The sequence below is a fragment of the Limnothrix sp. CMB-01 genome, assembly GCF_055193175.1.
In genome coordinates this window covers 57,672-115,342 of the sequence record NZ_CM143720.1, presented here as the reverse complement: position 1 = coordinate 115,342, position 57,671 = coordinate 57,672, and the positions used below count along the sequence as shown (strand labels likewise).

The 57,671-nt window shown below is 54.7% G+C and carries 43 protein-coding genes (2 of these 43 cut by a window edge); 26 read left to right on the top strand and 17 right to left on the bottom strand.

Annotation, left to right across the window (positions count from 1 at the left end; genetic code table 11):
• Together ACZA91_RS00510 and ACZA91_RS00505 are read left to right on the top strand one after the other, a co-directional pair.
• Positions 1-51 carry the end of a BMP family ABC transporter substrate-binding protein gene (locus ACZA91_RS00510; RefSeq protein WP_463184173.1) on the top strand. The gene continues 954 nt to the left of window position 1, outside the view, so the window shows 51 of its 1,005 coding nt (coding positions 955-1,005); its start codon lies off the left edge, out of view; the stop codon is at positions 49-51.
• Between the two features lie 611 nt (positions 52-662).
• A complete protein-coding gene (locus ACZA91_RS00505; RefSeq protein WP_463184171.1) occupies positions 663-2,921 on the top strand; it encodes a sensor histidine kinase in 2,259 nt (752 codons plus the stop codon).
• A gap of 207 nt (positions 2,922-3,128) precedes the next feature.
• Here the strand turns inward: ACZA91_RS00505 and ACZA91_RS00500 are convergent, their stop codons facing one another.
• From ACZA91_RS00500 to ACZA91_RS00475, 6 genes are all read right to left on the bottom strand, one after another.
• Positions 3,129-4,388, bottom strand: coding sequence for a SufS family cysteine desulfurase (locus ACZA91_RS00500; protein ID WP_463184169.1), 1,260 nt, complete (start codon positions 4,386-4,388; stop codon positions 3,129-3,131).
• 131 nt (positions 4,389-4,519) lie between these two features.
• Complete coding sequence (gene sufD, locus ACZA91_RS00495) at positions 4,520-5,917, bottom strand: Fe-S cluster assembly protein SufD (RefSeq protein ID WP_463184168.1); 1,398 nt, start codon at positions 5,915-5,917, stop codon at positions 4,520-4,522.
• Positions 5,918-5,919: 2 nt separating this feature from the next.
• Complete coding sequence (gene sufC / locus ACZA91_RS00490; protein WP_099535544.1) at positions 5,920-6,702, bottom strand: Fe-S cluster assembly ATPase SufC; 783 nt, start codon at positions 6,700-6,702, stop codon at positions 5,920-5,922.
• A gap of 308 nt (positions 6,703-7,010) precedes the next feature.
• The gene (sufB, locus tag ACZA91_RS00485; RefSeq protein WP_099535630.1) at positions 7,011-8,447 is read right to left on the bottom strand and encodes a Fe-S cluster assembly protein SufB; all 1,437 of its coding nucleotides are present in this window, start codon (positions 8,445-8,447) and stop codon (positions 7,011-7,013) included.
• Between the two features lie 135 nt (positions 8,448-8,582).
• A complete protein-coding gene (locus ACZA91_RS00480; RefSeq protein WP_099535546.1) occupies positions 8,583-8,930 on the bottom strand; it encodes a ferredoxin-thioredoxin reductase catalytic domain-containing protein in 348 nt (115 codons plus the stop codon).
• Between the two features lie 52 nt (positions 8,931-8,982).
• Entirely contained in the window at positions 8,983-9,213 is a 231-nt protein-coding gene (locus tag ACZA91_RS00475; protein ID WP_463186492.1) for a hypothetical protein, read from the bottom strand.
• Here ACZA91_RS00475 and sufR point away from each other — a divergent pair.
• The 3 genes from sufR (at position 9,181) to ACZA91_RS00460 (ending at position 11,001) form a co-directional block, all read left to right on the top strand.
• The gene (gene sufR, locus ACZA91_RS00470; protein ID WP_099535550.1) at positions 9,181-9,861 is read left to right on the top strand and encodes an iron-sulfur cluster biosynthesis transcriptional regulator SufR; all 681 of its coding nucleotides are present in this window, start codon (positions 9,181-9,183) and stop codon (positions 9,859-9,861) included. The two genes, ACZA91_RS00475 and sufR, sit on opposite strands and share 33 nt — an antisense overlap.
• Before the next feature lie 261 nt (positions 9,862-10,122).
• Entirely contained in the window at positions 10,123-10,395 is a 273-nt protein-coding gene (locus tag ACZA91_RS00465; RefSeq protein ID WP_242026244.1) for a hypothetical protein, read from the top strand.
• A gap of 168 nt (positions 10,396-10,563) precedes the next feature.
• Positions 10,564-11,001, top strand: a complete 438-nt coding sequence (locus ACZA91_RS00460; protein ID WP_199291569.1) for a hypothetical protein — start codon at positions 10,564-10,566, stop codon at positions 10,999-11,001.
• 331 nt (positions 11,002-11,332) lie between these two features.
• Here the strand turns inward: ACZA91_RS00460 and petL are convergent, their stop codons facing one another.
• Positions 11,333-11,428 (bottom strand): cytochrome b6-f complex subunit PetL, encoded by a 96-nt coding sequence (gene petL / locus ACZA91_RS00455; RefSeq protein ID WP_099535552.1) that lies wholly within the window; start codon positions 11,426-11,428, stop codon positions 11,333-11,335.
• Between the two features lie 131 nt (positions 11,429-11,559).
• Between petL and aroB the strand changes: the two genes are divergently transcribed.
• The 5 genes from aroB to ACZA91_RS00430 all read left to right on the top strand — a co-directional run bounded on the left by aroB (position 11,560) and on the right by ACZA91_RS00430 (position 17,682).
• On the top strand, positions 11,560-12,660 hold the full coding sequence (gene aroB / locus ACZA91_RS00450; RefSeq protein ID WP_463184163.1) for a 3-dehydroquinate synthase: 1,101 nt from the start codon (positions 11,560-11,562) through the stop codon (positions 12,658-12,660).
• Between the two features lie 129 nt (positions 12,661-12,789).
• Positions 12,790-13,839, top strand: coding sequence for an MraY family glycosyltransferase (locus ACZA91_RS00445; protein WP_099535556.1), 1,050 nt, complete (start codon positions 12,790-12,792; stop codon positions 13,837-13,839).
• A gap of 10 nt (positions 13,840-13,849) precedes the next feature.
• Positions 13,850-14,599, top strand: a complete 750-nt coding sequence (locus tag ACZA91_RS00440; RefSeq protein ID WP_463184162.1) for a GUN4 domain-containing protein — start codon at positions 13,850-13,852, stop codon at positions 14,597-14,599.
• Positions 14,600-15,268: 669 nt separating this feature from the next.
• Positions 15,269-16,639: a cation:proton antiporter gene (locus ACZA91_RS00435; protein WP_199291579.1), complete on the top strand. Its 1,371-nt coding sequence runs from the start codon at positions 15,269-15,271 to the stop codon at positions 16,637-16,639.
• 305 nt (positions 16,640-16,944) lie between these two features.
• On the top strand, positions 16,945-17,682 hold the full coding sequence (locus ACZA91_RS00430) for a proteasome-type protease (protein WP_190535379.1): 738 nt from the start codon (positions 16,945-16,947) through the stop codon (positions 17,680-17,682).
• A gap of 280 nt (positions 17,683-17,962) precedes the next feature.
• On the opposite strand, the gene ACZA91_RS00425 is transcribed toward ACZA91_RS00430, so the two are convergent.
• A complete protein-coding gene (locus ACZA91_RS00425; protein ID WP_190527366.1) occupies positions 17,963-18,574 on the bottom strand; it encodes a nitroreductase family protein in 612 nt (203 codons plus the stop codon).
• A 200-nt stretch (positions 18,575-18,774) separates the two neighbouring features.
• Between ACZA91_RS00425 and ACZA91_RS00420 the strand changes: the two genes are divergently transcribed.
• The 10 genes from ACZA91_RS00420 to ACZA91_RS00375 all read left to right on the top strand — a co-directional run bounded on the left by ACZA91_RS00420 (position 18,775) and on the right by ACZA91_RS00375 (position 32,968).
• Positions 18,775-19,242 carry a DUF4079 domain-containing protein gene (locus ACZA91_RS00420; protein ID WP_190355342.1) on the top strand — a complete coding sequence of 156 codons (468 nt, stop codon included), beginning with the start codon at positions 18,775-18,777 and terminating at the stop codon, positions 19,240-19,242.
• 274 nt (positions 19,243-19,516) lie between these two features.
• Positions 19,517-21,646, top strand: coding sequence for an S-layer homology domain-containing protein (locus ACZA91_RS00415; protein WP_190355341.1), 2,130 nt, complete (start codon positions 19,517-19,519; stop codon positions 21,644-21,646).
• 48 nt (positions 21,647-21,694) lie between these two features.
• Positions 21,695-24,682, top strand: a complete 2,988-nt coding sequence (locus ACZA91_RS00410) for an S-layer homology domain-containing protein (RefSeq protein ID WP_463184159.1) — start codon at positions 21,695-21,697, stop codon at positions 24,680-24,682.
• 219 nt (positions 24,683-24,901) lie between these two features.
• Positions 24,902-26,104 (top strand): magnesium/cobalt transporter CorA, encoded by a 1,203-nt coding sequence (gene corA / locus ACZA91_RS00405; protein ID WP_463184158.1) that lies wholly within the window; start codon positions 24,902-24,904, stop codon positions 26,102-26,104.
• 333 nt (positions 26,105-26,437) lie between these two features.
• Entirely contained in the window at positions 26,438-28,990 is a 2,553-nt protein-coding gene (locus ACZA91_RS00400; RefSeq protein ID WP_190530524.1) for a mannose-1-phosphate guanyltransferase, read from the top strand.
• 316 nt (positions 28,991-29,306) lie between these two features.
• Positions 29,307-30,014, top strand: a complete 708-nt coding sequence (locus tag ACZA91_RS00395; RefSeq protein ID WP_099535580.1) for a Crp/Fnr family transcriptional regulator — start codon at positions 29,307-29,309, stop codon at positions 30,012-30,014.
• The gene (locus ACZA91_RS00390) at positions 30,008-31,273 is read left to right on the top strand and encodes a class I SAM-dependent methyltransferase (RefSeq protein WP_463184157.1); all 1,266 of its coding nucleotides are present in this window, start codon (positions 30,008-30,010) and stop codon (positions 31,271-31,273) included. The genes ACZA91_RS00395 and ACZA91_RS00390 overlap by 7 nt, the downstream gene beginning before the upstream one ends.
• Positions 31,274-31,435: 162 nt before the next feature.
• Positions 31,436-31,687: a BolA family protein gene (locus ACZA91_RS00385; protein ID WP_099535582.1), complete on the top strand. Its 252-nt coding sequence runs from the start codon at positions 31,436-31,438 to the stop codon at positions 31,685-31,687.
• A 245-nt stretch (positions 31,688-31,932) separates the two neighbouring features.
• Entirely contained in the window at positions 31,933-32,256 is a 324-nt protein-coding gene (gene grxD, locus ACZA91_RS00380; protein WP_099535584.1) for a Grx4 family monothiol glutaredoxin, read from the top strand.
• A gap of 148 nt (positions 32,257-32,404) precedes the next feature.
• On the top strand, positions 32,405-32,968 hold the full coding sequence (locus tag ACZA91_RS00375) for a VOC family protein (RefSeq protein WP_199291570.1): 564 nt from the start codon (positions 32,405-32,407) through the stop codon (positions 32,966-32,968).
• Positions 32,969-33,043: 75 nt separating this feature from the next.
• Here ACZA91_RS00375 and ACZA91_RS00370 read toward each other — a convergent pair whose 3' ends face one another.
• The 3 genes from ACZA91_RS00370 to ACZA91_RS00360 form a co-directional block, all read right to left on the bottom strand.
• Entirely contained in the window at positions 33,044-33,988 is a 945-nt protein-coding gene (locus ACZA91_RS00370) for a TIGR04168 family protein (protein WP_463184155.1), read from the bottom strand.
• 189 nt (positions 33,989-34,177) lie between these two features.
• Positions 34,178-34,999 carry a SirB1 family protein gene (locus tag ACZA91_RS00365; RefSeq protein WP_463184152.1) on the bottom strand — a complete coding sequence of 274 codons (822 nt, stop codon included), beginning with the start codon at positions 34,997-34,999 and terminating at the stop codon, positions 34,178-34,180.
• A gap of 73 nt (positions 35,000-35,072) precedes the next feature.
• Positions 35,073-35,867, bottom strand: coding sequence for a pentapeptide repeat-containing protein (locus ACZA91_RS00360; RefSeq protein ID WP_099535590.1), 795 nt, complete (start codon positions 35,865-35,867; stop codon positions 35,073-35,075).
• 600 nt (positions 35,868-36,467) lie between these two features.
• Here ACZA91_RS00360 and ACZA91_RS00355 point away from each other — a divergent pair.
• On the top strand, positions 36,468-36,743 hold the full coding sequence (locus tag ACZA91_RS00355; RefSeq protein WP_099535592.1) for an HU family DNA-binding protein: 276 nt from the start codon (positions 36,468-36,470) through the stop codon (positions 36,741-36,743).
• Positions 36,744-37,049: 306 nt separating this feature from the next.
• Positions 37,050-37,808, top strand: coding sequence for a WecB/TagA/CpsF family glycosyltransferase (locus ACZA91_RS00350; RefSeq protein WP_190355430.1), 759 nt, complete (start codon positions 37,050-37,052; stop codon positions 37,806-37,808).
• Between the two features lie 370 nt (positions 37,809-38,178).
• Here the strand turns inward: ACZA91_RS00350 and ACZA91_RS00345 are convergent, their stop codons facing one another.
• Together ACZA91_RS00345 and ACZA91_RS00340 are read right to left on the bottom strand one after the other, a co-directional pair.
• The gene (locus ACZA91_RS00345) at positions 38,179-38,769 is read right to left on the bottom strand and encodes a hypothetical protein (protein ID WP_463184151.1); all 591 of its coding nucleotides are present in this window, start codon (positions 38,767-38,769) and stop codon (positions 38,179-38,181) included.
• Positions 38,770-38,848: 79 nt separating this feature from the next.
• A complete protein-coding gene (locus ACZA91_RS00340; protein ID WP_463184149.1) occupies positions 38,849-41,419 on the bottom strand; it encodes a peptidase U32 family protein in 2,571 nt (856 codons plus the stop codon).
• A 611-nt stretch (positions 41,420-42,030) separates the two neighbouring features.
• Here ACZA91_RS00340 and ACZA91_RS00335 point away from each other — a divergent pair.
• Together ACZA91_RS00335 and ACZA91_RS00330 are read left to right on the top strand one after the other, a co-directional pair.
• Positions 42,031-42,351 (top strand): STAS domain-containing protein, encoded by a 321-nt coding sequence (locus ACZA91_RS00335; protein WP_099535598.1) that lies wholly within the window; start codon positions 42,031-42,033, stop codon positions 42,349-42,351.
• 510 nt (positions 42,352-42,861) lie between these two features.
• Positions 42,862-43,770: a sensor histidine kinase gene (locus tag ACZA91_RS00330; RefSeq protein ID WP_463184148.1), complete on the top strand. Its 909-nt coding sequence runs from the start codon at positions 42,862-42,864 to the stop codon at positions 43,768-43,770.
• An 11-nt stretch (positions 43,771-43,781) separates the two neighbouring features.
• Here the strand turns inward: ACZA91_RS00330 and ACZA91_RS00325 are convergent, their stop codons facing one another.
• Positions 43,782-44,870, bottom strand: coding sequence for a S66 peptidase family protein (locus ACZA91_RS00325; protein WP_463184146.1), 1,089 nt, complete (start codon positions 44,868-44,870; stop codon positions 43,782-43,784).
• A 537-nt stretch (positions 44,871-45,407) separates the two neighbouring features.
• On the opposite strand from ACZA91_RS00325, the gene ACZA91_RS00320 reads away from it, so the two are divergent.
• Both ACZA91_RS00320 and ACZA91_RS00315 read left to right on the top strand, forming a co-directional pair.
• The gene (locus ACZA91_RS00320; RefSeq protein ID WP_190530530.1) at positions 45,408-46,505 is read left to right on the top strand and encodes a Fe(3+) ABC transporter substrate-binding protein; all 1,098 of its coding nucleotides are present in this window, start codon (positions 45,408-45,410) and stop codon (positions 46,503-46,505) included.
• Between the two features lie 822 nt (positions 46,506-47,327).
• Complete coding sequence (locus ACZA91_RS00315; protein ID WP_463184144.1) at positions 47,328-52,763, top strand: trifunctional serine/threonine-protein kinase/ATP-binding protein/sensor histidine kinase; 5,436 nt, start codon at positions 47,328-47,330, stop codon at positions 52,761-52,763.
• A 107-nt stretch (positions 52,764-52,870) separates the two neighbouring features.
• On the opposite strand, the gene ACZA91_RS00310 is transcribed toward ACZA91_RS00315, so the two are convergent.
• The 3 genes from ACZA91_RS00310 to ACZA91_RS00300 all read right to left on the bottom strand — a co-directional run.
• Positions 52,871-53,479 (bottom strand): L-threonylcarbamoyladenylate synthase, encoded by a 609-nt coding sequence (locus ACZA91_RS00310; protein ID WP_463184142.1) that lies wholly within the window; start codon positions 53,477-53,479, stop codon positions 52,871-52,873.
• A gap of 142 nt (positions 53,480-53,621) precedes the next feature.
• A complete protein-coding gene (locus ACZA91_RS00305; RefSeq protein ID WP_463184141.1) occupies positions 53,622-56,624 on the bottom strand; it encodes an ATP-dependent Clp protease ATP-binding subunit in 3,003 nt (1,000 codons plus the stop codon).
• A 79-nt stretch (positions 56,625-56,703) separates the two neighbouring features.
• Positions 56,704-57,671: the 3' portion of a CIA30 family protein gene (locus tag ACZA91_RS00300; RefSeq protein ID WP_463184140.1), read on the bottom strand. It continues 139 nt past the right edge of the window; only the last 968 of its 1,107 coding nucleotides appear in the window; its start codon lies off the right edge, out of view; it ends in the stop codon at positions 56,704-56,706.

Genomic DNA, 57,671 nt, shown 5'->3' with positions numbered 1-57,671 from the left:
CTCCATGACCAAATTCGTAGCGGCCGCTTGGAGGTTTTAGAGGAGCGTTAAGCCATCAGGGTTTTGGGATTAGATCAAGTACTCTCAAGCTCTCGTGGCAATTACCAGCGCACTTAAAACAGGTATTGATTTAGGTACTGGCTTTGGTATTGGCCATGATTGAATTTGGGGTTTTGGTTGAATTTAGTTCAGTGGGGATCAATCCGCTCGGAAAATTCCTCCTAGACTGCAAGCTGAATAGCCAAGGAGTTGAGGTATCGCAAGGAACAAGCTGAACAGCAAGAAAATAGATGTACAGCTTGATAGACCGAATCAACCGACCAATGGACGGGTTCATCGATCAACTTATCGATCAACTTATTGATCTCTTGGTTGATCCCTTGATTGAGGTGCAAGCTGATCAGCCAATGGACAAGCTGATGAGTCGGCTGATGAATGGGTGAATTCATCAATTGGGCTATGAGTCAATTGGCCGGTTGATTGATGGGTCGATTAACCGATTAATCCATGTGCTGGCTGATGTGCTGGCTGATGTATGGTTGGGCTATGGGTTTAACAGCAACAGTTGCTCGCCAAATGATGCCGACGGTTAAGGTGCAGGGGAAAGTGCTGAACAATCGTCAACCCTCTGCTGCCGGCGAGGCGTTATGGATTAGCCACGAATGAGGCTCAAACAACGGTTTCAGCAATTGGTGAACTATCGCCGCTGGTGGCCCATGTCCCTGGCGCTGCAAATCCGTTTGGGGCTGACTTTGATGGTCTCCCTGGGAACGTTGGCCACTGGGGCCCTGTTGGCCTACAACAGCACTCAGGTGCAACTGAAAACGCTGCATCAGTTGCAGGCGGCCCAATCGCGGGCGGTGGCTGAGCGCATTAGCACTTATCTCGAGGATTTCCAGCGTAAATTGGGCTATTTGTCGCGGGTGACGGGGTTGTCGGAGTTGCCCGTGCCGGTGCAGCGATCTCTCCTGGAGGCGTTGATCCGCCACGATTCGGCCTATGAGATGGTGGCGATTTTGGATCGATCGGGACAGCCCGTCACCTTTGTGGCCACAGATCCCCTCTTTCGTCCCCAAAACCAAAACCACACTGTGGCCTTCTCGCGGGCCTACCGCTGGGCCGAAGACTATGTGGGTTGGGTGGAATCAGAGCAACTCCACGATCGGCGGGTGCGCTGGATCATGATGAGCGTGCCCATTCGCGATCGCTCGGAGCAAATTTCGGGGGTACTGCTGGCCCGGGTGAATTTAGATTTCCTGGATTCCGTGCTCAGCGAGGCCTGGAGTGAGGAGGCGGGCTATACCTATTTGCTCGATCGGCGCAATGTGGTGCTAACGGTCAGCGATGCTGATCCCACCACCTTCGCTCCCATTAATTTAGAGCTAGAGGGGCAACACCTAGCGGAACATTTGGATCAGGCGATCGCGGGGGAGGTGACCCAATATCAAGGCTTAAAACAGGCGCAGGTGATTGGAACCGTTGCGCCCATCCCCTCCAGCAACTCCAGCGGCTGGCGAGTGGTGACGGAGTTGCCCTTGGCCGATGCCTATGCGCCGCTGCGTGACCTGATTTTACAGATGACCCTTGGGGCGATCGCGGCGGGAGCGGCGGCCGGCTGGCTCAGTTGGCGCTTGGCCCACCGGGCGATCCATCCCTTGCAATTGCTGACCTATGAGGTGATTAAGCTCGATCGGGCTTCCTTTCTGCAACTCCATCAACACAGCCACATTGACCAGCTCGCGGCCACCCACGATCGCCATGAGCTAGGTATTTTGGCGCGGGCTTTCAAGGACATGGCCCACCGGCTGGGGGAATCTTTTGTGGCCTTGGGCAAGGCCAATGAAGAATTGGAACAGCGAGTTTTGGAACGGACGATCGAGCTGCAACGGGCCTTGGATGATCTGCGCCATACCCAATTGCAACTAATCAAAACCGAGAAAATGTCCAGTGTGGGTCAATTGGTGGCCGGATTAGCCCACGAAATTAATAATCCCGTGAGCTTTATTTTTGGCAACCTTGCCCATGCTCGTTCCTATTTTGAAGATATTGTTGAACTACATCAAATTTGTATTCAAGAATTGGGCTATCAGTCCGATGAACCCATGGAACAAGCCCTGGCTAAACTGCCAGAGCGAATACGCGAAAAATGGGAAGAAATTGAATATGATTTTATTCTCCAAGACTATCCAAAATTGCTGCAATCCATGGAATATGGAGCAGTTCGCATTCGGGATCTGATTCGCAACTTGCGAGAATTTGCGCGCTTGGATGAGGCCGAAGTCAAAATTGTTGACCTCAATGCCAGTCTTGAAAGTACCCTGACGATCTTGCAAAATCGACTGGGGCCCATGCCAACTCGCTCTTGCATTACCTTGCATCGATCGCTTGGAGAATTGCCCGCCGTCACTTGCTATGCGGGCCAGCTCAATCAGGTGTTTCTGCAAATTTTGAGCAATGCGATCGACGCGATGGATTTGTTGCCCAATGATGAACAGCCGCAATTGTGGATCACAACCGGTTGCCTCGATGAAGCGATTGTGATTTCGATTCGAGACAATGGCCCCGGTTTGGATGAATCCGCCGCCAACAAAATTTTTGATCCCTTTTTCACCACCAAGCCGGTGGGTCAAGGCACAGGATTGGGCCTATCGATTAGCTACCAAATTGTTGTGGAAACCCATGGCGGTTCCTTGGAAGCCAAGAACCATCACCAAGGGGGGGCGGAATTTACCATTACGTTACCGCTCGATCGGCTGACACAGTTGGCACGCCGCACCGTTCCCCATGAGGCGGATGCTGATCATGATCTGGCCATTGATCCCAGGGAAGGAATTGCCCAAGCTTCTGCGAATCGGGTCAATAGCAATAGCGATACGATCACCACCAGTCCGACGGCGACGGTGGGCATTCCGCTAATTTAGCGCCATGGTTCTCCAACTTCTTTGAAAACGATTCAGTGCAGTTGGTGACATAGGGCGGTTGAGCTGATTGATCTGCCTTATCCTTACATTCTTAGGACTACCGCGCGGGCAAGCACCAATAGTTGTGGAGACAAGGGGCTTAAGCCCCTTGTCTAAGTCGATCACTGGGGCGTACAGAGTAGCAATTTTGGTTTTTCAGACATCCTCTTAGGCGACGGACTGGAAGAAGTTGATCGTGGTGCGTAGAGCTTGGGCAAACCGATCAATTTCTTCGATCGTGTTGTAAAAATACAGGCTGGCGCGGGCGGTGGAAGCAATGTTCAGGGACTTGTGCAGGGGTTGGGTGCAGTGGTGACCCGATCGAATGGCGATTCCCTCTTGATCCAAAAATGAGGAGAGATCGTGGGCGTGAATCCCATCCACGGTGAAGGCCGCCAGAGCCGCCCGGCCGGACCCATCCGCCTGGGGACGGGGGCCATAGATGCGCACTTCGGGAATGGCCCTGAGGCGATCGAACAGGTGGCGGGTTAATTCCGCTTCGTAGTGATGAATGGCATCCATCCCGATCGCGCTTAGGTAATCGATCGCCGCGCCCAGGGCGATCGCTTCGCCAATGGCCGGTGTGCCTGCTTCCAGTTTGTGGGGCAAGTCCGCATAGGTCGATCGCTCCAAATCCACCTCGGCAATCATTTCCCCACCTCCCAAAAAGGGCGGCATCGATCGCAACAATTCCAGCTTGCCGTAAAGGAAGCCAATACCCGTTGGGGCGCACATTTTGTGGCCAGAAGCCACCAGCCAATCACAATCCAGCGCTTGCACATCCAAGGCCAAGTGGGGCGCACTTTGGCAAGCATCCAGCAAGACTTTGGCTCCCACCGATCGAGCGGCGGCCACCACCTCGGCCACGGGCAAGACACAGCCCAAGGTGTTGGACACATGCACCAGGGAGACCAGTTTGGTGCGATCGGAAATCAGCGATCGCAACTGCTCCACATCCAAAGATTCCGTGGCATCCAAGCCCACGAATTTCAGCACTGCCCCCGTGCGTTGGGCCACCAATTGCCAGGGCACTAAGTTGCTGTGGTGCTCTGCCACGGACAGGATAATTTCATCGCCCGCTTGCAGTTGGCTCATGCCCCAACTGTAGGCCACCACGTTGATCGCTTCGCTGGCATTGCGTGTGAACACAATTTCCTGAAACGATCGGGCATTCACAAACTTAGCCACCTTTTCCCGCGCCGCTTCATAGGCATCCGTGGCCCGCATACTCAGGGTGTGAACCCCGCGATGCACATTGGCGTTGTCCCACTCGTAATAGTGCCGCAAGGCATCAATCACCTGTCGGGGCTTTTGGGAAGTCGCCGCATTGTCCAAATACACCAGCGGCTGATCATGCACCCGCTGATCCAGGATCGGGAAATCGGGGCGCACCTGTTGGGCGATCGAGCGGGGCAAGGTGAGGGTCATGGCACAGGGAACAGAACAAGAGGATGAAGTAGACCTGATGACCAACCGGGAGCAAGGGTGATTGGCTCGCGATCAACCGATATCAGTGGCGACTGGTGAATGGCGATTGGTGAATGGCGATTAATGAGGCTCTAGCTTGCGCTGCCTGGATTAATCCGTTGGGCAATTTGGCGAGCCAAGGTCGATCGCAATGAGGCGATCGGGAGGCGATCCAAAATTTCCCCCGCAAACCCATCCAACAGGAGCGATCGAGCCGTGGCCAAATCCAAGCCACGACTACGACAGTAAAACAGCTCCGTTTCCTCCAGTTGGCTGACTGTGGAACCGTGAGAACACTTCACATCATCCGCAATGATTTCCAGTTGCGGCTTGGTGTCCACCCGCGCCTTGGGCGACAGCAACAAATTGCGGTTGAGCTGGGCGGCGTTGGTTTGTTGCGCATCGTGATCCACAAAAACCCGTCCATTGAAGACCGTGTGGCCCCGATCGTCCGCAATGCACTTGTGCAACTGATCGGCGGTTCCGTGGGGATGGCTCAACACCAGGGAGCTATGGGTGTCCGTTAACTGCTCACCGGTGGCCACCGACAACCCGTTCAGGATGGTTTCAGTACCGGGGCCCGTTTGGGCAATGTCGATCGAGTGACGGGCGATCGACGCACCCTGGCTGATGGTGGTTAGGGTATAGTGACTGTTCCAGTCTTGGGAAATGGCGGTTTTACCGATGTGGATCGCCTGTTCGCCTTCCCGTTGCAGCCGCACATGGTGCAGGGTGGCGCAATTTCCCAGCACCACTTCCATCACGCTGTTGGTGCAGTAGCCGCCTTGCCCGATCGCCACATAGTCTTCAATCAGGGTGCAATGGCTGTCGCCGGCCTTGGCCAACACCAAGCAACGGGGCTGACTGATTGCCGGTTGATCCGCCGTGGCCACATGTAGCAGGTGAATGGGTTTGGCCACCTGCACGCGGCGTTCCAGCTCAATCACCACACCATCGTTCAGACCGGCCGTATTCAGCACCGAGAAGGCATCCTGGCTGCCTTGTTGGCCCAGGTGGCTCGCCAGGCGCTCCCGATCGGTCACGGCCGCCAGCGAGCCGATCGTGACACCATCGGGCAACCCGACCAAATTCGACAGTTCCGGCGCAAACCGACCGTTCACCACCACCACCCGCACCGATGCTTCGGGAATGGCGAATGCCGCGATCGCCTCCGGTTGAAGGGTGGTCAGCTCCGGGGCCCGCAACGCGATCGCCAACATGGGCGATAGATCCGTAAACCGCCAATCCTCATCTCGCGTCGAAGGCAACGCCATTTCCTGCGCCACGGCCTGGGCCTGCGATCGCAGCCGCTGCACCAATTCCCAATCGGTTGCCGGAGTGGCCGCCGTCACCGTGGCCAGCAAGCCTGCGTAATAGGTCGATCGCTGGGCTGCCTTGCTCGGTGCTCGATCGCCCGGCGTTGAGTTCGCCGTCAGTGCGTCCAAATCTGCCTTGTTCAAGTCCGTTAAACCACTCAAATCCACGCCCATCGTTACACCCCCACCGGCTGCAACTCGTCCACCCAGTCGTAGCCTTTGGCTTCCAATTCCAGCGCCAATTCCTTATCGCCCGTCATCACGATTTTGCCGTCGTACATGACATGGACATAATCCGGCACGATGTAATCCAGCAACCGTTGGTAGTGGGTGATCACCAGCATCGCATTCTTTTCGTTTGCCAGTTGATTCACCCCCTCGGCCACAATCCGCAGGGCATCAATATCCAAGCCGGAATCCGTTTCATCCAGCACGGCCAAGGTGGGTTCGAGCAGCGCCATTTGCAGGATTTCGTTGCGCTTTTTCTCACCACCCGAGAAGCCTTGATTCACGCTGCGATCGAGGAAGGACGCATCCATCTGCACCACTTGCAGGCGATCGCGCACCACATCCTCAAAATCAAAGGGATCCACTTCCTCCAATCCCTGGTGTTTGCGACGGGCATTGTAGGACGCGCGCAGAAAATCCAGGTTGGAAACCCCGGGAATTTCTACCGGGTATTGGAAGGCCAAGAACACCCCCGATCGGGCCCGTTCTTCCGCTTCCAATTCCAAGAGGTTTTGTCCTTCAAAGACCACCTCGCCACCGGTCACCTCGTAGGCCGGATGTCCTGCCAAAATTTTGGAAAATGTACTTTTTCCAGAGCCATTGCGACCCATAATCGCGTGAATTTCGCCGGCCTTAATTTCCAGGTTCAAGCCCTTCAAAATTGGCGTGTCATTCACATTGGCGGTGAGGTTTTTGACCGAAAGGACGGTCGGTGCATTATCAACAATCATCGTGGCCCTTCAACCCTCAAAAACAGGCTTCCAATTCAACAAATAAGCTCAACAAACAGGTTCAACAAACAAGGGACTTAGAGCCTGTCGTCATTTCCCTCGCCGTAGGGGTTGGGTCTCCCAACCCTAACCCGGGCGATCGCTCTAACCTTGTCCACCCCTGGGAACACCCAAGGATCACGGGAACTGGGTGGGGAGACCCTGCCCCTACGACTGCTCGGTTGGGAGAACGAGGTCATCAGGGTTTCAGGCGATTTGACGACACACCTTAAGCCCCTTGTTTCCAAATCCCGATCGACCCAGTGCCGTTAGCCCACCGAGCCTTCCAACTTCAGGCTAAGGAGTTTGTCGGCTTCCACCGCAAATTCCATGGGCAACTGGTTAAACACATCCTTACAGAAGCCCGAAATCATCATTGAAACGGCATCTTCAGCGGAAATGCCCCGTTGCGCCAAATAGAACAATTGGTCTTCGCCAATCTTGGACGTGGTGGCTTCATGCTCTACCCTGGCCAACTCGTTCTGCACCTGGATGTAGGGATAGGTGTTGGCTTGGGCATTGCTGCCAATCAACATCGAATCACATTGGGAATAGTTGCGCGCCCCATCGGCATTGGGCCCCACTTTCACCAGGCCGCGGTAGCTGTTTTTGGACTTGCCCGCCGAAATGCCCTTCGAGACGATCGTGCTGCGGGTATTTTTGCCGATATGCACCATCTTCGTACCGGTGTCGGCCTGTTGACAGTTATTGGTGAGGGCAACGGAATAAAACTCCCCGATCGAGTTATCACCCACCAGCACACAACTGGGATATTTCCAAGTAATGGCTGATCCCGTTTCCACCTGTGTCCAAGAAATCTTGGAATTCCTGCCTTTGCAGAGGCCGCGCTTGGTCACGAAGTTATAAATTCCGCCCTTCCCGTTCGCATCCCCGGCATACCAGTTTTGCACCGTGGAATATTTGATGCTGGCATTGTCCAGGGCCACCAATTCCACCACCGCCGCATGGAGTTGGTTGCTGTCATACATAGGAGCCGTGCAACCTTCCAAATAGCTGACGGAGCTACCTTCTTCAGCCACAATCAACGTCCGCTCAAACTGACCGGAATCCCCGTTGTTGATGCGGAAGTAGGTAGACAATTCCATGGGGCATTCAACACCCTTGGGAATGTAGACAAAGGAGCCATCGCTAAACACAGCGGAGTTGAGGGCCGCAAAGTAGTTATCCGCGATCGGGACAACGCTGCCCAAATATTTTTTAACCAGCTCCGGATGCTCCTTGAGGGCCTCAGAAATGGGGCAGAAAATTACCCCATGTTCTGCGAGCTTTTCGCGGAAAGTGGTGGCCACGGAAACGCTGTCAAAGATGGCATCCACCGCCACATTAGCCAGCCGCTTTTGCTCCGAAAGGGGAATTCCCAACTTCTCGAAGGTTTCGAGCAGGGTCGGATCAACTTCATCTAGGCTCTGCTTCTTTTGCGTTTGCTTCGGAGCGGAGTAGTAAATGATGTCTTGATAGTTGATCGAGGGATAGTTCACATCGGGCCAGGTCGGCTCCGTCATCTTCAGCCACTGGCGGTAGGCCCGCAGCCGAAATTCCAGCATGAACTCTGGCTCGTTTTTCTTGGCCGAAATGGCGTAGATTGTCTCTTCACTCAGACCCCGAGGCAGGGTATCTGACTCGATGTCGGTGACGAAGCCGTACTTATAGGGTTGGTTAACGAGGGTGCTGACGGATGCGCTCATGGCTCGTGGGGACTGGCGTTCTTCTCGGAGGGGGCGGGGGCCATCGGCGGAATGGACGATCGCACCTTTGGCTACCGGGGCGATCGAACGGATTGTAACCACTCACCGCGCGGAAAATCGCGGGAGTTGGCAGCGCTAGCGCATGTTTAGGATTTCGTCGAGGCCGATTTCCTGCTGCTCGCCCCGGAAATCATTGTCAGGGGTTAGAAACAACATGCAGTGACATTCATAGCGCTCGCGCATGGGCACACAAGGACAGTTCCAATAGGCAGCGGCCACTTCGGCTTCCTTGTCTTCGTAGTGCCGACAGGGGCAAAGGGGCGAGCCGAGTTCGTCCTTGTGGCGGGCGAGACCTTCGATCACGACAGCGGTCACGCCCGGATCAGCGCAAAAGTAAGTGCCGGTACGTTTGGCGTAGCTTTCAGCGAACTTCCGAACTGCATCAAGGCTCTTTTCGCTGGCGTGGGTCGTTGCATTGTCCATGTCGGCGGGTCTCTAGAAATTAACGGTGGGGTTTGTATAATGACCTTGATTGCTAAAACAACTTGATTGTTGCGTAATCGTCTTTAGCGTACTTTAGCAACGCAAAAGTTGTCAAAGCCTGAGCGATCGAGGCCAGAATATAACAATAGGCTGTTTTCTTAACCGGTTGTTTTGAACGGGCCGATTCATGGTCGATCGACTGGCTGCCGCTGCCGAATGCTGCCCAATCCACGATCCACGGTCTGAGCGAATGAGTGCTCTTCAGCAAGCGTCCACGAAGCATGACATTTTGAAATACCTCCTCCAGCAGGGAGAAGCCACGGCCCAACGGCTGGCGGAGGCGCTGGGCATCAGTCCACAGGCCACCCGTCGCCACCTGAAGGATCTCGAAAGCGAGGGGCTGATTTTGCACGAGGCAGCCAGGGGCGGCACGGGTCGTCCCCAGCACCTTTATCGGTTGAGTCCGGCGGGGCGATCGCAATTTCCCGACAACTACGATGAATTTGCCGTGGATTTGCTCCACACCCTGACCGAAACGATCGGGAATGACCAGGTGCAGTCCCTGCTGCGGCAACAGTGGGTGCGCAAGGCCTTGGACTACCGCCGACATCTGGGCGCGGGAAATTTGCGCGATCGGGTGGCTCGGTTGGTGGACTTGCGCCGCGCCGAGGGCTACATGGCCGAGTGGGAAGCGATCGAGCCGGAAGCCGACGGCCACCCACGCTACTTGCTGGTGGAACACAACTGCGCCATTTCCACCGTGGCCGAGTCCTATCCCGGTGTTTGTGCCCATGAGTTGGAAATGTTCGCGATCGCCCTCCAGGGTTGCAAGGTGGAGCGCACCCACTGGATTGTGGGCGGCGAGCACCGTTGTGGCTACTCCATCCAAGAGTCGGAAACCACCCCCACCCCCGCAACCCGCGCCAACTAGGCTTGCCCCACCCGGCCCCACAACCAGAGGGGCGCGATAAGGAAGGGTGCGGTAAAGAGAGGTGCGATCAAGGTGCAAGCGATCGGGTCAGAAATCGGGCTAAGGTTAACTAGCGGGGGGTTGCCGATTGCAGCACGCCTGTTCAACTCCGCCTGTTAATCCCACCCATTCCAGCCCGCCCATTGCCTCTCGGGTGCTGTCTCCCCAATCTGGGTGAACTGAGCCGAGCGATCGCGATGGAAACCATCCGCCTCGATGCCTATGCCGCTGAACAATCCTATGAATCCTCAGGGTTTGGAGTTTTTGACCCCCGAAGAGTCTGCAAAGGTCGATGCGGCTCTGTTGTCTCAGCCCGAAAAGTTTTTAACGCGGTTGACCCTCTCGTCTTTGAAACTACTGCGCTACATTGCCGAGGACGAGGGCGTGGCGATCGAAGCGTTAACCCATGATCAGGTGATTGCTTGGTTTGAGCGCGACGCAAAGCGTAAGCGTGAGCAGGGAATTGATGCGACAGTGCTGAAGTGGGATGTTTAGATCGGTTTACAGACCTGTTCTGGCGGGTCTGTTTTTGATAGATTTTGGGTCTGATTTCCTTTTGAATTGCCTTTCAATTTCCCTTTCAGCTTCAACTTCACGTTCAATTTAAGTTAAGTTCAATTCCCACTCTAATCCCAACTCTAATTCCCGATTTACAACATCACCATGCTTGACTGGCTCCACACCCTTCTGGGTCACGATCATCACGCCCTGTCCCAATCGATCCAAGCAAGTTGGCAGTTTGGGTTTTCTGCCTTACAAACCAGCCCTGCCAGTGAATTTTCGCGGGGCTATTGTGTCCAAATTTGTGCCTTTTTGGTTCCGGCCAATTTGTTGGCGACGATTCAAGCATTGGTGATGATGGTGATCGATCGCCCTCTGCGCGATCGATTGGTAATTGGTTTGGTTGGCAGTGTTTACGCCACCTTGATGGTGTTGCATGTGGCAACCTGGTTTGCGGTGGGCGTGGTGATGGCTCCGACCTATGTGTTGCTGTCGTTGGCGGTGGTTTGTTTGGTGATGAATGGGGCAATCATTGGAAAAGCGGTTCGATCGAGATCAAACTTGAGCAGCTCCGTCGCCGCTTCGGCCCCAGCTCTCTAGAACTGCACCCTTAAGACTGCTAGGACTGAACCAATAGGACTGCACCAATCAAACTGCACCATTAAGACGGAACCAATCAAACTGCCCCAATCGATACCCATCGATAAAGACCAGAAGAGATGCCTTTTGAATAGGCACAAGTTCAAACCGATCATCATCCTTAAAGGATCAACCCAAAAAAGCCCCAAAGGTCAACCCAAAAAACAGACAAGGGGCTTAAGCCCCTTGCCCCCATCATCTTGTCAGCCCACAATCTTGCTGTGGAAGAATCAGGGCTGTCATCAATTGAATGAACCTGAATGAACCCAAATCAGCTTGACCTAGATCAAACCTAGATCAGCTTGATGGCCCGCAGGGTGAACATCATGCCCGCTGCCACGCCCAACATGCCGCCAAAGAAGATGAAATAAGTAATTGCGCCAGACATGGGCCAAGCCTCCCAATGGATTCTGAAAAATGGGTTAGTCCCTAACCATTGAACCATCCCGCGCTAAAATACGGCCCGCTCTGGTTTTTTGCCGTTCGTTCACTGTTGCTGGCGCAATTGCGCTTTGGGTTATGGCCGCTACGATTCGCGTAAATTTACCCCAAAATGCCTACGACATCGCGATCGGGGCGGGCTTGCTCGATCATGTGGGCGATTGGATGCGCGAGCGATCGACCCAAACCAATCCCAAGGTTTTGCTGGTCTCAAACCCGCAAATCTCCAAGCGCTATGGCGATCGGGTGATCGCGTCTCTGCGGGCCGCGGGTTACCAAGTCCAAAGCTGCATTTTGCCCGCTGGCGAGCGCTACAAAACCCCCAGCTCTCTCCAAAAAATTTACGATGCGGCGCTCGATTTCCGTTTGGAGCGATCAAGCGTCATGTTGGCGCTGGGCGGCGGAGTGATTGGCGACATGACCGGGTTTGCGGCCGCCACTTGGTTACGGGGCATCGCTTTTGTTCAAGTGCCCACCTCGCTGTTGGCCATGGTGGATGCCGCGATCGGGGGCAAAACCGGCATTAACCATCCCCGAGGCAAAAACCTGATTGGGGCGTTTCACCAACCGAGGCTGGTGTTGATTGATCCCGAGGTGTTGGCCACCCTGCCGGTGCGGGAATTGCGGGCGGGCATGGCGGAGGTGATTAAATACGGCATTATCTGGGATCCAGACCTGTTCGATCGGCTGGAAGCGGCCCCACGCCTCGATCGATTTGCCGCCATTCAACCCCTGTTGGGCGAAATTTTGCAGCGATCCTGCCAAGCCAAGGCCGATGTGGTGGCCCAAGACGAAAAAGAAGGGGGCCTGCGGGCCATCCTCAACTACGGCCACACGATCGGCCATGCGATCGAGTCCTTGACCAACTACCGCTTGGTGAACCACGGGGAAGCCGTGGCGATCGGGATGGTGGCGGCGGCCGAGTTGGCGGCCAAAATGGGCCTGTGGGATGGGGGCAACTGTGCCCGACAACTGGCGGTGATTCAAAAAACGGCCCTGCCCGATCGCGTGCCGGCCAGCCTAGATCCGGGAGCGATCGCTGACTCCTTGCTGTTAGATAAAAAAGTCAAAGACGGCAAAGTTCGCTTCATCTTGCCCACTCGGATTGGAGCCGTTGAAATGGTTGATCAAGTTCCCGCTGATGTGTTGTACCCAGTGCTGCGAGCCTTACAGGGTTAACAGCGGGGCCCCTGAGCACCGGTCTCTGGCTGGATGCTGGCTTTTCCCGGGTTCGGTCAGTGTTCGGCCAAATGTAGTAGACTCTGCCTGACGCGGGTTCTCGTTGCATTCTGAAACGTTGGTAGCCCCATGTTCCCGTATTTGTTTCATTTCATTGCGTTTCTGGCGGCGGCGGCCATTGTGATGTGGACAACGCCGATCGTCCGGGCTGCGGGCCTCAAAACTGGGCGCTTTGATCTCCCCAACGAGCGTAAAATGCACGATCGCCCCATGGTTCGACTGGGGGGAATTTCGATCTTTTGCGGCGCGATCGCAGCCCTTGGTCTGGTGTGGTGGCTGGGCGGCTTTGAAACCGCCAGTTCCCACAAAATCAATGAAATTATTGGTGTTTTAGGGGGCGGGATCGCCTTTTTTGCGATCGGGCTTGCGGATGACCTCTATGGCCTTTCTCCCTTCACGCGCCTGGCCATCCAAACCGCCGTCGCCACCGTCTGTTGGCATGTGGGCGTTAGCATCGATTTCCTCACAATTCCCGGCTTGGGCCTGGTGCAATTGGGCTGGCTGAGCTTGCCCATCACCGTCCTCTGGTTAGTGGGCATGGTGAACGCCATCAACTGGATTGACGGTCTGGATGGTTTGGCGGCCGGCGTTTCCGGCATTTCCGCCACCGTCATGATGTTTGTGGCTCTGTTTATGAACCAGCCGGCCGTGGGCCTGATTGCCGCGGCCTTGGCGGGTGCGGCCCTCGGATTTTTGCGCTACAACTTCAACCCTGCCCAAATCTTTATGGGAGACGGGGGAGCCTATTTTATGGGCTTTGTGCTGGCGGGGGTAGGGGCGATCGGCCTGGTGAAGGTGACCGCCGTAACTTCTGTGTTGCTGCCTTACCTGATTCTGGCGGTTCCGTTGCTGGATATGTCGGCGGTCATTCTCGATCGCCTGCGCAACGGTAAGCTGCCTTGGATTGCCGACAAGCGACACTTACACCACCGCCTTTTGGATGCCGGCCTGTCCCATCGGGCGGCCGTTTTGTTTATTTATGCCCTGACCCTGTGGGTGGGAACCCTAGCTCTGGCTTTTTCCGGAATGCCCAGCGGTCTTGGCTATGCCCTCGCGGCCACCGCCGTCTTGAGCTACATGGGCTGGCAAGTTTGGCGACAGGCCAAAAACCCCTCCTAGGGCTGACCGGATGGATCCGATCGCCCTACTGATCGGCCTGGGGCTGGGCGGAGCGATCGGCTGGTGGGGGCGTGCTGCTTGGCGATCGCCCAAACCCGATTCATCGCCCTCCTTGGATCAGCTTCAGCATTACCTGTGGCAGTGGCACGATCGCCACGCCCAATCCTTAGATCTGTCACTCGATCGACAGACAACCCTAGAACAGCACTTGCAAGCCTTGGGCGATCGGTTAGGGGCAATCGAGCAACAGCTCAACACCTTGCCCGCCGTCTCGATCGACCCCGAACCCGCCCCCCTAGCCTCAGAGGTCGGGTTCGATTACCTGCCCCTCAACGACCTGCTCGGCAATGGACAATGGCAAGCCGCCGACACCGCCACCCGAGACTATTTGCTAGCGGCCTTGGGCAAATCAACCCGGGATTCCCTCACCCCCGACGATCTCCAGCACCTGCCGCTCACGGACTTAGCCACCATCAACCAGCTTTGGTCCTATTGGAGCGGTGGTCGGTTTGGTTGGACAGCCCAACAGGCCGCCTGGCAAGCGGCCCAAGGCGACTATGGGCAATTTTGCGATCGGGTTGGTTGGCGCAAAGGCGAATCCTGGTGCTACGCTGACGAACTTTCCTTCCGCGACAATGCACCCATCGGCCATTTGCCCACCATTGTTTGGACAAAACGCGCCTGCTATGGCCTAGGAGCCGTTCCCGTGTCGAGCCTGTTGGCCGCCCTGCTCGATCGCCTGGCTCAGGCCGATCGCTGAAGCCCGTCTGGGCCACGACGAATTCCCCAAAAGCGAAGGACTACGAGCAATTCACCCATAAACCAACCCATAAACCAACCTATCAACCAGCTCATCAACACCATCTAAAATTTGATTGGAATCCCCAGAAAAAACGGTAGATAACCAGTATTACTCAGGATTTTTGTATATAAATTTCCGTAGTAAAACTATTGATTATCAAAACTTATCCATGACTTATTCATGGGAAAAATTCAAAAAAATATCAACCTCCTCACGGCGCACTCAATTACTCCTCCAGGGGCCGATCGGGGCCTAAATTTTCTAAGTCAGCTTCCCAATCAGCTCAAGAATTGCGATCGCGCATTGCTATTCCCAACTATCAATGCTGCTTTAGCAAATCTATAAAAATCACTAATTAAGAAACGAATAGCCATTAGGAGCCAAATCATGCTTACTTTGCTCTCATCAACCGGGGCAATCGATCGTTAAAAATCTTGCAGAAAAAATATTCACCCCAAGCTAATTTTTCAACGATCACGAGTGATTCCTTTGTCGTAGATTAAAAAAGCGATCCGTGGGCAGGCCCACTCCCTTCCCACCCTTAGCTCCCAGTTGGAGTGATTGTTCTTAAACTTCGCAACCAAATCCATGTTCTTACAGGAAACCCTGGCGGCTTTCATCACACGGATGGATGGCATCGCTCCAAGTAATTTTGTTCCCCTGTTTGCGCCCCTGCTGGCCACCGCCGAAGCCGAAAACGCCCCGATCGTTTTGGCTGGCGTGCTTTTATCTCTGGTGATCATTTATTTGTCCAGCAAACTTGGCTCAGAACTGGCCAAGCGGCTAGACTTTCCCCCCGTTTTGGGCGAATTAGTTGCCGGGGTGATCGTTGGGGTGTCGGCACTGCACCTGATCGTGTTCCCAGAAGGGGGCTTGACGGCCAATGACTCGATCGTGATGCAGGCCCTCAGCCTGATTAACACCCTCACGCCCGAAGCCGTCACGGATATCTTTAGCTCCCAAAGCGAAGTCATTTCCGTGCTGGCGGAACTGGGCGTGATTGTGTTGCTGTTTGAAATCGGCTTGGAGTCCGACCTGCGGCAGCTCAAAGAAGTGGGCATTCAGGCCACCGTTGTGGCCTGTGTGGGAGTCGCGGTTCCCTTTGTTGCGGGCACTGCGGGGCTGATGACCATTTTTGGTGTGCCCGCCATTCCTGCCATCTTTGCGGGCGCGGCCCTGACCGCCACCAGCATCGGGATTACCTCCAAAGTCCTGTCGGAGTTGAACCAACTCAAGTCCAAGGAAGGACAAATCATCGTCGGCGCGGCGGTGATTGATGATGTGCTGGGGATTGTGGTGTTGGCCGTGGTGGCCAGCCTGGCCAAGACCGGCGAAATTGACACCGGCAACGTGATCTATTTGATTGTTAGCTCCACGGTGTTTCTGTTTGGCTCCATTTTGCTGGGCGGTGTATTCAACAAGTTTTTTGTGAAGACCGTCGAAGCGCTGAAAACACGCGGCAACATTGTGATTCCGGCCTTTATTTTTGCCTTCTTCATGGCATTTTTAGGCAACGCAATTCATTTGGAAGCCATCTTGGGGGCCTTTGCGGCCGGGTTGGTGTTGGATGAAAGCGATGCCCGCAATGAGCTGGATGAGTTGGTGAAGCCGATCGCGGATTTGCTGGTGCCCATTTTCTTTGTGACGGTTGGGGCCCGCGCCGATTTGAGTGTGCTGAATCCGGCAGTTCCCGAAAACCGGGCCGGCCTGCTGATTGCCGTGTTCTTGGTGGCCGTGGCAATCGTGGGCAAGTTGGTGACCGGCTGGGCCGTGTTTGGGCAACCGGGCATTAACCGCTTGGCGATCGGGGTGGGTATGATTCCCCGGGGCGAAGTGGGTCTGGTGTTTGCGGGCATCGGTTCCGCCAGCGGTGTGCTGAGCAAGCCCCTGGAAGTGTCGATCATCATCATGGTGATCTTGACCACCTTCCTGGCTCCGCCGTTCTTGCGGGTGGCCTTTGGGCAGCAGGAATCGAGCACCAGCGAATCAACCCCCTAGGGATTTGTTCAGCGATTCGTCCAGTTCTCGAAATTCTCTAGGCAACAATTGCCCCTGATTGCAACAAGGATCAGACCACCGACCAGACCACGGATCACACCGCTGATCCCGATCGATTGCAATTGATTGCTCATCATCAAACTGGATCACCGTCGGGGGCCTTGGCTCCCGATTTTTTTTGCTTGGTCTTGGCTTTTTGGTTGGCTTTTTGGGCCGATGATTAGGGCGATCGGGAACTGAGGAACCCCTCACTTTTCCCAAAATCTGGTAGATTCAGGCAGTCGAACAATGAGTCCTAAGCCGTTATGACCTATTGCCTTGGCATTGTTACCCAGGAAGGATTGGTGATGGCCGCCGATTCGCGCACCAATGCCGGTGTTGATAATGTTTCCACTTATAAAAAGTTATTTGACTTTTCCTTACCGGGCGATCGAGTCGTTGTTGTTTGCACCTCCGGGAATTTATCTCTCACCCAATCTGTTATTAGCCATCTTGAACAGGATTTAAAAAATCAAGCCAGCATCACGCTCCACTCCCTCGCTAGCATGTATGACCTGGCCCATTATGTGGGTCAAACCCTTCGAAAAATTCACCAAGAACATGCCGAGTGGCTCCGCAAAGACAATGTGGATTTTTCGGGGAACTTGCTCTTGGGGGGGCAAATTCGTGATGAAAACCCCCAGCTATTTTTGATTTATAACCAAGGCAATTTTATCCATGCCACGGTGGAAACCCCATTTCTGCAAATTGGGGAAACTAAGTATGGAAAGCCCATCCTCGATCGCACCGTCAGCTTCAACACACCTCTCAACTCAGCAGCAAAGTGTGCGTTGCTGTCCCTAGACTCCACCATGAAGTCCAATATTTCCGTTGGCCCCCCGATCAACATGGTGATGTATCGCAAAGACTCCTTTGAAATTCGCCATCGGCTGCGGCTACCGGCGGGCGATCCTTACCTAGCCAAAGTAGGTCAAGAATGGGCTGCTTCTTTGCGCAAGGCCTTTGATCAAATGCCCGATTTGGAATGGGAATATACCAACTAATCCAACTCATCACAACTCATTCTCATCACAACTCATTGAAGACAAGGGGCTTCAAGCCCCTTGCTCCCAAGACTGCTGACCCTTCATTTAAGGATCAACTAAGGATCAACTCCTCAACGTTAAGCACTAGTAGCGTGGCTGCCTTAACTCGCTGGGTTAAATGATATGGCTGTTACCGCCGCCTGATCGTTAAGCAGCAAGGGGCTTAAGCCCCTTGTTACCACGACTGGCTCCGCAACTTTGACCCAATGTCTTAAGCCTGTCGCGCTACTAGGTAAAGTTAAGCGCTGGGAAATTGGTTGCGAATCACCACCTCTGAAAGGGGCAATTGGCCACCCCGTTCCCGCGCCGGTTGCACGGCCTTGCCTACCGTAATCATCATGCCAATTAGATGGTCGGCCGGTAGCTGAATAATGTCAGCAACCGCCTGGGGATCAAAACCAATCATCGGACAGGTATCGTAGCCCATGGCTTTGGCAGCCAACATCAAGGTTTGGGCCGCAATCCCACAGGAACGCATGGCTTCATCCCGTTGCAGGGCCTCGCTTCCCTCATAGAACTGAATAATCATCGGCACCAGTTGTTGGCGAACCGCTTCGGGGGCATTTTGCCAATAGCGTTCCGGTTGCTGTTGCCAAGCGTTCAAATTTCCACACAACAACACCAACAGGGACGCATCGGTCACTTGGGCTTGATTCCAAGAGGCGGCCCGAATTTGTTGGCGCAATTCAGGATCGTCCACAATCACAAATCGCCAATTTTGAATATTGAACGATGTGGGCGACAGCAACACATGTTCCATTAGGGTCTGAATTTCCGATTCAGACATTTGATGATTGGGGTCGTAATGCTTGACGGCGCGACGTTGCTGAATAGCGGTCAGGGTATCCATGAGTTGTCCTGAATGGGGTGAATCGACTCAATTTAAGGGAAAGTTGCGGGTCGCCAAGGCCATGGGCCGCCTCCTAGCGACTTTGGTCCAAGCTCAGGGTGGGGAAATCAAACCGGGGAACGAAACCGACGAAAATTTCTCCTCACCCTGCGTTAAGTTTAGTAACATTGCCCGCAACTGCGACGACTAGGAGAAACACCGTGAATCTGATTCCCGAAGACATTAAGCCCTATTTGAATTTGTTTCACCCGATTTTGATGTGGGTGTTGCTGGGTCTGACGGTTTATGCACTGTATTTGGGAGTCCAGGCCCGTCGGACTCGGACAGCGGAAGCGGAGGTGCGCAAGGAGTTGATTAAAGGGAAGTTTGCCAATCGCCACTACCAAATCGGTTCGTTGATTTTGGCGCTGATGGTGTTGGGGACGATCGGGGGGATGGCAGCGACCTATATCAATAACAACAAGCTGTTTGTGGGGCCGCACCTGTTGGCGGGCTTGGGGATGACGGGGCTGATTGCGGTGTCGGCGGCCCTTTCACCGTTGATGCAAAAGGGGCAAGATTGGGCCCGCTATGCCCACATTGGTTTGAATGTGGCAATTGTGGGACTGTTTGGCTGGCAGGCGGTTTCGGGAATGGATATTTTCCAGCGCATTTTGCAGAATTTCTAGGCGCAGGTTGCTGACCCAAAGCCTGATGGATCCTGTGTAGGCGGCCGGTGCGATCGCGCCGGTTTTTTTGGGCCCCTGCTGTGGGGCCGATCGAGACCGGGTGGCCAACAATTTGGAGGCCGGCTCCCCCCTGCCCGTCCGGGCGATCGCAACGTTACCATGGCCAAATTGGGCCCAAACTTGCGCCACCTGCGTTTAAGGGCGTTTAAGGGCGATCGCCTCGCCCGGGGCCGCAGCACCTTCATCCGTTGTTAATACAGCATCGATATCAACCATGCCACAGACGTTTTATGTGAACCCGACCAGCGGTAATGACAGCGCTGATGGATCCCAGGGTGCGCCGCTGAAGACCATTGCGGCGGCCCTGCGCAAAACCCAAGCGGGCGATCGGGTGCAACTGGCTGCGGGAACTTACAGCAGCACCAGCGGCGAAGAATTCCCGCTGACGGTTCCTTCGGGGGTGACCGTGGTGGGCAACGAAGGCACGAAGGGCAGCGGCATTTTGGTGCGGGGCAGTGGCCGCTATGTTAGCCCCACTTTTGCGGGTCAAAATGTCCTTTTTCTATTGACGGATGATGCCCACCTGCGGGGGGTGACGGCGACTAATCCGGAAACTCGGGGAACGGCGGCTTGGGTAGAGTCGGCTCGCCCCACGATCGCCAACAATACTTTTGTGAACTCCAACCGGGAAGGGGTGTTCGTCAGCGGTTCCAGTGTGCCCCTGGTGGAAGGGAACTTGTTTGAAACCAACTCCGGTAATGGCTTGTCGATCGACCGGAACTCTAGCGGCACAATTCGCGGCAACACCTTCCGAAATACGGGATTTGGGATTGCGGTGGGGGGCAACGCCAGCCCCACGATCAGCGGCAATGTGATTACGGGGAACCGTAGCGGCGTGGTGGCTTCCCAAACGGCCCGCCCCATTTTGCGCAACAACACGATCGAGAACAACCGAGATGACGGTCTGACGGTCATTAATCAGGCCCTGCCGGACTTGGGCAGCACTGGCCAGCCGGGCAATAATGTGTTTCGGGCGAACGGTAAGTACGACATCCAAAACGCCACCACGAACACGATCGTGGCCGTTGGCAACCAAATTGGCACGGTGTTGGGATCCGTGTCCTCGTCCGGTTCGGTGTCGCCTTCGCCTACACCTGTGCCGATTCCGTCGCCGGGCCCCTCACCGACCCCAACTCCCACACCGGTTCCCGTACCTACGCCGGTTCCTGTGCCCACCCCGATCGACGATCTGAAGGGCCATTGGGCAGAGGCCTTCATTCGGGCTTTGATCAGCCAGGGGGTGGTGAAGGGGTTTGAGGATGGCTCTTTCCGGCCCAATAACAAGTTGACGCGGGCGGAATATGCGGCGCTGGTGGTGAAGGCGTTCGATCGCCCGCTGGTCAAACCTCCCATTGGTTTTAGTGATGTGCCAGCGGGTTTTTGGGCGATCGGGGCGATTGCTAAGGCCAGCCAAATGGGCTTCATTTCCGGTTTCCCCGACAACAGCTTCCGCCCGGGCCAGAACTTGACCCGCACCCAAGCCCTGTTGTCCATTACCAATGGTTTGGGTCTGTCGGGTGGATCGCTGAATCTGTTGGGGAATTTTGCCGATCGCGCGCAAATCCCCAGCTACGCCACCAACCCGATCGCGACGGCCACAGCCAATCGCTTGGTGGTGAATTATCCCCAACTGAACGCCCTGCGTCCCCTAGAAGACATTACCCGCGCTGAAGTGGCCGCTTTGATTTATCAAGCACGGGTGTTGCTGAACCAAGCGTCGGCCCTCACATCGCCCTACATCGTACAGCCCGATACCAAGCTGCCGGCCTTTACGGACACGCGCAACCACTGGGCAGAGCCGTTCATCGAGGCCTTGGCGAATCGGGGACTAATCGGGGGCTTCCCCGATGGATCCTTCCGTCCCGATGCCACCATGACCCGCGCCCAGTTTGCCAGCGCGATCGCCAAGGTCTTTAATCCACCGGCCGAGCGACCGGGCAAAACTTTTACGGACGTGAATTCCAACTTCTGGGGCAATGCGGCGATCCAGCAGGCCTACCGGGCGGGCTTTATGTCTGGCACGTCGGAAACCACCTTCAGCCCCGATGCCACGTTGCAAAAGGTGCAAATTGCCGTGGCCCTGGCCAGTGGCTTGGATTGGCCAGACGGCACGGAGGCGGATTTGGCGGCCTTGAGCGATCGAGAAGCGGTGGCCAAGTGGGCCCGGCCCAAGGTAGCGGCTGTTTTGAAGCGCAAGGCCTTGGTCAGTTACCCCAGTGCCAACACCTTTGCTCCCGAGCGGTTTGCAACGCGGGCGGAGGTGGCGGCCATGTTGTACCAGGCCCTGCGCGATCGGGATGGATCGTTAACGGCCATTAATTCTCCCTACGTTCTTTCGGCTTAGGCCGATCGGGGGGGAATCGGGGAGCGATCAGGAGCCGATCGGGGCTGGATGGGGAGTTGTGCGCGATCGCCCAACGTGATCGCCCAACGTGATCTGAGGCGTGATCAGCAAGGGCGATCGGCCGCAACCCACCCTCAACCAAGCATCCCAGATTCCCCCACCACGCCGCAGCACCCTGCGGAACAGCAATCCAGTCCAGCAATCCAGTCCAGCAATCCAGTCCAGCAATCCAGCAAAGCAACGTCGGTGAATCCTGCCATGACTCGGGACTATGACCTGATTGGTTACGGTGATGAAGTGCCAGGGGTTCTGGCCCTGGTGGCGGCGGCCCGGGAATATCGGGCCCGATCGGGCGGCCAACCACTCAAAACCCTGCTGCTCACGGCCGGCGACACCAGCTATGGCGTGGGCGGCCACCTAATCCGAGGACAACTGTGTTACCTAGACCGCACCCACCTCTCCCCTAAGCTTCGGGAACAATACGGCATGGGTCTTTATGGCGATCCCGCCAGCCTATATCAGGAGTTCTTGCAGCGATCGGGCGTGGTGGAAGTGGGTCTCGATTGGCGCAAGGGCGATCGGGCCCTGCGGGAAATGCTGTTGGAAGCGGGCGTGGATATTGTTGACCAGGCGAAAATCAGCCGCGTTCAAAAAACGGGCGATCGGCTCCTGTCCATCACCACCGACGATGGCGACACCTTCCAAGCCAAGCAATTCATCGATTCCACCGTGAATGCGGGCCTCCTGCAAAGGGCCCAGGGCCTGACCGTCCGAGGCTTTGGCACGTTGGGGCTACCCGATTCAGCCCTGCCCGTTTCGCTGGTTTTCGAGACCCAGGGCCTCACCGTAGACTTCCTGCGCCGGGCCGAGGCGGGTTGGATCCAACGATTCTGTAATCCCAAGGATACCGAAGCTCAAAAATATCTCTCGATCGCGGCCGGCGGTGATCCCAAGCGCGTGCAGTGGTTCATCTCCCGAATGCAAGATAGCGCCGGCCGACCGATGACCATGGTGGTTGGCCCCGACTACATCGATGTGCGCTGCCATGTCCTCTCGGTGCTCTATCACGCCTATCGCGGAACCGCCTGGAATTTGGAGCAAACCAAATTCATTCTCGACTCACCGAACATTGCCGTGCTGCCGGGCGGGCGCATGTCTTGGAACGCACTGCTTTGTTTTGTGACCGCCAACGAAGCGGAAGCCTTGGCCCAAAATGCCGGACTGCCCACCGCCCGGATGCAGCAGGAAGTGGAGCATGTGAGTCGGTGGCTCAAGAGCTTTGGGCAACAAATCGCCGTGACCCCGGCCCATGAGCTGTACATTCGCTATGCCGGCAGCATGGTCGATCCCATTCACCCGTTTTCTGGGGCCCAAATGCTGGCGGGCGGTTTGCCCACCCGTGAGGCCCTGGGCACGTTCTGCTACAAATTCGATGTGCGGGGCGGCATTCCTGGCCTGGGCAAAAAAGCGCTGGCTAAAAATCACAAGAGTTTGCAATTTTTGGCGGAGCCAGTGCCGGTGTTTAACTACGGCATTCGCCACGCCATTTCTAAATCCGTGCCCAATGTGGCGGTGGTGAGTCCGGCTTCTGGTTATTTCGGCATTGCTCCGGCGGCCGGGCGGATTGTGGAGTTGAATGCGGGCGTGGGTCAAGGTTTGGGGATTGCGGCGGCGATCGCCATTCAAGGGGGGCGCAACTTGGCCGATGTGACCAACGTGGAAGTGAATCAAATTCTGAAAACGCGGGGTCAGTTGCCAACCATCTACGGAATTGGGCAGGCCCTCTCCCAAAAGTTTGCGGACTTTGAAAAGGACATGTTTCCGGATCCGTTGCCGATCCCGCCGCCGGATCCGATCGATGATGTGTCCGAGCACTGGGCGAAAGACTTCATTCAGATCCTGCGCGATCGCAAAGTCATGGGGGGCTATGAAGACGGCTCCTTCCGCCCCAACAACACCATCAGCCGGGCGGAGTTTTCGGCGGTCTTGGGTCGGGCGTTTGATTTACCCCTGCGGAGGGCGGAGCGATCGTTTGTGGATGTGCCCAGCAACCATTGGGCCCATGGGGCGGTGCAAAAGGCCTGGCGAATGGGATTCTTAACGGGCTATCAGGGCGATCGCTTCTTGCCCAATGCGGAAATTCGGCGCGGCGATGCCATGACCGCTCTGGTGAATGGTTTGGGGTTACCGGCGGGCGATCTGAAACTGCTGGGGCTGTACCAAGACCGGGCCACCATTCCCTCCTATGCAACGGGGGCGATCGCCACGGCCACCGAGCGGCGCATGGTGGTGAACTATCCCCAAAAACGCCAGATTCGGGCCCAAGATCCCCTCACTCGGGGAGAGTTGGCGACCCTGATTCACCAGGCCCTAGCGGCGCGGGGAACCGTTCCGCCGCTGAATTCCGAGCATATTGTGCAGCCGATCGACCCCAGCACCTTGCCTCTGTTTGCCGATTTGGAGGGACATTGGGCCCGGCATTTTGTGGAAGCCTTCGCGATCGAGGGTTGGATCAGCGGCTACAAAGACGGCACTTTTCGCCCCAATGACCCCATGACGCGGGCCCAATTTGCCGTGCTGGTAACTGCCGCCATCAAACCCCTAGCCCGGCGACCTGCCAAGGCGTTTCGGGATGTGCCCCGAGGTCACTGGGCCGATCGCGCCATTGAGCAGGCCTATGCGGCCGAGTTTCTTTCGGGCATGGGAGCCGATCAATTTCAGCCCGATGGCCCCCTCAAGCGGCTGCAAGTGGCTGTGGCCTTGGTGAGCGGGTTACGGTGGGCCGATGAAGCCGTGGCGGTGCTCAATAGCTTGAGCGATCGCGCGGCCATTCCCGCTTGGGCCCAACCCAAGGTGGCCACCGCCCTGCGTCGCCGGTTGTTGGTGAACTATCCCGATCCCCAGCGGCTCGATCCCGATCGCACCGCAACCCGGGCGGAAGTTGTCGTCATGCTTTACCAAGCCCTGGTCGCCAGCGGCCGGCTCAAACCCCTGAACTCCGACATGATCAGCCAACCGGCTCCCCTGCCCACTTGAGATCCCATCAGACGATCGAGGACGGTGATCGAGGGCGCTTGTTTAGGGCGATCGCTAATGATTTCGTCCAAACCATCGCAGGCAAGAAAATTTAGCCTCTTGTCTTCAGGATTTCAACCCAAGATCGCCCCAAGATTGCCCCAAGATTACCATTAATCCCCCCTTGGCAATTGGGGTGATTTTGGCAACATGGGGGTGCAAACCTGCTCAAAATCCCCCATGCCTTTCCAAGCCATTCCTCGTCGCCTCAAACTCTGGCGTGGCCAGCGGCGCTCCAAGCTGTTTGGCATTCCTGCGCAAATCGTGCCGCCCGCCGTTTTTCCCTGGACCCAGGACGGATCCGAAGACTTTTTTGCCGAAGAACCCGGCAGTACCCCGGGAACGTTGCGGATTGACCCCGATGCCGCCCCGTCAGAGCTAATCGCCATTGATTACAGTCGCACCCACTGGGAGCGGCAACTTTTGGCTGCCCCCACTGACTGTGAACCCCTGCTCGATTCCGGATCGGTCACTTGGTTGGATGTGCAAGGGCTGGGTTCCGAGGAGGTGTTGCGCCAGTTGGGGCAAGTGTTTCGCCTCCATGCCCTCACCTTGGAAGATATTGCCAATGTGCCCCAACGGCCCAAGGTGGAATTTGAGGACGATCGCATCTTGGTGTTGGTGCATATGTTGTCGCCCAGGGGCAAAGGTGGCGGTTATTTCACAGAACAAGTCAGCCTTTTGTTAGGCAGCAATTATGTTGTAACCGTGCAAGAAGAATCGGAGCACGATGCCCTAGAACCCGTGCGAGAACGCCTCCGAACCGATCGCGGCATTATTCGGCGGATGGGATCGGATTATTTACTATGTGCCCTTTTGGATGCGATCGTGGATGGGTGCTATCCCGCCATGGATTATTACGCCCAGGAAATTGAACGATTGGAATGCGCCATTTTGTTTGAACCCGATCGCAAATTAATGCGCGAAATTTATATGATTGAGCGCGATTTGTTAACCCTACGGCGGTGGATGGCTCCCCAAACCCACGCGATCGCCCTGTTGATGCGCGAACAACATCCCCTAATCAGCCCAGACGTGCGGGCTTATTTGCAAGAGTGTTATGAACATGCCACGGATATTTTGGATGTGGTCACGCTCTATCAAGAATTGACTGTGAACCTGATGAATTTATACATGTCCGCTGTCAGCAACCGCATGAATGAAATCATGAAGGTGTTAACAATTGTTTCGGCAATTTTTATTCCCCTCACCTTTTTGGCGGGGATCTATGGCATGAATTTCAATACTGAAACTTCGCCTTGGAATATGCCAGAATTGAATTGGCGCTATGGCTATCTTGTCTGTTGGTTGGTGATGATTGTCACTGCCTGTGGATTGGTGCTGTATTTTTGGCGAAGAGGCTGGTTCAAGAATTCTTTTTAGGAAACTGGTGGGTGCTGTTGATTGTGGCCGCTGATGGTGGCTGCTCGGGCCATGGGCAGTTGGGCAATGGGAAAATCGGGGTTCAGTGGGTTAAGGGTGATCTGGATCGAGAGCGATCTGGATCGAGGATTAACCCCACCATTGCGAAGCACGATCGAGCGGCTCAGGGATCGAAGAACCGGGCCATAATGAAACTGAACCGGTTTAAGTCTCAGCCGATCGGGCAGTAGCCGCACTTCGTGCAATTAAGCCCAAAACTTCTTGCTGCGGGCCCCTATTTCGGCATAAATCGCGATTGATCTGGATTTTGCAATCACCGATCGGGAGGTGGCTATGCGCGCAGTGTTAATGGCTGGTGGTTCTGGAACGCGCCTGCGCCCATTGACCTGTGACTTACCCAAGCCAATGGTTCCCATTTTGAACCGCCCGATCGCCGAGCATATTATTAACCTGCTCAAGCGCCACGGCATTTTTGAAATTATCGCCACCCTGCATTATTTACCCGATATTTTTCGGGACTATTTTCAAGATGGGTCAGATTTTGGTGTGCGTTTAAGCTATGCCGTTGAGGAAGATCAACCCCTCGGCACGGCCGGTTCAGTGAAGAACGTGGAAGAGTGGCTGAGCGGCACGTTTCTGGTCATTAGCGGCGACAGCATCACGGATTTTAATTTACAAGCCGCGATTGACTTCCATCGCCAAAAGCAATCGAAAGCAACCCTAGTGTTGACAAGGGTTCCCAACCCCATTGAGTTTGGGGCCGTGATTGTGGACTCGGATCAGCGAATCGTTCGTTTTTTGGAAAAACCATCGGCCAGCGAAATTTTTTCAGACACAATCAACACGGGAATTTATATTCTAGAGCCGGAAGTTTTGCGCCATCTAGAACGTAATCAAGAAGCGGACTTTTCCACAGATTTATTTCCCCTGCTGCTGGCCGAAGGAGAACCCATTTATGGCTATATCGCCGAGGGCTATTGGTGCGATGTGGGGCATTTGGACACCTATCGCGAAGCCCACTATGCAGCCCTCCACGGCAAGGTCAAACTGGATTTCGCCTATCAAATGATTTCGCCGGGTTTGTGGGTGGGCGAAAATACCGCGATCGACGATCGCGCCAAAATTGTGCCCCCCGTTTTGATTGGTCACAACTGCCGAATTGGCCCCCGTGCCACGATCGAGTCCGGCACGGTCATTGGCGATAACGTCACGATCGGCACCGAAGCGGATCTCAAGCGCCCCATCATTTGGAACGGGGCAATTATTGGCGAAGAAGCCCACCTCTACGCCTGCACGATCGCCCGAGGGGTGCGAATCGATCGCCGGGCCCGGGTGTTTGAAGGCGTGGCGATCGGCTCCCTGTCCATGGTGGGCGAAGAGTCCCAAATCAACAGCCTGGTGCGTGTTTGGCCCAGCAAGCACATCGAGTCGGGAGCCATCCTCAATTTGGATTTAATTTGGGGCCAAACCGCCCACCGCAACCTGTTTGGTCAGCGCGGCGTAGCTGGCTTAGCCAACATTGACATCACGCCAGAATTTGCCGTCAAACTGGGAGCCGCCTATGGTTCCACCTTGCAACCGGGCGCACAGGTGACCGTTTCGCGCGACCAACGCAGCATCTCGCGGATGGTGACGCGATCGTTCATTTCCGGCCTGATGTCCGTGGGAGTCAATGTCCAAAACCTGGAGGCCACACCGATTCCCGTGGCTCGCAGTGTTGTGCCCACCTTGGGAGTGGTGGGCGGTGTGCATGTGCGCATTGATCCCGATCGCCCCGATCGCGCCGCCATTGAATTTTTTGACGACAAGGGCATTAACCTCTCCAAAGGCAAAGAGAAAAAAATCGAAGGAGCCTATTTCAAAGAAGATTTGCGCCGGGTGCAAATTGACGAAATTGGCGATGTTTTTTACCCCAGCCAAACCCTTGAAATCTACCGCAGTTGCTTTGAAAAACACCTCAACCTAGAGGCCATTCGCTACAGCAACGCCAAGGTGGTGGTGGACTATGCCTATTCCGTATCCGGTGCTATTTTGCCCCAACTGCTGAGTAAGTTTGGTTGCGAAGCGGTGGTGCTAAATGCCAGCTTGACCCAAATGGTGGCCGATGCCGATGGCCGAGAAGCCCTGTTGGTGCAACTCGGCCGCGTGGTGGAAGCGATTTCCGCCACCTTTGGGGCCCAAATTTTGGCCAATGGGGAACAGTTAATTTTGGCCGATGAGGCCGGTGGCCTGATTCGTGGGGAGGCGCTGACGGCATTGATGGTGGAGGCCGTTTTGGCGGCCCATCCCCGATCGTCCGTGGCGGTTCCCGTGCGGGCTTCGGGCGTGATCGAACAAATTGCCCGCCGCCACGATGGCCGCGTCATTCGCACCAAATGTAATCCCACCGCCCTGATGGAAACCTGTCGTGCTTATCCCAACGTTGTGCTGGGCGGCAGTGGGGATATGGGTTTCATTTTTCCAGAATTGCACCCGGGTTTTGATGCCATGTTCTGTGTTGCCAAACTCATCGAATTATTGGCAATTCAAGAGCGCACCTTAGCGGATTTGCGAGCCGACAGTTTGCCCCGCATCTATCACAAATACTTCACGGTGCGCTGTCCCTGGACGGTGAAGGGAGCCTTGATGCGCCACTTGGTTGAATCCCACTCGCCCAGCACCTTGGAAATGATTGATGGGATCAAAGTCCACGATCGCGCGCGGGACAGTTGGATTCTGGTGCTGCCCGATGCCAGTGAACCCCTGGTGCATTTAATTGCTGATAGCCCCAGTCGAGAATGGGTGGAGCTGACCCTGCGGGACTATCGCCAATTGGTGCAGGAATTCATTGCGCGCGATCGGGGAATTGAAGAAATTGTGGAGTTTGAAAACCGCGTTTTGGCCTAACGCATTTCATCTGAAGAAAGGGTAATCATCGCTTTGAGGCTAGATGTTGCCTTGGCTAGGGAGTCGTGAATTAGGTCGTGAATTAGGGCGTAGTAAATAATACTCACCCTGATAGCTAGATCTTGGCTGAAATCTTGATTCAGACCTTGGCTGCGGCCAGCCCTCCGCAACCCCTGCCACAACCCAAGTAACAATTAATACAAACAAATCACTGGAATTGGGATTCCACCCAGAAACCGGTAGCATTCCGTAGCATTCAGTCGCCACCAAACTCGGCACAATCGAGTATTCTGTGAATGACTCTCGCGATCACCCCATGGAAGACCGTCCCACCTCCCGTGACACCCATGCGGACATTGAGCGGCTCATCGAATCGGCTCCGTTTTTCCGGGCGCTGCCGCGTGATGCCGTTGAGTTAGCCACTGCCCACGTTGTCACCCGCACCCACCCATCGAACCAAGTCATTCTGCTGGAAAATGACTGGGGCGGTTCGGTGTACTTCATCTTGGAAGGCTGGGTCAAAATCCGCACCTACAACCTGGAAGGCAAGGAAGTAACCCTGAATATTCTGGGTCGCGGTGAAATTTTTGGCGAAATGGCGGCCCTCGATGAAGTGCCCCGATCGACCGATGCCATTACCTTGGCCCCCACCACCATTGGCAGCATTCCCGCCCAAGACTTCATCACCCTTGTGGAAACGGAACCCCAGGCAGGCATCAAGTTGGCCCAACTGATGGGGCGGCGGTTGCGCCAGGTGAACCGGCGGTTGCGATTGCGGGAATCCGACAGCGTATCGCGGGTGGCCGATATTTTGATGTTTTTGGCGGAGGGTCAGGGTCGCAGCAGCGATCGGGGCGTGGAGATCCCCAACTTGCCCCATCGCGAACTGAGCAGCCTCAGTGGCCTGGCCCGCGAAACCGTGACCCGGGTGCTGACCAAGTTGGAAAAAAAGAGCTTGATTGAACGGGATGGGGATGTGCTGCGAATCCCCAGTTTGAACGCTTTGGAGCGAACCATTTGCTAGGTTGGTCGCACCACGGGGCCCCAGGCCCAGCCGGAACCGCGGCCGGAGATCCGCCTCCGATCGCCCCGGCCATGGCCCAGGCCTTGCACGATCGCCTGGCTGCCACCGGGGGAAAAATCACCTTTGCCGACTACATGGCCCTGGTGCTGTATGACCCCCAGGTGGGCTACTACGCGGGATCGGGCGATCGGGTTGGCATTGGCCCCCAGGGCGATTTTGTCACCTCGCCCCACCTCTGCCCCGATTTTGCGGAACTGTTGGCCGATCAGGTGGCCGAATGTTGGGCAAGGCTGGGTTGCCCGTCTGCCTTTGACCTGGTGGAAATGGGAGCCGGCCAAGGGGTGATGGCGGCGGATTTGCTCACCCATTTGCAAACGACCCATCCAGACTGTTGGGCAGCCACCGCCTATCGGATTGTGGAAATTTCGCCGGCCCTCAGGGCTGTGCAGCGATCGCGCTTGGCGGCCTGTCCAGCGGCGGGCGATCGGGTCGTTTGGGTTACCTGGGAGGCGATCGCCCCCAACTCGATCACCGGCTGTTTTTTGTCCAATGAATTGGTGGATGCGTTCCCCGTTCATCGGGTGATTTGGCAAGGGGGGCAGCTCCAAGAATGTTACGTCACCGCCTCCGAAGGACACCTGAGCGATCGCGTGGGGCCCCTGTCTACGGAGCGGCTAGCCACCTATTTCCAGACCCTCAACATTGACTTTGCTCAGGGTGCTTATCCCGAGGGCTATTGCACAGAGGTGAACTTGGCCGCATTGGACTGGTTGGCAACCTTGGCCGATCGACTGCGATCGGGCTACCTGCTCACCATTGACTATGGCTACGATGCGCAGCGGTTTTACCACCCCAGTCGATCGGGCGGCACGCTACAGTGCTACACCCGCCACGCCCACCACAACGATCCCTACTGGTTGCCGGGCCAGCAGGACTTGACGGCCCACGTGGACTTCAGCGCCCTGCAACATTGGGGCGAGCAACAGGGCCTGCAAACCCTAGGATTCACACGCCAAAGTTTGTTTTTAATGGCCCTTGGCTTGGGCGATCGACTGATGGCCCTCAGTCAGGGTGGGGCGATCGCCCAAGCGATCGATTTTCAGCAAATTCTGCACCGTCGAGATGTGTTGCACCGCCTCATCGATCCCACGGGTCTCGGCAACTTTGGAGTTCTGATTCAGGCCAAGAACCTCCCACCGGGGGCGATCGATTCTCCCCTCAAAGGCCTGCAAGAACCCATGGGTCTGGGCTTTATGTAGGGTTTGTGTAGGGGGAATCTCCAGCCCGATCGCCCAGTTCCAGCACCGCTTGTCCAGTGGCCGACTACAATCAAGAATGCCGTCCTTTTGGGGCGGGGTTATCAGATCCCGTAATTTTCTAACGAAAAACGGATTCAATCTTTATCCCTTTGAACAGCAACCATGGTCACGCCCGATCGCATCACAACTGCCATCAAGGCCAACCTGCCCGACGCAGAAATTCAGCTTGCGGGTGACGGCGACCACTACGAGGCGATCGTTGTCTCTGCGGCCTTCGCGGGCAAAAGCCGTGTCCAGCAACACCAACTGGTCTATGGCGCGCTGAATGAAGATCTCCGCAGCGGAGCGCTTCATGCCCTCGCCCTCAAGACCTTTACCCCCGAAAGCTGGGCCGCACAACAAGCCACCGTTTAGGGGCCTCAGCCGGGGCAAAACATCAGCAGTTCCTGAGAATGAGGAACCTCTAGAAACCCAAAGTTTCTGGAAACTGGCCAAGTGAAGATGCAGAAAGCGTCAAAAAAAGGCAAAAATTAGCCAAAATTGGCCAGGATGAATCCTTAGCTGTTTCACCCCAATCACCAAGGCAAGGAGCCACAGTTCCTTGTTTTGTTCTAACTTTGTTCTAACCACGTCCACTATTACGATCGCGGATAGCCACCATGACCCCTGAAACGAAACAACGCATCGAAAGCTTGGTGCAAAACAACAAAGTGATGCTGTTTATGAAGGGCACAAAATTGATGCCCATGTGCGGCTTTTCGAACACTGTGGTGCAAATTTTGAATGCGGTGGGTGTGCCCTTCGAGTCTTTGAATGTTCTGGATGAGCCAGACATTCGGGAAGGCATCAAGGAGTTTTCCAACTGGCAGACTATCCCGCAACTTTACATCGATGGCAACTTTATCGGCGGTGCTGATATTGCCGTTGAACTGTTCAACAGCGGCGAGCTGCAACAACTGTTGGAAGTCGCGATTGCTTCTTAATTGCTTCTTAGATGAAGCCTAAAAAGCACCTTGAAGTCATTGCCTTCTGGTCATTTTGGGGCAAGGGGCTTAAGCCCCTTGTCTTCGTTATACGCCCCTTGTCTTTGTTAATTGATTAGGCAATTCACCCATTCCCATTCCTAACTCCATGACCCTCCATCCCCTGATGTTTGCCATTTTTGGCCTGTCGTTGGATACGATTTTCTCTACCCAAGGCATCATGGTGCTGCTGTTGATGGCCTATGGGGGAGCCATGTGGATGTTTCTGTCCAGCGCGCCCAAAGTTCACACCATCATGGTGTCGGATTTGGAAATTGCCCGACAGTTCTATGAGGGAGATTTGGAATTGGCGGTGGCTGATGTGCCCTTGCAGTATTACTACAACTACGAACAAACCCTTGGGGCCACCACGATCGACCCGCTTTATATGGCCCCCAGCACCTTTGCGCGCGTTGCCAATCCGGCTCCTGTGCCCGATGGTTTGTGGTATCAACTCAAGAAAAATGTGCAGCTCCATGTAATTGCTGGAGCCAGTTTGGGCGATCGCAACCACCAACGCCACGTTTGTTTCGATCGCGATTGTCTAGAACAAATTCTGTTGCGAATTCAGGTGCGGGGAATTCGGCACAAAATTCGCCAAGAGTTACCGCTCAATTTCTTGGTTAAGGATTGGTCGGGTCGCACCTTGGAATTAACCGAAGCGGGTCAGTAGCCATCAAGGGCGATCAATCAACATTGATCAGTCAACATTGATCAGCCTTGATCAGCCAACCTTGATCAATCAACCTTAAGGAACCGGAATGAGCGGTGTTGATGAATGCTGAAGTGCGGGGGGCTGCCCCAGCCAAGCCTCAGCAGCATCGATCGCCCCGGTGCGATCGACCCAAACGGAAGCGGCCCGGGTCACCTGCCCGCCCAGCAATTCCACCCACACAAAATGGTGGAGCCGTCCCCGATCGTGTTCTCGAATTCGGGGAACCACCGCCGCATTCACATACACCGTTCCTTGGGCATCGCTGGCCGTGGCCTGCCGCAAGCGATCTTTGCGGTGGCGCAAGTGGTGGTGCATGTGGCCAAAGGTGACCAAAGCCACCTGTTGATGGCGCTGTTGGGCAATGCGGATCGCTTGGCGCAGGTCAGGATCGCCAAAATCGCCACCGAGCGGTTGCCAATCGCGCCCGCAAATCGACTCCGGTTGATCCCCCAGCCCATAGGGGCCGTTATGTCCCAGAAAAATGAGGGTGGGTTGAGTGGCGCGGGCCGCCGCTTGGGCAATTCGATCGGCCGAATCCATCATGCCCGTCACGGCAAAGCGATCGCGGTAAAACTCCCCATAGCTCCAGTTCGGGCCGCCCCAGCTAAAGGGTCGCCCCCCAATCACACTCAACCCCAACTCCGGCCAATCCAGGCAACCGTAGCCCACATGGGCCGCCCCCAACAGATCCAGTTGCTCTTGCACCCGATCTTCGCGGCTGCGATCGTAGGGACATTTTTTGCGGCCCCAAGGAGTGGCGCTATACCAGGAATCATGGTTGCCCAGAATCACCGCTTTGGGCAAAGGCAACGCCGCGATCGCCCGGGTAATTTCCACCGCTTCGTTGCCAAAATCACCCACAAACAACGCCGCATCAACGCCTAGCCCTTCAAGGGCATGGGCATCGTCAACCGTCCACTGGTCATGAACATCGCCAATGATGGCGAGATGGATTGGGCGAGGGGCAACGGCGGTCATGGTGATTTTAGAGAGGCTATTTCGTTAAAGCGTAGTTAAGGCGTTCAGGAAGTTAAAGCATTCAAAATGCGATTGGTTCCAGATGCAATTGAGCGATGAAGTTAAAAAATGCAATTCTAGAGATACCTTTGAAAACTAATTAAAACCAATTATCGAAACCAATTGAAGCCAATTAAAGGCAAAATTGAATTAAAAGTCCGAAAGACGATCCAATAAGGCAGCGATCGGGGCCCGATCGAACGCTTGTGGTTTTGCTTCCAAATAGGCTTGCAAATCAGCCCGGGCCTCGGTAAATCGCTCCAATTGGTAATACAACAGTCCCCGATCGCGCCGCTCCTGAATCGCATCGGGAAAAATCAGCAGAATTTGCTCAATTACTCGGGCTGCACGGATCGGATCCTGCCGACTGATGTAGATTGCCTTGAGGTTGGTCAGCATTCTCACCAGGAAACGATGCGGATCCACCGGTTCCAAAAATTGCGGCTTGAGGGCGACCGGTTGCCCATAGATGCTACTGAGGCGATCGGCGCAATCTTGTGGAAACAGAATCTCTCCCTGGGCAAAGGCATCGACAAAAATCCCCGCCTCTTCAAAGTCGGGGCGAATGATAAAGTGGCCTGGCATTCCAATGCCAACCATGGGGAAATTCAGCCGCTTAGCAATTTCTAAATAGACTAATGAAAGGGTGATGGGAATGCCCAAACGGCGATCCAATACTTCATTCAAAAAGCTATTTCGAGGATCGTAATAATCCGATTGATTGCCGCTAAATTCTAATTCCGTGAAGAGGTATTGATTAATCGCCCGAATCACCCGCATGGGAACCCGATCGCCCGCCAGTCGATCGCCCACCGCCGCCGCCATCTGATCTAATCGGTTTAAATAGGATTCCACCACCAGCCCCGGATAGTCTTCCTGGGCAAGATAGAGGGCTGCTCGGGCTAGGTCAATTTGCTCGATCGGTCGTCGAACCTCTTGCAAAAAAGCCTGTCGAGCTTGGGAAAATTCCATCGTGGCGATCGTCGCTAAAGGGCAGAGTTGAGAATTAAGGCCAGCAAAACCCGAAACAGGCAAAGCCCAGAAATCAAAATAATAACGGAATTAGAAAAGAACCAACACCGCGCACAAAGTTCAGCACCGAAATTCCCACTCCGTTGCCTTCCGACTGCTCACGGCCGCCCTTTTTGACATAGCGCTCCAATTCATCGGAAAACTTTTCCGCCAATGCCTGCTGCTCGGGATTGTTGGCCTGGGCAAAGAGCTGGGCCGCCACTCGCCCATCCCCGATCGCTCCGCCATAGTCCGCCAAGTGCGATCGCGCCACGGCTCGGTTTAGGTAAGCCTCGGCAAATTGCGGATCCTGGGCGATCGCCTGATTGTAGTGATTAATGGCCCCGGCGAAGTTGCGTCGATCAGCCTCATACACGCCCCAGTTGAAACGATCGCGCGGCGTGGCCACCTCGATCGGCAACCCCACAGCCCCAATCACCAGGGCTTGGGTCATGGTGGCCCCGCTGAGATCGGCCCCAAAGAAAACCGCCTCCCGCAAATCCGTGCTCACCAAATTGGCATTGGTCAACTGGGCATTGGTCAGCGTGGCTCCAAACAGGGTGGCACTCTGCAAATTTGCGCCGCTCAAGTTGGCCTGGCTGAGGTTGGCACGGCTCAGATTTGCGCCCCGCAGGTCAGACCCCATCAGGTTTGCGCCGCTCAAGTTGGCATAAACCAGGCTGGCCCCCGTCAAATCGCATTGCACACATTGCCGCGTGAGCAACAGCGTTTGGACATGCTCTGGATTGGCCCCATAGCTCGCAGGACTGGCCAGCACCGTCAGTCCCAATGCCCAGCCCAGCCCAACCAGCCCACGCCCAGCTTCCATAACGGCTTCCTCCCGGTTCTTGTGCCGACACCCTATCTTAGAAGATGTTTCAAACGTCCGAATTGATCGTCATTGATCGTTCAAGCTGATCGATCGGCCGATCAGTCCAGCCCGTCAGCCCAATGGATCGGCCGATCGATCCTTGGACGGGCCCCAAAAACCAGCACAGACCCGATCTACATCCTATGCAGTTCGATTTCAGCTCAATTAAGGTCGCTCATCGCAGTTGGCGAACCTGAATCAGTGGTGCTGATTGGGTTGAATGGCTCAGACTGAATTTCCAGGATTTTGCCGCGCCGTCTTCATTTCAGCCCGTGCCCCTCGGACTCAGAACCATTGCAACAGGGCAGAAATTGAGGAGATTGATCTCAGCATTGACCCGAGATCGAAGCCGGTTTTTGCTCGATGACAAGCTGTTAGAAACTGAAAAAAAACTTCAGATAGCTACAAATTGTCAGTTCCTATGGTCACATCCCGAGAGTTTATGGATAGAATATGCGATTGAAACCGCTATTCGGTAGGGGTTTCAGCCACTCATTCTACTGATTGCCGACCCGGAAACTGGGTTGGCTCCCCTTTGCATTCAGGAGATTTCGAATTATGAATAAAGGCGAGCTGATTGATAAGGTGGCCGAAAAGGCGAATGTCACCAAAAAGCAGGCCGATCAAGTGCTGACCGCAGCGCTCGACTCGATCGTGGAAGCGGTTTCGTCAGGCGAAAAGGTGACTCTGGTGGGGTTTGGCTCGTTTGAGCGCCGTGAGCGGAAGTCCCGCGAAGGCCGCAACCCCAAAACCGGCCAAAAGATGGAAATTCCGGCCACCTGTGTTCCCGCCTTTTCTGCCGGTAAGTTGTTCAAGGAAAAGGTTGCGCCTTAGGCAGTCCCCTAAGCGCCCTTTCAGGTCTCTGTGGTTGCCATGGCCGACTGGTGTTTGAGGGTCGGTCATGGAATTTGTTTTACCAGCGCCCAACAATCTGCATGGCAAAGCAGCGAGCTGCCCTTGAGCCGATCGAATGGGCCGATCGAACCAGGCCCGTGAGTTGCAAGTGAATTAGTGACAGTTTGGGATTAATCGCCCTGGCGGGATGAATCAACGGAAAAGCATCGGTTGTAGACTAAATCCCGACTGCCCGACCCATCATTTTGCAAATTTGCCATGCACGCTTCCATGGATGCTTCCCCGATCGCCCCGCGCCCGTTGAAGGCTACGGTGCTTCAGTTGCCGGTTCATCTGCTGGATGACTACACCCAGTGGTTGTTGGATCGGCGACAGGAGGGAGGCGCGCAGGTGGTGACCCTCAATGCGGAAATGGCGATCGAGGGGGAACGAAACGCCCGGTTGGGGGAAACGATTCGCCAAGCCGATTTGTGCATTCCCGATGGGGCCGGCGTGGCCCTATACCTGAAGCTGCGGGGCTATCGCCAAGTGCGCCGAGTTCCGGGCATTGAGTTAGCAGAATCGGTACTGACGGCCTTTGGTCGATCGCCCAATGCCTACGGAACCGTTTGGTGCTATGGCGGTCAACCGGGTGTTGCTCAGGCGGCGGCCCAAGCCTGGGAAAAACGGGCCCCCGGCATTCAATTTTCAGGAATTTATCACGGCTTTTTGAGCGAAGACGAGCGATCAACCATGGTGCAGGCCATGCGAGAAGCTCAACCGGGTCTGATTTTGGTGGCGCTGGGTGTTCCTCGCCAGGAATATTGGATTGCGGAACACCGCCACCTTTGTCCCAATGCCATTTGGATTGGTGTTGGGGGCAGTTTTGATATTTGGTCGGGCACAAAGGAGCGCGCGCCCGCCTGGTTTTGCGAAAACAATCTGGAATGGCTCTATCGGCTCTATCAAGAACCTTGGCGTTGGCGGCGAATGCTGGCTTTGCCGAAGTTTGCTTGGCGGGCGCTGCTGGAAACGCTACGCCCCCAGCGCTCCAGTTCTCGTTAAGGCGTTGATCAATAGACCTCTTGCATTAATCAAGACCCTCACCCTAAATCCCTCTCCCAAGTCGGGAGAGGGACTTGATCACCCGCCACGAGATCGCCGTAACCCAGCAGTTCTGGCTCCCCTTCGCCCACCTTGGGAGAAGGGGTTGGGGGATGAGGGCAACGAGCTGATTCGTGCAAGAGGTCTAATGAAACTTTGATCAAATGAGACTTTGACCAATTGGTTCCTGATCGATACAGCCTTTACCTAAAAATAATTGGCACGCCATATCACGGATGCCATGAAGCAGTGGTTTGGTGGGCAGTGCCCACCCTACGGGCTGATTGATCAAACTCTGAGCAATTAGTAATTCCTAACCAATCAATTCCCTCTAAAACATGCCTTCAGGAACGGGAATGTTGCCATTGTTGTAGTCTTCCCAAACTCGGAACAGGAACATTCGCCGATCGCGGGCAGTGTTGCCATAATTTTCGAGTTCCGATCGAAACAGTTTGCGCAGCGTGGGATTTTGCGCTAGGCTCAGCAGCTCCTGAAGCTCGGTTTCAGAAAACTGGCTATCGAGACGACGGCTGTAAGTGAGGGCGACGGTTTTCCAGCCGGCCCGCTCCTTGAGCACATCATTCAACCAGTTAATAAATTTCAGGGACTGGTTGGGCGAAACGGCTAAGTCTACAGCATTTCCCAAATATTGATCGTAGCGTTCAGCAACTCCCAATTCTTGCAAAACAGCGGCGATCAGTTGCCGTTTTGTCATGGGCTGTTCAGGCAAGGCCGGCGTGGTTTGCGCAAGCCGATCGCCAGGATTCTCGCTGATCAAATTCACGGTGTTTTGAGGGGTGATCGGCTCTGTGGCATTGGCTGGTTGCAAATGAGCGATCGCCATGGCAATGCAAAGACCGGCAGCCGCAAGGGCGATCGATTGCCAAAAATTAATCCAACGAGCTTGCTTGAGATGGGTCATACCAGTGACTAAAGAAAAGTGGGGAAATGAGGAAAAAGGGGTTGAAGGATGAAGATCTTTGGCTGATTGGCGCAAAATACTAGCGGCCAGATTGCGATCGCTCTCGTTTCCCGATCGTGCCGCGCGTGACTCCTAGTTGGCTGGACAGTTGCAAATCTTGCCAAAGTTCAGTGCCGGAAATTTCGCCCCGCAGGAGTTGTTGATAGCGGGCGATCGAGTGACTGACCCGATCGGGCGATTCATTTAGAAACTCCAACCGGAATCGCCGGGCCCCGGATGCGATTAACCGTTGCACCACCTCTGCACCCGTCTGTGCCACCCCATTAAACACCGTGTTTCGACAGCCCGCATCCGCCTGTAACCGATGCTCCACCCCAGCTCGATCGCGCAGGGTAACCGTTTGTTTTTCGCAGGGACGACCGCAGTTTGTGTGATCGGTTCCGGTGGACAAAAAAGCACAAAAAACGCAATGCTCCATATGGAACATGGGCATATGCTGATGAATCGTAATTTCCAACCAGTCGGGAGGACAGGCTTTCAGCAAATCGACCAATTGATCGGCATTTAAATCGTAGGAGGCTGTGAGGCCGGCCAGTTGAAATTCTTGCTGAAAATAGCTAGCGGCGATTGGGTTGGCCACATTCAGCGAAAAATCTCCCATGCAGCGATCCTGGGCAAAGAAGTTGAGATGGTCATAATTTCGCACTAAATAGCCATCCGCATTGCTGTTGCGAACTTGCTGCAAAATCCAGGTTTCACCGGTTTTGTAAATCCGAGGGGGCGCAACCCAAAGGGTTTGTTGATCCGATTGTTTTTGGGTGCGAAACCATTCCACCAGCGATCGATATTGACGCGGATCTTCTAATTCGCAATAGAGCCGATCGATTCCGGCGGCCATGGCGCTGGCCAGTTGGGCCCGGTTGCGCACCAAAACCGACAGTTGGGCTGGCTTTGGAGCCGGTCGATCGCCCATGGCGGGCCAAAGGTCTCGCGATCGCGCCGTGGCGTGCAATGTCCAACGGGGCGGTTGGGCCCGCTGCTGTTCCAGTTGAGCCACCAAGTCTCGCCGCATCCGGTTTAGCTCGCTGGCGGGCAAAATCACCTCGCCACTGAGTTGTTGCTCAAAGCGATCGAGCCGAAAAGCCGTATTGCCCAGCCGACCAAACTGGTCTTGCAGCCGCTCGGCCGTGAGGGGTTGGCGCTCTGCCGCCGCCAGGGGCATGGTGGACACCACTTGGGCAATGTGGCCCAACTCGTCCCGGGCGATCGCGGTGGCGGGCTGACCCAGCACCCCATGGAATTCAATGGCGATCGGGCGCTGAAATTTGGGTTGCTCGCCCGCGTAGGTTTGGCGCACCCGCTTTTCCAGTTCCGGATCGGAAGTTTTCCACAGCCGATCGCCCGATCGCACCCGTCGCAAATCCAACCTACTGAAGCGATCGACCCGCAACCCCCACAGCTCGCCCGATCGTCCCGGTTCCCGCACCTCACAGATGCGGCCGCCCTGTTCGCCGCCGGGCCCGTCCAGGCCAATGCCATCGCCAGGGCTGAGGTGCAAACCAGTCGATCGCACCCACAACCAATCGCCCTCCACCCGCACCACTTCGCCCAAATAGGCCCCGCGCTTTTTGGCATATTCCCCATGCACCAGCGCTTGGTTATTAATGCCCTCAAACCAGCCCGTGAATAGACCACGAGAAAAGGACATTTCCAATTCGTAGCGATCGGCCGACTCAGCCGATCGCGGTGCTTGTGTCTGCGATCTCGATGGAGCAAGGGGCTGGAGCACCTTGTCTACCGGGTTGGCCACGGCGGCCACCGCCCGATCGAGCGCTTGGCGATAGATTCTTGTGGTGCTGGCCACATATTCCGGCGCTTTCAACCGGCCTTCAATTTTCAGGCAACTGACCCCCGCCGCCACCAACTCCGACAGCACCGGCAACCCAGACAAATCCTGGGGACTGAGCAGATAGTCCCGATCGCCCAAATCCACCACCTGTCCATCGGCCACCAACTCATAGGGCATCCGACAAGCCTGGGCGCATTCCCCCCGATTAGCCGATCGCCCACCCAGCGCCTCACTGGTCAAGCATTGGCCCGAATAGGCCACACAAAGGGCCCCATGCACAAACACCTCCAGCGGCAAAGACAAGCCCCGATCGCCCAACTGGGTTTGAATTTTCTCAATTTCCCGAATCGAACATTCCCGCGCCAACACCACCAACTGGCAACCCAAATTCCGCGCAAACGCCACCCCCGCCGCACTGGTGATCGTCATTTGCGTTGAAGCATGGATCGGAAAATCCGGCGACAGATGCCGAATCAACCGCACCAACCCCACATCCTGCACGATCGCCGCATCCACCCCCGCCGCAATCACCGACTTCAGGTAGCGCTCCGCCTCCGCCAGCTCATCGGTGAAAATCAGCGTGTTGATCGTCACATAGCCCTTCACCCCGCGCCGATGCAGCCAGGCCATCAGCTCCGGCAAATCCGCTTCCGTGAAGTTTTCGGCCCGCATTCGCGCATTGAAGCGATCGAGGCCGAAATAAATCGCATCGGCCCCGTTTTCCACCGCCGCCTTCGCACAGTCCCAATTGCCCGCCGGAGCCAACAACTCCGGCCGCCCCAAGGGCCGCGAAGCTGTCACCACATCCTCTGGGCGCGTGGAGCATGGAACATCGGATTGCTGAGCGTCGGGCAACGAAGAAAGCATGATGGGGGTTGAAAGCTGCTGGTGGATTCGTTTGAAAGGTTCAATGACCAGTATCAGGAAAAAGTACCGCAATCGGTATGTTGGGATGTTGGGATGTTGGGCAGGCAGTTCCCGCTGAAGTCCTGTGGGCGCGATCGCGGTGGACTTGCGTGGGCTGCAATCACCTTTCGCGGCCCTCAGTTTCGTTGAATTATTTTCAGTTGCATGGAAGTTGTGCAGAGTGGCATGGTGTGCAGAGTTGCGTGGAAGCCTGAAATGGGCTAGGCATGATGGGTTAGTGATCAACCGTGATCAATCAGCCGCCCTGATCAGTCACCTCGATCAATCTGTTTGGATTAGTCTGTGCTAATTAGCCTGTGCTGATTAGTTCATACCGACCAGTTCATACGGATCAATCTGCCCGGGTCAGTTAGTCTGTCTTAGTCAGGTTGTTCTGAGAATTCTGGCAGCGGGTGCAGGTTCTGGTTCGATCGAGCCGGTGTTTGCTCCCCTGGCCCAGATCGATCGTTTGAAGTCCCTAGCGTGTCAATTCCTAAATAGCAGCAATGGATCGCCTAAGCATCGTGCAGCCTTTCGGTATTTTGGACGGCAAACAAGCTGGCCCCTTCCGTCAAGAAGTGAGCGATCAGGTTCAATCAGGAATGCAACATATCCTGGTTGACTTTCAAGATGTGTCTTTCATGGATAGTTCGGGACTGGGGGCCCTGGTTTTAGCCTTGAAAACGGCTCGATCGGCCGGAGCCAAGCTTTATCTTTGCTCAATCAATGACCAAGTGAAGATGCTGTTTGACCTGACAAGTATGGATCGGGTATTTGAAATCTATCCCGACCAGGAGTCGTTCATGGAGCATTTCAATTCCCTTTAAAGTTCGATTGAAGGCTCGATCGCCCCTGGGGACTGGCAGTGAGTTATGGGCGAAAATCCTATGAATCTGCAAGATCCCTGTGCAATGCTAGGCATCAACGCTGTGGCGGAGTCTCCAAAACCAAGGCAGGCGGATGGGGCGATCGCCCATGTGGCCCCTCCACAAAGCCCCAGCGAGGGCCGGTCTAGATTTGCATCTCTAGTGAACTGCCGGTGAATCTTTGGTGAACCCTGGAATTTGGAACACCAACTTGCAACCCTAGGCCGAAACACTGGATTTGAGCATTTGCATCGGCCCTAGTTCAACTAGCGGAATGAAAGCGCAGTCATGAGTTGGCCAGACTGGACGAGTTTGATCGTAGGGATCGGCATTGGGTTTTATGGGGCGCTGCGACGCTCAACCAGTCCGGCATCATCACCCAAAACACCTGAAGCAACCGCATCGCAAATCTTGCCAGTCGCGCCCATGCAGCCGATCGCGGCGGGAACCTATCCTGGGCTCCATTCGGAAATGGCTGAGGTTGCAGCCAACTCACTGGATGCCGAAAAAGATGCTGCCAGTGCCGATGCCAGTGCCGATGCCGATGCCGATGCCCAGGATGCTGATCCATCCAACGTCGAGCCATCCAACATCGATCAAGTCCAAAACACCAGCCCGCCAAATGCGGACACTTCAGCCTTAGCTGCTGCCTATCATTTGGCGAAACAGTGGGGTGCGTTTCAGGCGGGATTTTTGGCCCGGACAGCCCATGAGTTGCGATCGCCCATGAGCAGCGCGATCGGGCTGCACCAAATGATTTTGAACGATCTGTGTGATGACTTGGAGGAGGAACGCCAGTGCGTGGCCGATGCCAACCAAGCGGCTCAACGGATGGTGAATTTGCTCGATCGCCTGATTGAAGTGTCCAAATTTAATAGCGGAGCCATTGAGCCAGATTTTCAGGTTGTTGCCCTGTCCCTCATTTTGGATGACGTGGAAGGGTTGACCTATTTACAGGCGGCAAACCGCAACATTGGCTTGGATTTTGAGGAACCGCCCGAGGTGGATGTGTGGGTGGATTCCAAACGAATGCGCCAGGCCTTGGCATTGGTGGTGGATGGTTTGATCACACAGCTTGCCCAGATTGGCGACAAGGGGCCAATTACCCTGCGCACCTCCGTGATTGAGCAGACGGTTCAGATTCAAATCCAAACCACCTGTGCGCTGGAAACCTGGAGCGACCCGATCGACTTGATGGATCCGGGAATGTCCGTTGCCCACAGTGTGGCCGATCTGCGGGCGATGGCGGCCCACAGTCAGCTATCACCGATGATGGGCCTGTGGGTGGCTCAGTTGGCGATCGAGTCGATGGATGGGCAATTAACGGCTACTTCAAGCGAAAACGGCATGGAACTGCTCTGCAAGGTTTCCTTGGCTTAGGGGAATTTGGGCTAACGGCGATCGAGAGGTTCCCGCAGTTCCACAGGGGCTTCCAGTAATTGCAGCGTGGCCCGTTCGGCATCGATCGCGACCGGAATCCCGATCGGGAGGGTGAGCTTATCGGGCACATGGCCCAGGGCCAACCCCTGCCAACTGGGAATTCCCAAGGGGCGAATCCAATCATCCAGCACGCGGTTAAGGGAAAGGGCCGGCTCCCGATCGCCCGGACTCTCGCAGCGCGTGCATTGGGCAAACACGAACCCCACCAACTGATCCAGCAAACCCGCCAGCTTCAGTTGCGACAACAGGCGATCGACCCGATAGACCGGCTCGCCCACCTCTTCCACCACCAAAATTTTGCCCGCCCACTGGGGAAGATAGGTGGATCCCACCATGGCCGCCAACACCGACAGATTCGCCACCACCAAGGGGCCCTGGGCTTGGCCGGGGTGAATCACTCGGTGGGTTTGCTGGGGCGGATTTTGGAGGGTGGCCGCTGTCCCTGCCATCAAAACCTGTTGCCAAGCGGCCGTGGAAAACGCATTCCAGCGAGAAGCGATCACGGGGCCATGGAACGTGACCAAGCCCGATCGCTCGTAATAGGCCAACAACAGGGCGCTGATGTCGCTGAAGCCCAGGAGAATTTTGGGGTGCGATCGCGCCAACTCCCAATCCAGCAGGGGCAAAATCCGCGCACAGCCCCACCCACCGCGCGCACAAATAATTGCCGCCACTTGCGGATCGGCAAAGGCCCGGTTTAAATCCGCCGCCCGATCCCGATCGCGCCCGGCCAAGTAACCATCTCGATCGAATAAATGTCGCCCCGGAACCAGCCGAAATCCTTGCTGAGTCAACCACTGCCAGCCCTGCTGTAGGTCGGCTGCCGCAACGCGCCCCGCCGGAGCCACAATCGCGATCGTGTCGCCGGGTCGGAGCGATCGCGGCCGCAGCAGAGGCCGCAACGGGTTAGCCGTTGGCAATGGCGACAAGGGAGAATCTGCCGCCCTAGCCAGCGATCGGCCGTCGATTTGCGTAGCTAGGGCCAGAGCACCCAAACCCCTAAGCCAAAACCGGCGCGATCGCCCATGGTTGATCATCATTAATCGCTTTTTGAAAAAAGTTATGAATAGAAATGAGAACGGCTCCGCAGCCTGCTCAGTAGACTTCTTACACGAATCGGCTAGCAGCCCTCATCCCCCAACCCCTTCTCCCAGGGAGGGCGAAGGGGAGCCAGAACCATTGCGTTACAGAGATCTCGGGACTGGCGATCAAGTCCCTCTCCGAACTTGGAAGAGGGATTTAGAGTGAGGGTCTTGATTGATACAAAAGGTCTAGTGATTGATTTCATAATTCCATGATCATCCATTACCCAGTCCTAGCTTCAGACAATCTTTTGTTAAGCTAGACTGAGAATTAATTGCAATAATGCTAGGCTCATACTTCAATTAAAACGCCGATTATCCGGCCGAGGTGCGATCGCCAGCAGTCATCAGCAATCCTCGATCGACCCACCATCCCAGGCGCTCAGCGCCCTCGGGGTAGACCCTGGAATTGGGTCACGACAACAGCCGATCTCCCTGCCCAGACTGACAACCACCCCGAACCGGATTTTCATCAACCCGACATTGCCAGCTTCCATGAGACGTTTGACCCGCCGCGCCTTTTTGGCGACCAGCTCAATGGCCACCGCCGCCGTTGCGATCGCCCAGGGTTGCACCCCATCTTCATCCACTTCCAACAACGCCAACGGCAGTTCCAGCAATGGATCCAGCCAAACAGTGTTGCGGCTCTATTCCGGCCGTCACTACGACAGCGACAAGGCTGTTTATGAAGGATTTGAACGCAAAACCGGCATCAAAATCGAATACATCTCCGATGATGCCGACAAGCTCATTGAGCGGATCCAAGCAGAGGGCAGCAACAGCACAGCAGATTTGTTGCTAACAGTGGACGCGGGGCGATTATGGCGGGCTTCGGCAGAAGGGTTGTTTCAGCCGGTGACCCCCACCCAGGCCCCCAACCTTTACAGCGCGGTCCCAGAAAATTTGCGCCACCCGGAAGGCCAGTGGTTTGCCCTGTCGAAGCGGGCCCGCGTGATTATGTACAACAAGGAAAAGGTGCAACCCTCGGAACTCAACACCTATGAAGCGCTGGCCGATGCCCGGTGGCGCAGCCAAATTCTGGTGCGCACCTCCAGCAACATCTACAACCTGTCCTGGGTGGGGGAAATGATTGCTGTCCATGGCGAGGCCAAGACGGAACAATGGGCCCGCAGCATGGTGGCGAATTTTGCGCGGCCACCGGAAGGCAATGACACGGCGCAAATCATGTCCTGTGCAGCGGGCATTGGTTCGATCGCCATTTCCAACACTTACTATTTGGTGCGTTTGGCCAAGTCCACCAAACCGGAAGAGCGCACCGCCTTCCAACGAATTGGAGTCTGTTTCCCAAACCAGGGCGATCGGGGAACCCACATCAACATCAGCGGCGTGGGCCTGGTGAAAAATGCTCGTAACCCCGAAGGGGCGATTCAGTTCATGGAATATTTGCTGAGTCCCGAAGCCCAGGAACTCTTTGCCAAGGGCAACCACGAATATCCCGTGCTGAAGGGTGTGGCGCTGGATCCAGATCTGGCCAAGCTGGGCACTTTCAAGGAATCCACCGTGAGCGCCACCACCTTTGGCCGCAACAACGAGGTGGCGCTCAAACTGCTCGATCGCGCTGGTTGGAAGTAACGTTGCCATGGGCCAGGAACCCACTCCCCGATCGCTTCCTCTGGTTTTGAGTGCCTTCGAGCCTCAGACCCTGCGGGGGTGGTCATGGGTTCATGGCCATTGCCGCTCGATCGCCCAATCAAGTTGACTAATTAACTTAACTTATTAGATTGATCCATGAGATCCAGTCATCGGATCAAAAATCCAGCGTGCCTTGTGCAAACTGCCGCGAAATCGTTTCAGTAAGTCTTTCAGTAAGTCACTGAATTTTGCTAACTAGTGAGCTATTGTCGATCGCTCAGTTGCAGCTTGCATTTGCCAAGCCAATTCATACTATCTCCGCAGGTGCAATGTAGCTTTTTTAGCCAGGTTGCTGAGGCGGAAACTCATAATCCCTAAAAATTGATTCAAAACTTAAATTTGCAATGTAAAAAAAGTTACAAGCCTGTCTCGATTAATAGTGAATCTGTTGATCTCGCCAGGGCAAAATCTTTAGAAAATATTGAAGAAATATTACAATTATCTGAGAAAGCATCTGAAATTCATTCAGAATCATTTCGTTCAATAATGACAGTCATCTCACTTTCTTGATCAAAATCTGAAACGAGACAATGAAGGTTTTTGTTTACAGTCTCGGTCTCTCAAAATGGCAAAAACCCTGATCAAGCTAAATGAGAATTGGTTTAGTCAACGCTCATTTTAAAAGCCAGTTTGGTTAGGAGTGAGGGATGGCAAATCAAAATTTTTCTTTATACTAAAGCAGTAACTAGGACAGTGACCTAAACTCAAGTTTCGGGCTTCTGATGAAATTCCCGTAACACTACTTCCCCTGAGTCTGAACCCATGACGAGTGCGCCCGGTTCCACCAACCCAGCGATCGCCCATCTTCCGGCATACCAGATTCTTGAGCTGATGTATGAAGGCACAAGAACACTGGTCTATCGCGCAGTGGAAAAGGCAACCCAGCGATCGGTCATCATTAAAGTTTTGTCTCAGGAATATCCAAGTTTTGCAGAATTAGTCCAGTTTCGCAATCAATATACGGTCACCAAAAACTTACCCATTGATGGTATTGTTCACCCCCTTAGCCTCATTCCCTACGGCAATGGATACGGGTTGGTGATGGAAGATTTTGGAGCAATTTCCCTTGCTCAATATCTTCAAGATAATACAGTCACTCTTGTTGAAATTCTAGGAATTGCAGTTCGTTTGGTTGAAATTCTCCATGAATTGCATCAATATCGAGTTATTCATAAAGATATTAAACCAACTAATATTCTCATTGACCCCACTTCCAAGCAAGTCAAATTAATTGACTTTGGAATTGCTTCTCTGTTGCCGAAGGAAACGCAATCCCTCCAAAGTCCTAAAAGTCTGGAGGGAACCCTCGCCTATTTGGCTCCAGAACAAACGGGGCGCATGAACCGGGCGATCGATTATCGAGCTGATTTTTACGCCCTAGGAGTCACGCTCTATCAAATGTTGACGGGGGAATTACCGTTTAAGGGTCAAGATCCGCTGGAGCTAATTCATTGCCACATGACGCAAATTCCGCCAGCGGTGGATGTGTTGAACCCTCAGGTTCCTGGCATGGTGGCGGCAATTGTCAACAAGTTGATGGCCAAAAATGCGGAGGATCGCTACCAAAGTGCCTTGGGGTTGAAGCATGACCTGGAGCATTGTCTCAACCAATATGCCCTTCAAGGACGGGTGGCGGTTTTTTCTTTGGGCGATCGGGACTTAAACGATCGATTCCTGATTCCTGAAAAACTTTACGGTCGCCACACAGAAGTTCAAGCCCTTTTAGATGCGTTCGATCGCGTGGCCCAGGGAGCCTCGGAATTAATGTTAGTGGCGGGATTTTCCGGCATTGGCAAAACTGCCGTGGTTAGTGAAGTCCATAAGCCGATCGTGCGGCAACGGGGCTACTTCATTAAGGGAAAGTTTGATCAATTTAATCGCAATATTCCTTTTTCGGCCTTTGTTCAAGCGTTTCGAGATTTGATGGGGCAGCTTCTCTCAGAATCTGACCAACAACTTGCCCAATGGCGCACTAAAATTTTGACGGCCCTGGGAACCAACGGGCAGGTACTGATTGACGTGATTCCTGAGCTAGAGCGGATTATTGGTTCGCAACCACCGGCTCCGGAGTTATCCGGCGCGGCGGCTCAAAATCGATTTAATTTGCTCTTTCAGAATTTCCTCCAAATCTTTACCCAAGCGACCCATCCCCTGGTTTTATTTTTGGATGATTTGCAGTGGGCTGATTCGGCCTCTTTGCAACTGATTAAGATTTTGATGGATGGTCATCCCTATCTTTTGCTATTGGGAACCTATCGAGACAATGAAGTCTCGTCTGCCCATCCGTTAATGCTGACCATTGAGGAACTGAAAAAAGCAGAGGTCACGCTGCAAACAATCACCCTTGCTCCCCTAGGGTTTCGCGATACTAACCAGTTGGTGGCGGAAACTTTGCATTGCGGCTTGGATCGATCGCGCTTGCTGACGGAGCTAATTTATCTTCGTACTCAAGGTAATCCTTTCTTTACGGCCCAATTTTTGAAGGCTCTCAAAGAAGATGGCTATATTTTGTTTGACCGAGAGCAAGGCGTTTGGGAATGCGATTTAGCACCCATCAGCACCCTGTCTTTAACGGACAATGTGGTGGAATTTATGGCCTTGCAGCTTCAGAAGTTGCCTGCGGTTACCCAAGGAGTTTTGAAGCTAGCCGCTTGTATTGGCAACCAGTTTGATTTGAGCACCTTGGCTATTGTTTCTGAACAGTCAGAAACGGAGACCGCCGCAGCCCTCTGGAAAGCGCTGCAAGAGGGATTAATTTTGCCCCAAAGCGAGGTTTATAAATTCTATTTAGGTCAAGAAACACCAGAAGCGACAGAAACAGAAACCACAGTGAGCGATCGGGCTGTTTATCGCTTTTTGCACGATCGTGTTCAACAGGCGGCCTATGCCTTGATTGATGACGACCAAAAACAGGCAACCCATCTTTGTGTGGGTCAGTTACTGTTGGAGCAACTTTCAGAGCGCGATCGGGAAGAGCGGATCTTTGAAATTGTTAACCACCTCAACGTGGGTCAAGCGCTCATTGCAGCACCCAACCAACAGCGAGAATTAGCCCAATTAAATTTCTTAGCTGGTTGCAAGGCCAAAGCCGCCACCGCCTATGCCGCCGCATTGACCTATATTCGCACGGCGATCGAGTTGTTACCGGAGGCGATCGTCCAAAAGGACTATGACCTCAGTTTTAGGCTCGATAAAGAACGGGCAGAAATTGAATATTTGAATGGCAACCTGGAAGCAGCAGAAATCTGGATTCAAAGAGCCTTGGGCAAGGCGAAAACTTCCTTAGAAAAAGCCGATGTTTACAACATGTCGATCTTGCAATATACCTTGCAAGCCAAATATCCCGAAGCGATTCAAGCGGGCCGCCAAGGCTTAGCCCTCCTGGATATTGATCTGCCTGTTGATCACTTGGAAGCGGCCCTAGCCCAGGAATTAGGCCAAGCAAAAACATTGGCCAATCATAATTCCTTTGAGGTGCTGACTCAGTTACCGATCATGACTGAGCCGGAGCAAAAAATGGCGATCAAGCTGTTAATTAGCATGGGGCCACCCACCTATCGTTCCCATCAACGGCTGTGGTCGGTCATTTGTGCCAAGGCAGTGAATCTTTGTTTGCAATATGGCAATACACCGGAAATTGGCTACATCTACCCGGCTTTTGGTGGACTGCGGGGCTATGCTTTAAATAACTATCAAGGCACTGATCAATTACTGGATATTACCCTTCAGCTAATTCAGGCTTTTAATAATAAGTCCGCTGAAAGTGTGGCTTATCTGATGATTGGCAGTTCCTTACGCCATTGGTCAGATCCCCTCAAAATCGCCACGGAAGATTATTTATCTTCCTATCGAGTGGGGCTGGAATCGAGTAATTTGCAATACGCGGCCTATGCTTTTGGTCACAACATGTATTGCCGGTTTTATCAAAGCCTGCCCCTAGATCAACTATTTGATGAAATTACAGAATATTTAAACTTCAGTCGCAAGCATAAAAATCAGTGGGCGATCGATCTGATGTTAGGGGGTCTGTCGGTGGTTGCCAATCTCCTAGACCCGGAATATGACCCAACGGATTTATCGATCGGCTGGGGCAAAATTCAGTCAGAGCTAGCCTACTTAGAGCAATGCCGGATTCACAAAAACTGGCAAGTTATTTGCATTTTCAATATCCTGCGCACCCAAGTTCTTTTGATTTTTGATCAACTGGAAGAGGCCTATTATTACGGTCAGCAGGCGGAATCAGAAATTATTAATGTGGCTCCTCAAGGACTATTGCCCTATGTTCATCACTGTTTTGTTTATGCACTGCTCTTAGCGGCTCGATATGAGCAAACCCCTGAAGAACAAAAAGCCAGGGATTGGACAACCATTATTCGCTATCGTGATCAGCTCAAAATTTGGGCCGATAATTGTCCCGAAAACTTCTTGCACCTTTACTTCTTGGTGAAGGCGGAAACCGATCGCCTCACCAATCAATATCCTGAGGCGATCGAGTCCTATGATTGGGCGATCGCCAACGCCAAAGGCATGGGCTATCTCCAGGAAGAGGCCCTGGCCAATGAACTGGCTGCGAAGTTTTATATGAGTTGGGGTAAGGAGAAAATTGCCGCCGTTTATCTCCAGGAAGCCTACTATTGCTATGCCCGCTGGGGAGCCAAAGCCAAAATTCGAGATCTGGAAATTCGCTATCCCAAATTGTTGCGACCAATTCTTCAGGCGAGTTCCACCTCAGTTGACTTTCTCAACACGTTGATGACCCTTACTTCGGTTAACCCGACCATCCACAGCAGCACGCGCAAAAGTGCCAGCAGCGCTCGGCTTAATCAAACCTTGGACTTTGCTAGCATTTTGCGAGCGTCACAGGCCCTTTCTAGCACTATTCAATTAGAAGAATTGTTGGGTCAACTCACGCAAATTATTTTGCAAAATTCCGGAGCAGAACGCTGCGTTTTGGTGTTGGCTGATGATCGTGGAAGCTGGCAAGTGCGTGCTACGGCCACACTGAAATCGACCCAACTGGGAAATGATCCTTTAACCGATCACAGTCAAGTGCCGGCCAAGCTCATTCGGTATGTAAAAAATACCCAAGAACTGATTGTTATTGATGATTTGGTTACGGATTTACCAGTAATCGGAAGTTATTTAAATCAACATCAACCGAAGAGCGTCCTCTGTTTGCCTATCTTGAATCAGGGGCAATTATTGGGTTGCTTGTATTTGGAAAATCGGCTAACCGCTGGAGTTTTCACCAACGATCGAGTGATTATTCTCAACTTCCTTTGCACGCAAGCAGCCATTTCTCTCAACAATGCCAAGCTCTATCAGCAGGTACAACAGTCTTTTACGGACTTACAGCAAGCACAATTAAAGCTAGTTCAAAGTGAAAAAATGTCGGCTTTGGGAAGTTTAGTGGCAGGGGTAGCCCACGAAATTAATAACCCGATCGGCTGCATTATTGGCAACATTGACGCAACCCAAATCTATATTGAAGATCTTCTGAGCTTGCTAGATCTCTATGCTCAAGAGTTACCGAATCCCAGCGCCCAAATTCAAGCAGAATTGGAAGCAGTGGATTTGGACTATGTGCGCGATGATGCCATGCAACTGATTCGGGCCATGAAGGAAAGTGGCGATCGAATCCGTGCCATCAGCAAGAGTTTGAGAACCTTCTCCCGAGCGGATACGGAAAGCAAGCAATTGTTTGATGTGCGTGAAGGCATTGACAGCACGGTTTTAATCTTGCGCCATCGTCTGAAGGGCAATGATCACCGACCAGCGATTCATGTGGCCACCAATTACGATCCAGTGCCCGAAATTTATTGCTTTCCGGGGCAACTGAACCAGGTGTTTATGAATTTGTTAGCCAATGCGATCGATGCGTTGGATGAGGCCAGTCAAGGGCATAGTTTTGCAGCATTAACCGCCGCTGCTCAGGCAATTTCCATTCGCGTCACTTCCGACCAAGCAACTGTTCAAGTCACGATCGCTGATAACGGGGTGGGAATTCCTGAGGAAATTATCGGCAAGATTTTTGACCAGGCGTTTACGACTAAGGCAGTGGGTCGCGGAACGGGGCTAGGATTGGCGATCGCCCGCCAAATTGTGGTGGATATCCATGGGGGCAGTTTGGAGGCGAAATCAACGGTTGGTCAGGGGACAGAATTTTTGATTAGCTTGCCGATCGAGCGTCCCAATTAACCTGTAATCAATTGCGCATCGAATGCATGGCTCATCGATCGCCCCCATGAATCGTTTCGCCCCAATGGATAGTTAATGCGATCCAGCATCTTAGCCAAGAAATAATCTTAGCCAAGAAATTGGATGGCCCCTTGGCGCAAGACTTCCCAGCCCGTCGGCCCCCAGCGCACCACAGTGGATGGTTCGCCAGAACCCACTTCCGAATCGCCCATGGCGGCCACTTCATCGGGGCTGAGGGTCAACAGTTCGGGAAATTCTCGGTTAATGTCCGCGATCGTCCGCAGAGGAGGCTGCCCCGATCGATTCACACTGGTGGTGAGTAGCGGCCCCGTTTGGGCCAAAATCGCCTTGGCCACTTCACAGGCGGGAACTCGCAGCCCGATCGAGCGTGTGGGGCCCAAGATGTCGTTCATGGGCGGCAGGCGATCGCTCTGGGCAGGCAACACGATCGTTAAGGCTCCTGGCCAATAGTCTTGGGCGATCGCCTGCCATTGGCCCAGATCGCCGGCCCGATCGTCCACATAGGGCCACAAATCCGCTGGCTGGGCCCCCATCAAAATCAGAGGCTTTTGGAAATCGCGCTGCTTGGTGGCATAGACCGCCGGGGCCCGATCGGGCCGAGCCGCCAGGGCCGGAACCGTATCCGTAGGGAAACTGGCGAGGGCGGTTCCTGTCCGCAAGCCGGTGATTAGGGCTGAGAGAGTGACTTGGGGCACGCTGAGAACTCCTGGTGCGATCGCAACAGTTGGCCAAATCGGCGAGAAATGACAAGAAATTGGGAGAGATTAGGAAAAATTAGGGTGCGAGAACTGCGGGCGCTTGGCGCAACCGGGAGCAACTTAGCCGCTGCATCAACCCCTAAACCTCATCATCTTCGTCATAGAACCGGGTGGAAAAAACAGGTTCAGACATCTTGCTCGTGGGAATCAGGGGCGGCTGTTCTGGGTCGAGGGAGTCGAGGGCGGGCAAATCAACCACCGTGGGAATGATCGGGGGGTTGGTGGTCGCGTCCTTTTCCACATCCACCAGGGCATCCAAGTCCCGATCGGCTACCGTAACGGCAAAGTTATCCCGATCGCCCGCTTCATCTTGATCGAGCGGTTCTTGATCGAGCGGGTCGATCGCCGGGGGATTGAGCACCTCGGGGAGAGTTGGCGGCTGCGGTGGGTTTGGCTCCGAATCCGTCGCTTCGTCGGGATGCGCCGTGGGCCGATCGCTGGCCCGTCGAAACACCAAGTTGGTTTGACCATTCACCTCGATCGCTTCCACCTCGATCGTGTCGCCTTCGGTGAATGCGCCGGCCAGAATTTGATCGGCGATCGGGTTTTCCAATTCCTTTTGGATGGCTCGCTTCAGGGGACGGGCCCCATACACCGGGTCGTAACCCACATCGGCAATGTAGGTTTTAGCTGATTCAGACAGGGCGATCGCAATTTTTTGATCGGCCAACAATCGCTCAATTCGCTTCATTTGAATGGACACGATTTGGCGCAAATTCCCCTTCGAGAGGGCTTCAAAAATAATCGTTTCATCCACCCGATTCAAAAACTCGGGGCGGAAGTGCGATCGCAAAGCCTTCAACACCCGATCACGCATTTCGTCATAGCCTTCCTCTTCCAGGCTAGATTTCAGAATATGCTCGCTGCCCAGATTACTGGTCATGATCAAAATGGTGTTCCGGAAATCCGCCACACGCCCTTGACCATCCGTTAAGCGCCCATCATCCAGCACTTGCAGCAAGATATTAAAAATATCTGGGTGCGCCTTTTCCACTTCATCAAACAAAATCACGGAATAGGGATGCCGCCGCACCGCATCGGTGAGCTGGCCACCCGCTTCATAGCCCACATATCCCGGCGGCGCACCTACCAACCGCAACACATTTTGCTTCTCCATATATTCGGACATATCAATCCGAATCATGGCATCTTCGCTATCAAATAGCAGCTCCGCCAAGGCGCGGGCCAATTCTGTTTTGCCGACTCCCGTGGGCCCCAAAAACAGGAAGGAACCGATCGGGCGGCCCGGGTCTTTCATGCCAGCGCGGGCCCGGCGAATGGCGGCGGCCACGGCGGTGATCGCCTCCTGTTGGCCAATCACGCGATCGTGTAAATAGCGCTCCAGTTGCAGCAGTTTTTGGCGCTCCGATTCCATCAACCGATTAACCGGAATGCCGGTCCATTTCGCCACCACTTCCGCAATATCCGCTTCCGTGACCTGCTCTCGCAACATGGGCACGGCCATTTGCGTTTGGATGGCCAACAATTGGGATTCTTTGGCGGCTCGTTCCTCTTGAATACGCTCTAGGTCGCCATACTTAAGCTGGGCTGCCAAATTGAGATCATAGTCCCGTTCCGCTTGTTCAACTTGTTTTTGCAGGGTGCTTTCTTGCTCTTTCAAATTGCCAATTTCATCGAGCAATTCTTTCTCGCCCCGCCACTGTTGATCCAGCTCCGTTTGTTGACTCTGAAGGGTGCTAATTTCAGCTTCAATGCGCAGCAGTCGATCGCGCGAGGCTGTTTCGCCCTGCAAGGATAACCGCTCCATTTCCAATTGCCGCAGCCGCCGTTCGATCGTCTCCAGCTCCACCGGCTTGGAGGTGATTTCCATTTTTAATTTGGCGGCCGCTTCGTCCACCACATCGATCGCCTTATCGGGCAAGAATCGATCGGGAATATAGCGATTAGACAGTTGGGTGGCCGCCACCAAAGCCGCATCGGAAATCTTCACCCCATGGTGAACTTCGTAGCGCTCCTTCAGGCCACGCAGGATCGAAACCGTCACGTCGATCGTCGGTTCTTCCACCAAAACCTGTTGGAATCGCCGCTCCAGGGCCGGATCCTTTTCCACATGGGTGCGATATTCATCGAGGGTGGTGGCTCCAATGCACCGCAATTCCCCCCGCGCCAACATAGGTTTCAGCAGGCTGCCCGCGTCCATGGCGCTGCTTTGGCCCGATCCCGTGCCGATGATGGTGTGCAGCTCATCGATGAACAGCACCACGGAGCCACCCGAGTGGGTCACGGCCCGCAAGACCGATCGCAGTCGTTCTTCAAATTCCCCCCGAAATTTGGCTCCGGCGATCAGGCTGCCCATGTCCAGCACAATTAACCGCCGATTTTTGAGGGATTCCGGCACATCCCCATTCACAATCCGTTGGGCCAAGCCTTCCACCACGGCGGTTTTGCCCACGCCCGGCTCCCCAATCAACACCGGGTTGTTTTTGCTGCGGCGTGAGAGCACCTGAATCACGCGGCGAATTTCCTCATCGCGTCCAATCACCGGATCTAATTTGCCGGCCCGGGCTTGTTCGGTCAGGTCGCGTCCAAAGCGCTCCAGGGCTTCCAGGGGATCTTCTTCTTTGCTCACGCTGTCGCGGGCGGGGCCAGTGGCTTCGGCCGATCGCTCCTGGGCCTTGATGGCGCTGCGAATTTCCCGAATGGCCGCCTCCACATCCTGGGGATCGACCCGTAGCGATCGCAGAATTTTGCGTCCCACCCGATCGTCATCGGCAAAGGCCAACAGCAGGTGATCAATGCCAATTTCCCGATCGCCCCAGGATTCCCGAGCCACATCAGCCCGATCGAGCAGGGCATCTAACCCCCGCCCCAGATAGAGCTGGTCACCCGCGCCGCCCCGGGGTTGCCGCTGGCCAAAATTTTCCAACTGCCGCGCCACCTGGGCCGGATCCAGTTGGGCCCGCTCCAACACCACCGCCGCCGTGTCGTTAATTTCCAGCAGAGCCAAGATCACATGCTCCACCTCCAGGTTCTGCTGGCGCATCCGGCGGGCCACTTCTTGGGAATTAACGATCGCTTCCCAGGCTTTTTCGGTGAATTGATTGGGGTCGGTGGGCTGCATGGATGGCGCTAGGAAAAGTGAGCATGGCCCGATCGTAGTCGATCGGGAGTGCCTACGAGGACGTTGGCTATTTTAGGGGTTAATCAACAGCCTGAAGACAAGTTTGGGCGAGCTGCTCCGCTTGGGCCGGGTCGATCGACTCAGGCGTTGCCAAGACCTGGCCGTTCAGGCCGCTCCCTTGCCAATAGTCCACAAACTCCGGCGCAGCACCGCAGAGGATCCAGCGCGAGGGCGTTGCTTGGCCATAGGCGGTGATGGTTTCGATCGCCAGGGAAAACCCACCGGCCTTGAATTTGGGGTTCAAATCCCCGTCATATTCAAACTTGCTCAACATCAACTGCACGGCCCGCAAGGCTCCGGCATCAAACCCGGGCGCATCGGTCAAGGTACGGGCCCGAAACACCGGCCGCAAGGTTCGGAAAGGAATGCGCACCGTTTGCCAAATGTTGTAGACCGTATCAAAAGAGGCGCAGTAGCCAATGCCGTCCCAGCGAGATTCCGCACGCAAAATCAGCTTGTAGCGTTGGCCATCGCCCTTAATGCGCAATTCCAACCCCTCAAAGGCCGACAGATTAATCGGTTCCTGAAAATTGCGGGTGCGAATGGAGGCGAACCCCCCGGAATTGTCGGTGGAAACATTGCCCGCAAATAGGCCATACCCATTAAACAGACGCAGATCGCTGCTGCTGACTCCGCCCATCACCACATCGTCGATCGCCCCCCAAACTTGGGCCAGTTCGGGGCTGGGTTGCCGAAAATCACAAACCATTTGCGGCGATCGTTGGGGCGATCGGGTCGCTTGAGCCGCGCGATCGACCCAGGCTTCGGGGGCCGCCGCTCCAAAAATCAAAATTGCCGCCGCCTGTTCGATCGGCGCTTCAGCCCATTGCTCAAGGGTCAGCCAATGGAGTTGGGGATCGGCCGGGAGCCGGGCCCGATCGACTCCCAAGGCCCAAACCTGATAGTTCCGTTGCAGGAGCAAGCGCACCACCCGCCGGCCCACATCCCCACAGGCCCCCCACACCAGGGCGATCGGGCGCGCAGTCT

What these genes read in the sequence shown, in the direction of transcription:
- ACZA91_RS00500 (WP_463184169.1), bottom strand. Translation starts at nt 4,388, where the DNA reads ATGACCCTCACCTTGCCCCGCTCGATCGCCCAACAGGTGCGCCCCGAT.
- ACZA91_RS00400 (WP_190530524.1), top strand. Translation starts at nt 26,438, where the DNA reads ATGCGCGCAGTGTTAATGGCTGGTGGTTCTGGAACGCGCCTGCGCCCA.
- ACZA91_RS00385 (WP_099535582.1), top strand. Translation starts at nt 31,436, where the DNA reads ATGGTCACGCCCGATCGCATCACAACTGCCATCAAGGCCAACCTGCCC.
- ACZA91_RS00375 (WP_199291570.1), top strand. Translation starts at nt 32,405, where the DNA reads ATGACCCTCCATCCCCTGATGTTTGCCATTTTTGGCCTGTCGTTGGAT.
- ACZA91_RS00370 (WP_463184155.1), bottom strand. Translation starts at nt 33,988, where the DNA reads ATGACCGCCGTTGCCCCTCGCCCAATCCATCTCGCCATCATTGGCGAT.
- corA (WP_463184158.1), top strand. Translation starts at nt 24,902, where the DNA reads ATGCCTTTCCAAGCCATTCCTCGTCGCCTCAAACTCTGGCGTGGCCAG.
- ACZA91_RS00505 (WP_463184171.1), top strand. Translation starts at nt 663, where the DNA reads ATGAGGCTCAAACAACGGTTTCAGCAATTGGTGAACTATCGCCGCTGG.
- ACZA91_RS00320 (WP_190530530.1), top strand. Translation starts at nt 45,408, where the DNA reads ATGAGACGTTTGACCCGCCGCGCCTTTTTGGCGACCAGCTCAATGGCC.
- ACZA91_RS00460 (WP_199291569.1), top strand. Translation starts at nt 10,564, where the DNA reads ATGCTTGACTGGCTCCACACCCTTCTGGGTCACGATCATCACGCCCTG.
- ACZA91_RS00440 (WP_463184162.1), top strand. Translation starts at nt 13,850, where the DNA reads ATGGATCCGATCGCCCTACTGATCGGCCTGGGGCTGGGCGGAGCGATC.
- ACZA91_RS00335 (WP_099535598.1), top strand. Translation starts at nt 42,031, where the DNA reads ATGGATCGCCTAAGCATCGTGCAGCCTTTCGGTATTTTGGACGGCAAA.
- ACZA91_RS00330 (WP_463184148.1), top strand. Translation starts at nt 42,862, where the DNA reads ATGGCTGAGGTTGCAGCCAACTCACTGGATGCCGAAAAAGATGCTGCC.
- petL (WP_099535552.1), bottom strand. Translation starts at nt 11,428, where the DNA reads ATGTCTGGCGCAATTACTTATTTCATCTTCTTTGGCGGCATGTTGGGC.
- ACZA91_RS00480 (WP_099535546.1), bottom strand. Translation starts at nt 8,930, where the DNA reads ATGGACAATGCAACGACCCACGCCAGCGAAAAGAGCCTTGATGCAGTT.
- ACZA91_RS00445 (WP_099535556.1), top strand. Translation starts at nt 12,790, where the DNA reads ATGTTCCCGTATTTGTTTCATTTCATTGCGTTTCTGGCGGCGGCGGCC.
- ACZA91_RS00305 (WP_463184141.1), bottom strand. Translation starts at nt 56,624, where the DNA reads ATGCAGCCCACCGACCCCAATCAATTCACCGAAAAAGCCTGGGAAGCG.
- ACZA91_RS00360 (WP_099535590.1), bottom strand. Translation starts at nt 35,867, where the DNA reads ATGGAAGCTGGGCGTGGGCTGGTTGGGCTGGGCTGGGCATTGGGACTG.
- ACZA91_RS00410 (WP_463184159.1), top strand. Translation starts at nt 21,695, where the DNA reads ATGGGGAGTTGTGCGCGATCGCCCAACGTGATCGCCCAACGTGATCTG.
- ACZA91_RS00355 (WP_099535592.1), top strand. Translation starts at nt 36,468, where the DNA reads ATGAATAAAGGCGAGCTGATTGATAAGGTGGCCGAAAAGGCGAATGTC.
- ACZA91_RS00365 (WP_463184152.1), bottom strand. Translation starts at nt 34,999, where the DNA reads ATGGAATTTTCCCAAGCTCGACAGGCTTTTTTGCAAGAGGTTCGACGA.
- ACZA91_RS00475 (WP_463186492.1), bottom strand. Translation starts at nt 9,213, where the DNA reads ATGCTTCGTGGACGCTTGCTGAAGAGCACTCATTCGCTCAGACCGTGG.
- ACZA91_RS00430 (WP_190535379.1), top strand. Translation starts at nt 16,945, where the DNA reads ATGACCTATTGCCTTGGCATTGTTACCCAGGAAGGATTGGTGATGGCC.
- ACZA91_RS00425 (WP_190527366.1), bottom strand. Translation starts at nt 18,574, where the DNA reads ATGGATACCCTGACCGCTATTCAGCAACGTCGCGCCGTCAAGCATTAC.
- ACZA91_RS00415 (WP_190355341.1), top strand. Translation starts at nt 19,517, where the DNA reads ATGCCACAGACGTTTTATGTGAACCCGACCAGCGGTAATGACAGCGCT.
- ACZA91_RS00325 (WP_463184146.1), bottom strand. Translation starts at nt 44,870, where the DNA reads ATGATGATCAACCATGGGCGATCGCGCCGGTTTTGGCTTAGGGGTTTG.
- sufR (WP_099535550.1), top strand. Translation starts at nt 9,181, where the DNA reads ATGAGTGCTCTTCAGCAAGCGTCCACGAAGCATGACATTTTGAAATAC.
- ACZA91_RS00315 (WP_463184144.1), top strand. Translation starts at nt 47,328, where the DNA reads ATGACGAGTGCGCCCGGTTCCACCAACCCAGCGATCGCCCATCTTCCG.
- ACZA91_RS00465 (WP_242026244.1), top strand. Translation starts at nt 10,123, where the DNA reads ATGCCGCTGAACAATCCTATGAATCCTCAGGGTTTGGAGTTTTTGACC.
- sufD (WP_463184168.1), bottom strand. Translation starts at nt 5,917, where the DNA reads ATGGGCGTGGATTTGAGTGGTTTAACGGACTTGAACAAGGCAGATTTG.
- sufC (WP_099535544.1), bottom strand. Translation starts at nt 6,702, where the DNA reads ATGATTGTTGATAATGCACCGACCGTCCTTTCGGTCAAAAACCTCACC.
- ACZA91_RS00435 (WP_199291579.1), top strand. Translation starts at nt 15,269, where the DNA reads ATGGATGGCATCGCTCCAAGTAATTTTGTTCCCCTGTTTGCGCCCCTG.
- ACZA91_RS00395 (WP_099535580.1), top strand. Translation starts at nt 29,307, where the DNA reads ATGGAAGACCGTCCCACCTCCCGTGACACCCATGCGGACATTGAGCGG.
- ACZA91_RS00345 (WP_463184151.1), bottom strand. Translation starts at nt 38,769, where the DNA reads ATGACCCATCTCAAGCAAGCTCGTTGGATTAATTTTTGGCAATCGATC.
- sufB (WP_099535630.1), bottom strand. Translation starts at nt 8,447, where the DNA reads ATGAGCGCATCCGTCAGCACCCTCGTTAACCAACCCTATAAGTACGGC.
- grxD (WP_099535584.1), top strand. Translation starts at nt 31,933, where the DNA reads ATGACCCCTGAAACGAAACAACGCATCGAAAGCTTGGTGCAAAACAAC.
- aroB (WP_463184163.1), top strand. Translation starts at nt 11,560, where the DNA reads ATGGCCGCTACGATTCGCGTAAATTTACCCCAAAATGCCTACGACATC.